The organism is Pseudomonas sp. EA_65y_Pfl1_P113, from assembly GCF_963970525.1.
In the GTDB taxonomy this organism is placed as follows: domain Bacteria; phylum Pseudomonadota; class Gammaproteobacteria; order Pseudomonadales; family Pseudomonadaceae; genus Aquipseudomonas; species Aquipseudomonas tritici.
Window position 1 is genome coordinate 166,859 of record NZ_CAXAQM010000006.1, and the last position, 54,417, is coordinate 221,275.

Consider the following 54,417-nt stretch of genomic DNA (forward strand, 5'->3'; position numbering starts at 1 on the left):
CCGGTTTCGCGAATCACCCGGTGTTGCAGCATTAATAAGGCGACGGTCAACGCCAGGGAAAACACGATCACGCCAATGCTCAACCACGGCGCGCCCACCGGTTCCGGGTGCTGCAGCCGCTCGTAGGCCTGGAACGCGATCAGCACCGCACTGCCACCGATAAACAGCGCCTGCGCCATGCCCGCCAGCGATTCTGCCTTGCCATGCCCATAACGGTGATCGTCATCGGCCGGGCGCAGGGCGTAATGCACCGCGAGCAAATTCAACAGCGAGGTCACGCCGTCCAGCAGTGAGTCGGTCAACCCGGCGAGCATGCTCACCGAGCCGCTGAACCACCAAGCGATGGCCTTGGTGATAATCAACGCACAGGCCACGCCCACCGAAGCGCGAGTGGCCAGGCGCAAGAGCCTGGCGTGTTCGGGACTGCTGGTCATAGGCGGCTCGATTCCTTAAGCGGCAGGTTGCAGGCCCAGGCTGGCGAGCTGTTGCACGCTGCCTTTGAACTGGATCATGCGCGGGTCGTCCAGCGGCAGGGTGCGGCCGGTTTCTTTCTGAATGATGCTTTGCAGCTTGGCATTGTCGACCTTGCCGTCGGCGCCGATGGCTTCGTGGAGTTTTTCCGGGGCGACCTGGGCGGTCTTGCCCGGTTCGAAGTAGATGGCGCCGGTGGCGAAGTCCACACCAAAAGCGATCAGGCCTGGGATAACGTAGAACAGCAGCCCCACGGCATCGAGCACGGCAATCGTCGGGTCGATCTTGCCGTCGATCTGGCCGCGGCGGTCCGGGTAGAAGATCGATCCGCAGGCCGTCAGTTGGCTCAGCAGGGTGACGGCGAGGACACCACCAATGACACGGGAAGCGATACGCATAAAAATTCTCCTGAACACGATTGAAAGGTGACTATAAGCCAGATATACCAGGCGACGATGTTCAAATGTGGGAGCGAGCAAGTCGAGTCGTCGCACCGCTGCTCCCACATTCAACCGCGTTCGCATTAGGATCGGGTGGTGCTTTTCAGACCAGCGTCGGCAACCGGCAGTTCGCCGTTATACTCGCCGCTCTGCTTTGGAGCCAGTATGAATTCGTTGCCGATTGATGATGTTTTACCCGCCCTGCGTGACGCCTTGGCGAATCGCCATGAAGCCGTGCTGGAAGCGCCGCCCGGCGCCGGTAAAACCACCCGCGTGCCCTTGGCCCTGTTGAATGAGCCATGGCTAGCCGGGCAAACCATCCTGATGCTCGAACCGCGCCGCCTTGCCGCCCGCGCCGCTGCCGAGCGCTTGGCCAGCGAGCTGGGTGAAAAAGTCGGTGAAACCGTCGGTTATCGCATTCGGCTGGACAGCAAAGTCGGCCCCAACACGCGCATCGAAGTGGTCACCGAAGGCATCCTCACCCGCCGCCTGCAGGACGACCCGGCGCTGGACGGCGTGGGCCTGCTGATTTTCGACGAATTCCACGAACGCAGCCTCGACGCCGACCTCGCGCTGGCCCTGAGCCTGAACGGCCGCGACCTGTTTCGTGATGAGCAACCGCTGAAAATCCTGCTGATGTCCGCCACCCTCGAAGGCGAGCGCCTCGCCAGCCTGCTGGAGAACGCGCCGATCCTGCGCAGTGAAGGGCGCATGTTCCCGGTGCAGATGCGTTGGGGGCGGCCGTATCAGACGGGCGAATTTATCGAGCCGCGCCTGGTGCAGACCATCCTTGATGCCCTGCATGACGAAACCGGCAGCGTGCTGGTGTTCTTGCCGGGGCAGGCGGAGATTCGGCGGGTCAATCAACAACTGGCCGACGCCCTGGGTGATCGTACCGATGTGCTGCTGTGCCCACTGCATGGCGAACTCGATTTGAACGCTCAGCGCGCCGCTATCGATCCCGCGCCCGCCGGCAAACGCAAAGTCGTGCTGGCCACCAACATCGCCGAGACCAGCCTGACCATCAATGGCGTGCGCGTGGTGATCGACGCCGGCTTGGCCCGCGTGCCGCGCTTCGACCCGGGCAGCGGCATGACCCGCCTCGACACCCAGCGCATCTCCCGCGCCAGCGCCACGCAACGGGCTGGCCGGGCAGGGCGGTTGGAGCCGGGCGTGTGTTATCGCTTGTGGTCCGAGGACCAGCATGAAGGCCTGGCTGCTTACGGCAGCGCGGAAATCCTCGCCGCCGACCTGGCGGGTTTGGCCTTGCAGTTGGCACGCTGGGGAGTCACGCCTACACAGCTGGTGTGGCTGGATGTACCGCCGACCGCTGCGTATGCCCAGGCGCAGGACTTGCTGATGCGCCTGGGCGCCATGAATGAAGACACACTCACCGGGCACGGCCAGAAGATGGCCGAGTTGCCTGCTCATCCGCGTATCGCCCATTTACTCTTGCGTGGGCAGGACTTGGGGCTTGCGGCGACGGCGTGTGATGTCGCCGCCTTGCTGGGTGAGCGCGACATCTTGCGCGGGGGCGGCGCGGATTTGCACAGCCGCCTGGCGCTGTTGTCCGGCGAAGAACGTGCGCGTGGCACGCAAGGCGGCGTGCAGCGCGCCAAGCAACTGGCCCGGCAATATCGCGGCTACCTGAGAGGCAAGGCCACGCAACCGGTGGCTGACCCCGATCACCCACGCTGGCTCGGCGCCTTGCTCGCCCTGGCTTACCCGGACCGCGTCGCCCAGCAACGCCGTCCCGGTGGCGCCGAATACCGTCTGGCCAATGGCCGTGCCGCGTTATTCGCCGAGGCCGACAGCCTGATGAAACAGCCCTGGCTAGTGATCGCCGACCTGGGCAGCCGCCAGGGCCAGCGTGAAGAACGCATCTACCTGGCGGCGGATTTTGATCCGGCGTTGTTCGACACGGTGTTGGCCGAGCAAGTGCGCAATGTTGACCAACTCGACTGGGACGAACGCGAAGGCGTCTTGCGTGCCGAGCGCCAACGCAAAGTCGGTGAGTTGGTACTCAGCCGCGAACCCCTGACCGGCCTCGACGAATCCGCCCGCAGCCAGGCGCTGGTCAACCTGGTGCGCCGCAAAGGCCTGGAACTGCTGCCCTGGACTCCGGAACTGCGTCAGTGGCAAGCCCGTGTGATGCTGTTGCGCCAACTCGACGCCGGCAACACCAGCGAGTGGCCCGACATCAGCGACAGCGCCTTGCTCGCCAGCCTTGAACACTGGCTGATGCCTTACTTGGGCAAAGTCTCGCGCCTGAGTCATTTCGCCAACCTGGATATCTCCAGCTACCTGCACAACCTGTTGCCGTGGCCGCTGCCGCAGCGCCTCGACGAACTGGCGCCGCAGCACGTGAAAGTGCCGTCGGGTTCGTCAGTGCGGTTGGACTACAGCAAACAGCCGCCGATTCTGGCAGTGCGTTTGCAGGAATTGTTCGGGCTGGCAGACACCCCGCGTATCGCTGGCGGGCGCCTGGCCGTGAAGTTGCACCTGCTGTCCCCGGCGCGGCGGCCGGTGCAGGTGACGCAAGACCTGGCGAACTTCTGGCGCAGTACCTACGCCGAGGTGAAGAAGGATTTGAAAGGGCGCTACCCCAAGCATTACTGGCCGGATGACCCGTTGGTGGCCGAAGCTACGGCCCGGATCAAACCCAGAAAGCCTTGAATGTAAGTAACTCCCCAGTCGTTTTGATGACTGGGGGGTTACCTGAAAGCGTTGAATCAGAGCAAGGTGGTTGTCTTGAAGGGCTTAAAGCGCTTCAAGCGCACTGTCAAATTGCTTATGCGCGTTTGGCAACGATTTGCTCGTTTGGGTGTGGATGCCACAGGTGTACTCGATGAACGAATGCCCGGCGGTTTCAGACTGGGCAACATTGTAGTTCTGAAAGGGCAGCATGGCCCTGCGTACCGGGGATTGATCCAGGATGTTCTTGAATGTGGTGCTCGCGTCATCAGCGATCCACAGCCTTCTTACTTTTCTCTGCTGGTTGCCATCGATGAATTTATGCCGGGCATGCAGGACACGCAGGTTATCCATCACCAGAATGTCCCCTGGCTCAAGGCTGATGGGGGTAATGTAACGCTCGTTGGTGGAGTAGTGGGTCTGGATGTATTTAAACGCCGCGCTGGCCCATTCGGGAATAAACGCAGTGCTGTCATACCGGTAGCGAATTCTTAACGTTTCGTCATCGATTTTTTCAAAGGCTGCGCAATCGATGGACAGCAAATCGTCGCGGCAGTAAGTGACACTGCCGCTGGTCATCAATATTTTTAATGTGTCAGCGTGATGGGCAAGCAGGTCATTGTAGATTTTCTGCCCATCCACCAGGAAGTTGTCGCCGCCAAATTCAGGCTTTGAAACGCACTGGAGAATGACGAATTTGGGTGGCGTGATTTTTTTCGCAGTGCCCTCTACGTAGGCGATGCCATTCAAGAATGACCCATCGGTATGCGGGAAAAAATCGCTCGACAGTTCGCCATGATAATCATCCTTGAAGCGTTGCCAGTCCTTGTTGATCGGCTCGCCACCGCCCACCACACCGTGTTCATCGGACTTGGTATGAAACTGAATCAGCCCGAACTTGCCGGCGGTCTCTCTAAAGGCTTCCAGAGAGTGGTCTTGAGGCTTGATAACGCAATATCCATGCTCTTTCAGAAACGTCGAGATTTCTTTGGTTTCAAAAAAATCAAACTTACGTGTGCTCATTTCACGCTCCTTGTTTTATTGGAAGAACTTTTTACAGGCCGTTGAAAAAATGATCGAAGATCATCTTCAAACCAAAAAACGTCACCCCTGCCTTTAACAGCATTGCGCCGACACGCTGCGATATACGGTCTCTGAGAAAGCCGCCCAAGTACGAACCCAATGTAGAGGCGGTAATCATGATGATGATCAGGTTGGCGTAATCCATGAACGCAAAACCTGCAATAACAAAGGCGGCGACCTTGAGCCCGTGCAGTACGCTCATTTGCATGGCGTGGGTGACAATTACTTCGTTTTTATTAATATTCATCTTCATCAGGATGGGCTGCGATATCAAACCGGTTACGGCCACGAACAGTGAAAGGAAGGTTTGAAAAAAGCCCACCAGGGCAAAGTTTTTAAATATAAAACCCAGGCGTGCGACGATCTTGGTCCAGGTGATGGCCAGGATGAAGAAGCCGAGAATCAGTGATAAATATTGCTCGGGAAATTTGCCGATGAAGAAGTAACCGATGAACGCGCCGACCAGGCAGCCGATAACGTATTTAGGCAGGATTTCCACTTTCGCACTTTTAAAGTCAAACGCGAATCGACTGGCGTTGCTGACCATTTGAATCAAGCCGTGAACCGGTACAACCGCAGAGATGGGGATAAATTGAGGCATAACCGCAAGCAGTCCAATCCCGCCGCCCACGCCAATGGCAGCCGTCATGAATGACGTAATAAAACTGACGCCCACCAATAGATACAAACCATCAGAAAGTTCGAGCATTGTTAATTCCTATCCAATTTTATAAAACGTAAAGCATATATATCGATGCGCAGGCTTCTCACCGGGTGAGTAAACCGGGCGCAATCGCCTGCGAGCGCGCTGAGAGAGTCAGGCGCTTTGAATCTGGCGTAGAAGTGGGTATTGCTACTTGAATAAAGGGCAGCAATGATGGCCGCTACTTATAAACTTCCTGCGATAAGTCATTAGCCTGTCATCACTCTGAAGTGATGCGATACGTGCCAGAAACTACGCCATGACTGAGGGGGGTAGAACATGTATATGTTTTACCCACCGATACGCTCATGGCGAGCCTCTCTTACAGCACTCGATTTACTGCTCAGGCAGGGCCCAGGCGATGATGCTGTCACCTAACTTGGTTGGGATTCGGTCATGACCGCCAACCACCGCCACCACGTACTGTCGACCCTGGCTCATGTAGGTCAAGGGCGAAGCCTGATTGCCTGCCGGGAGGCGTTCTTCCCAGAGCAGCTCACCGCTTTCGCTGTTGTAAGCCCGCATGAACCGGTCAATAGCGGCGCCGATGAACGTCACACCGCCAGCGGTTGTCACGCCCGTTGCATCACTTGGCGTACCGATTTCGAAGCGCATCTTGGAGGCGATCCCCCAAGGTCCACTGTCATAGCCTGTGCCGAACGGGCGGCTCCACACGACATCGCGAGTGCGCAGGTCGATACCGGAGATAAAGCCCCAGGGTGGCGCAATGCATGGCTGGTCAAGGGATGACATCCACGGGTCTTTAATCGCGCCGTAAGGTAGCCCGGCCTGGACGCGGAAGCCCTGGGCGTTGCCCGGCGACTCCTGGAACGACTTGGCATTGATGGCGTCGAGTTGTTCGCGCGGCACCAGCCCCTGCATATAAGGAAGGCGCTGGTTATTGATGATCAGCAGCCCTCGCTTAAGGTCGACCATCACACCGCCCCAGTTCAAGCCGCCATGATGGCCGGGGAAGATCAGGCTTTGCTGGCCCACGACCGGCGGGGTGAAGATCCCTTCGTAGCGTGCCTGGCGAAATTCGAGGCGACATTGCATCTGATCGAAAGGCGTCAGGCCCCAGGCATTGGCTTCGGTCAGTACTTCCGGTGTTTTCGATGGGCGCCCCATGGTGCTCGGCATACCAGGGGACAGTGGCTGGGTGGCTGCGGTGTAGTCTCCCGGGGCGGTGCCCTGTGGGACAGGAGCTTGCACGACATCCACCAGTGGTTCGCCGGTGGCGCGGTCAAGCACGAACAACTGGCCGGATTTGGTCGCCTGGATCACGGCCGGGCGTGGCCCGGCAGCCGTCGGAAAATCAATCAGGCTGGGTTGCGGGCTCAGGTCGTAGTCCCATAGATCATGGTGGACTGTCTGGAAGTGCCAGCGGACCTTACCGGTGGTGGCGTCCAGTGCGACCAGTGACGAACTGAACTTGTCTTCTTGTGCTGTGCGGGTGCCGCCATAGAAGTCGCCCGCTGCGTTGCCGGTGGTGACATACACCAGGCCCAGTTCATCGTCGGCCGACAGCGGTGCCCACGAGTTGGGGGTGCTGAGGGTGTAGGTCTCGTTGTTACCCGCGGGGGCGTTGGTGTCTGGCCGGCCCAAATCCCAGGCCCACTTCTGTTTGCCGGTCACTGCATCGTAGGCGCGCACCACGCCCGAGGGGGCAGGGCGCACATCCGAGTCGAGTACTCGGCCACCGGTGATCACCACCCCGCGAATGACCAGAGGAGCAGACGTGATACCCGTCGAACCTTTTCTGAAAGTGCCCAGCCCGTCTTTCAAATCCGCAAAGCCTGCGTTGCCGAAGTCGGGACACGCCTGGCCGGTCAGGGCGTCTACCGCGCCGAGGCGAATATCATTGGTGCCCCAAATGATGCGCGAGGCGCACAAGCCACTGGCATTGGGGACTTCGAAATAAGAGACACCACGGCAATAGGCGCCGCCATTGGCGAAGTAGTCCGGGTCGACTTTGGAGTCGAATCGCCAGTTCTCCTTTCCAGTGGTGGCATCCAGGGAAATGATGATTTGCTTGGGGGTGCAGGTGTAGAGCGAGTTACCCACCTTGATCGGCGTGGCTTCGTTCAAGTACTTGGTTTTCTCACCGGGTTGCTTCACGTCGCCGTGGTGGTATTCCCAGGCTTTGACCAGGCCCGACACATTTGAAGGCGTGATCTGCGACGCGGCTGAATAGTGGTTGCCCAGGTTGGAGCCTGCATAGGCGGTCCAGTTGGTCTCGGTGTGTGACGCGGCAATATTGCCGTCTGGAGAGGCGACGGTACTGCGGCTGAAGGCGGCGGCGGGGCGTGTGGTGGCGTGCGCCGAGTCGGCAAGGTGAACGCTTTTCGGGTAGAACAGCGGCACCAGGATGGTAGCCCCCATCACCAGCGGCAGCACACCCATAATGGTGAAGTAATGACTTTTTCTGACGTTGGCAAAATCACGCCGTACTACGGGCCAGAACGCCAGGAACGGCACGCTGAGAACCGCCAGCCAGGCCAGGCGTGGAATATAGGCCCAGCCATCGTAACCAGACTCCCACACCGCCCAGGCATAGGTGGCCACAGAGGCTGCGCCATAAAGGTAGAGGCCCAAGGACTTTTTCAGGCCCAAGAGGATGGCCGATAACAACAGCGCGGTGCCCATCATCGCGTAATAGGGTGACCCGCCCGCGGCCATCAGCACGCCGCCTTTATAGGCCAGCATCACGCCAAGCAGGGCAACCACTGTGTTGTACACCCCGAACAGGAGGTTTGAGACTCCCGCTGCACTACCCAACGTCCTTTCGTTCATGGCCACCATCCCTGTGCGATTCGATACGGATCCGAGTCCGAGTCCGAGTCCGAGCGGCGCGCATGATTGCCTATTATTGTAACGAAATACAATATGTAGTGAAAAAATTAACTGTCTGGTGATTTTTTTGTATTCTGTTTTGATCAGAAACAATTGTGCTAGGCTGCTTGGCCCGTTATTGGGCGCGGTGATGGCGAAGTTCCGGCACTGACGGGGAGCCAGTGACGCGTTCTAGATTTGGCTTTCTTCTGGCACTGCGCGTTGATCAGTCTTGAGTCGGCCGACTTGATCCAGGTGGCGCCAGAGAAACTGTGCGGCTTCTTCACGCCGATCAGACTCGATGAGGTCGAGCAAATGGATGTGTTCCTGGCATTGCGCCTTAAGACGCGTGCGATCAATGTTGGCCTTGTAGCCCATAAAGCGCCTGAGCTGATTCTGGTGGCGTATGGCGTCGATGAAAAAAACATTGCCGGAGCACTGCACGATCATTTCGTGAAACTGGGCCCCCAGCTGGAACAGTTGCGCGCGGGACAAGGTCTGGATCTCGCCGTCGATCAAGGCCTGTTGCTGTTGCCTGGCCTGGGCAAACGCGGCGTGATTGACCTGATAACCGGGCTCAAGGAGCGCCGCCGGTTCGATGGCCATCCGGAAACGGTAGCTATGAATATGCGCCTGCGTGTTATGCACGAAGTCCTTGAGGCCCCACCCTTGGCCTGGCTTACGCTCCACCATGGCTTCGCCGGCCAACCGGTTCAGCACCTTGAGCAACTGCCCCCGGGGCACCTCATAGCGTCGCAACAACTGCGCTTCGAAAAAGTGCGCAGGTATTTCTCCGCTCAGAATGTCGTCGACCACGCGAAGGTAAAAGTCCTCGAACGGATCGCTGGCGCAAGGGACTGCGGCTTCCTGAATCTGCCCGGCACCTTGTTTGAGGAAATAGCCACGATTGGGCTCTTGAATGGCAAGGTCCCACTCGGCGAGCAAGGCAAAAACCCGCCGGATCGGCGAGCGCGACACCCCGAGCGCTTGCGCAAATGTCTGCTCGCGCAAGGGCTCACCGGCTTTCATCGAACGGGCGCGAACCATGTCGATGACGCGTGGGGCCAACTGCAGGGCGAGGTCTTTCTTGATCACAGGTTTTATTCCGAATGGTTAGCTTCAGTCCGTTCCCGTCGGGGCAGATGCCCCCACCGCACTGGAGTGGGAAAATACCATACGAAGAGCATGAGTATTTGCACTGACCACTTTCAATAGCGTGGCGCTGGAGCCGCGAATGAGGCTCCAGGCTGATGATTTGTTTATTCCCAGGATGGATAGTTACCCATGCTCAAATTCAATGCTCACCTCGGTTTCCAGTTCAACGAATTGCCTTTTCTGCAACGCATCGAAGCCGCCGCCGCTGCCGGTTTCAGGGCGGTGGAGTTCCCATCGCCCTATGAATTTGACGCCAGCCTGCTCGCCGATCACCTGGCTCAATACAACCTGCCGTTGATTCAGTTCGCAGCGCCGGCAGGTGTTACCAAAGGCATCGCTGCCTTGCAGGGCAAGGAGCAGGAATTTCGCGATGGGCTGCGCGAGGCGGCCCGCTATGCGAAGGCGCTGAACTGCTCGGATGTGCACATCATGTCTGGCGTGACCACGCCCCAGGATGAGAGCGCGCCTGCCTACGTCAGTAACCTGGAATACGCGGTCAAGTACCTCGAAGATCAGGGTTTGCGCGCGCTTATTGAAGTGATCTGCCCGCAGGCGATGCCCGGCTATTACATGTCTGACTTCAGCAAGGCGCAACAGGTGCTGGAAACCTTTACGAGTGTCGGGCTGATTCTGGATCTTTACCATGCCCAGCTTTTGACCGGCGACGCAGCCGGGGTGCTGGCGCAGTTTTACGACAGGACCGTCCATGTACAAATCGCCGACAACCCGGGTCGTCATGAGCCGGGTACCGGGACCATGGACTTTGCCGCCTTGTTCGCGGCGCTGGAGCAGCGTGGCTACCGAGGATGGATCGGCTGTGAGTACCGCCCATCCGGCACCACGGTTGAAAGCCTTGAGTGGCTTAAGCCGCTGCGGGCCCAGGTGTTGAAACCCTAGGGGTTATTGCGCGGCAGGCAGCAGGAAGCGGGCGATCACCGGCAGGTGGTTGGAAATACGCAAAGTATCGTCTTGGCGCACCTTCGCTTCCACGCGTTTGATCCGCGAGCTGTAGAACAGGTAATCCAGGGTGCGATCCGGGCCATCAAGGCTTGGGTCGTTGGGGAAGTGCGTCAGCCATTTCTCACGGTCGATGCCACTGGATTGGCTGTTGCTGGGGATCATCGGGTATTTGTCCCACAGCATATGCAGCTCGCTGTCCGGCGAATATTGCCCGCGCTTACCGGCGTCCAAACGCAGGAATTGACCCAGGGGCAGCAGGTTGAAATCCCCGCCGATCAGCCAGGGCGTGCCACGGCCTTCGAGTCTGTCCAGCAGTTTGACCGTGGTTTTGACTTGCTCCTGCACCGCGCTGCGTCCGGGGGCAGCGCCGTCCAGGCGCGTGTTGATCACTGCCAGTTGGCCGCCGTCGCTGAGCGGCAGGTAGGTCAGCAGCAAGGCCGGTTTGGGTCGGAACTGACGGCTGAGGATATTGGCCTCGGGCGCCGGCAATTGCAGGCGTTCGGCGTGTTCGATCTGGTAGCGGCTAAGGGTCGCCAATTTGCGGCCGACGCTGCCGAAGATATGCAGGTTTGGCACAAAGTCGGCTTTCCAGTCGAACGTCTGGGCACTGCAAGGGTAGAGGTCGACCAGGCGTTCCTGCAAAAGGGCGAGCTGGTCCTGGTAGTGGGAAGGCTTGGCGTTTTCGTCGAGTTCCTGCAGCAGCAGGATGTCGGGTTTTTCGTCGCGAATCACCCGCGCCACTTCGTCGAGGCTGGCGGCCATGTCTTCAACCGTGGGGCGATCATCGGGGCCGCTGCCATCGGCGGTGTCGTACCAGAACACGTAATTCTTGCCGGCCAGGTATTGTACGTTCCAGGTCATGACCTTGAGCGCCTGCCCTGGCAGCAGCGTTGGTGCACGCGGCGCGACGCAGCTCACCGGCAGGGTTTCCTTGGCCTCGGGGCGCCAGGTCAGGCTGTAGATCAGTGCGGTGAGCAGGCCTGCGATGATCAACAGGCCCAGCAAGGTTATGCGCAATAAACGGGTCATCGGCTCGGCTTATAGCGTTTCAGGAGTGGCAAGGAGCATATCACCGCGCGTCGGCATCGCCACCGATCAACATGAATAAACGGAACAGCACCACGCTGGTAAACAGTTGCAGGAAGCTGTGGGCGCTGTCTATCAATAGGCCCAGCAATGGCGCCGGTTCTGGATAGGCTGCCACGCTGGCGCCCTTGAGCAGCCACAACGGTGTCATCACGCACAGCAGGCACACCAGGATTCGCCAGAAATGCCCACGGGTCAGGCGGAAGCTTTCCTTCATGGCCTCCAGCGCCGGCATGCCGCGCAGCACCAGCAAGTACTCGGCGAACGCCAGCACCACCATCAGCCACAGGCCCGGCAGGAAATACAGCGACAGCCCCAGCAGAATCAGCAGCGTGCTCATGGCCGTCAGCAGGGCGAAACGCGGCCACAGGGTCAGGGCCATGGCCCAAACATCCTGGGTGCGCGGCGACTCGCCACGGGTGCGGGCGTCCAGGAACAGAATCAACGCGCCGGTGTACAGCGGGTACACCAGCAACCCCACCACCACGCTGTAACCGGGGAACGCGTCCGGGCCGACCATGTGGTTGAGCACCTGTTGCAGCAGGGCTTCGAGAATCACCAGCGGCAAGCATAACTGGACGATGGCGCCCAGGTTGTGTCGGGTGAAACGCAAGGAGTCGCGCAATACGTCTAACGGATTCATCAAGTTCATCGCAGGCCTGAAAGCAAGGGCAACACTTTAACCGATCAAGGCTGGCGGTACGCAAACGTAAACCTTGAGTAAAGACCATTGAAACAACTCGTAACACCCCCATAACTAAGACGGCGCCTGATTAAAGGCGAGACCACGATTTCTACCGGCAATCTAACGAGGTCGCCATGAACAGCGAAGAGCAAACCCTGATCGATGGACTGTTTTCACGGTTGCAGCAAGCCGAAACGGACTCAGCCCCCCGCGACGCCCAGGCCGAAGCGCGGATCAAGGAGCACATGACTCGCCAACCGGCGGCCGGGTACTTCATGACCCAGTCGATCCTGGTGCAGGAACACGCGCTCAAGACTCTCGACGCGCAGAACAAACAACAGGCGCAGCAGATCCAGCAATTGCAGGATGAGCTGCAACGGGCCAAATCCGCGCCACCCGCCGCTTCGGGTGGCGGTGGTTTCTTGTCGAGCATCTTTGGCGGAGGCGGTTCACGTGATTCGCAACCGGCACAGAGCGCGCCAGCCTCTTCCAGCGGCGGTTGGCGTGAACCGGCGCGGCCTTCCTTTGGCCAGCCTGCGCCGCAGCAAAACTACGGCGCCCCGCAGCCGAATTATCAACAGCCACAGCAAGCGCCAGCCGCTCCAATTGGCAGTGGTTTCCTTGGTGGTGCGTTGAAAACTGCTGCCGGTGTGGCCGGTGGTGTGATGTTGGCAGAGGGCATCAGCAGCCTGTTCAACCACAACTCACAACAGCCGCAAGTCGTCGAGGAAATCATCCGCGAAGAGCCCGCGCCTGCCAGTGACAATGGCAACTGGGGCAACGATGACCAGAAGTTTGCCGGCAATGACAGCTGGGGCAACGACAACGCCTCGGACAGCTTTGCCGACAGCGATTACGTCGACGATTCCTCTTCCTTCGGCGACGACGATTCCTTCGTCTGACACACCGTGACCGGGGGGGCTTCGTCGCCCCGGTCTGATTTTTCCCGGAAACGTTCTCGCGGCTGGCATACTGGCAGCCTTTCCGGGCGCTGGCGCCCGGCTGTCATGAGGAAGTGCGGTGAAGAAAATTGCAGTGTTCGCCGATGTGCAAAACCTCTACTACACCGTCCGCCAGGCCTATGGTTGCCACTTCAACTACGCCGCCCTGTGGGCTGACATCAGCTCGCGGGGGCAGATTGTCGAGGCCTATGCGTACGCCATCGACCGCGGCGACAGCAAGCAGCAGCAATTCCAGCAGATCCTGCGCAACCTCGGCTTTACGGTAAAACTCAAGCCGTACATCCAGCGCAGTGATGGCTCGGCCAAAGGCGACTGGGACGTGGGCATCACCCTCGACATCATGGACGCCGCCGACCACGTCGACGAAATCGTGCTGGCCTCCGGCGACGGTGATTTCGACATGCTGCTCGACCGCATCATCCACAAGCACGGCGTTGAAGCCGTGGCTTACGGCGTGCCGGGGCTGACGGCCAACTCACTGATACGCGCTGCCAGTCGCTACGTACCCATCGAAGGTGCGTTGCTGCTCAAATAAGCGCTGCGGCTTAATAAATTGTTAGACGGAGTTGGAACAGGTTTGGAACGTATAGCGGTCATCGACTTTGAAACCACCGGCATCACCCCGAGCAGCCACTGCCGCGCTACGGAAATCGCCGTGGTTATCCTCGAACGCGGTCAGATCGTGGACCGCTACCAGAGCCTGATGAACGCAGGCGTGCGCGTCCCCGGTTTCATCGAACAACTCACCGGCATCAGCAACGCCATGCTGCGCAGCGCGCCGCCGGCGGAGCGTGTAATGAACGAGGTCAACGAATTCGTCGGCACAACGCCGTTAATGGCGCACAACGCCGCGTTCGACCAAAAATTCTGGGATTACGAGCTGGGCCTGATCCGCCGCACCCGCCTGCAGAAATTTGCCTGCTCCCTGTTGCTGGCTCGCCGCTTGATGCCCACCGCGCCCAACCACAAACTTGGCACGCTCAACGCCTTTGCCCAACTGCCCCACACCGGCAAGGCTCACCGGGCGATGGCGGATGCCGAGATGGCCGCTAACCTCACCGCGCACCTGGCCCAGCAACTGCGCGGCACCCACGGCCTGCGCGAACTGTCCCACGAACTGCTGTGCACCTTGCAGAAAGTGCCGGCGGCGAAGATCAATGAGCACCTGAAGAAACATCGCGGGTTCTAAACCCGCCGCAATCCCAAGAACACTGAAGGTCAAAATGTGGGAGCGGGCTTGCTCGCGAATGCAGTGTGTCAGTCGCCGAATAAATTGACTGATACACCGCCTTCGCGAGCAAGTCGAATCGTCGCACCGCCGTTCCCACATTTAGTTAGGCGGCGCTCATCAAGGCTGTACACACTCCAGGGCCCGATCCACCACCCCCTTCGCCATCCCCACCAAATGCATCACCGCCCGCTGCTGCGCACTCAGCACCTCACCCGAATCCTGCACCGTCTCCACCGCGCAATGCAGCAAATCCGCCGCATGGGCCAGGGCATCTTCGAAGCTCAGGTTGTCATTCAAGATAAAGTTCGGCGCATCCGGGGCGCAGGCTTTGAGGTAGTAGTCGATGGCTCGGCGATTGAGCAGGGCGTCTTCGCTGAGGAAGTTTGCGTTCGATGTGGAAGTTGCTTTGATCATGTTCAGAACTCCAGAGTATTTGACTCGCTCCTTCCGTCAATTTCGGCTTGCACTTCCGGTCATCGAGGGGCCGATGACGTGGGGCAGATTAGTGGTGCAGTCTTTGCGGAGCAAGGGGTTGAAGCTCGCTCGGAAACTTCCCGCAAGTGAAAGGGAGCGGTCTTGCTGGCCATTTAGAACAGCCCTCTGGTACCTGTTCGTATATCGGGGGAGAAAAAAAGAGAGTTAGCCAAATGAGGGCCGAGATCAGCGAAAAGGTCATCCAACTGTTCGTCGATATCATTGGCTTCATCGACCGCAGCCAAGTGACAGAACAAACGGATTTCATCCATGACTTCAAGATCATTGATGACGATTTGACCTGCTTCGTCATGCAGATCAAATGGCAGTTCAACCTGCACGCCACTCAGGCAGATTGGGATCACATCACCACGATCAGGCAGATTGTCGATTTGATTGTTGAGCGCTCAAACGTGCATTGATGCAACTTACGTCATCGCAGGCAAGCCAGCTCCCACAGTTGGAATGCATTTCAACGGTGGGAGCCGGGCTTGCCCGCGATGGCGGTGGGTCAGCCACCACTCTTCCCGATCCCCTCCAACTGCCCCAACGGTACCCGCCGCTCTATCGCGCTCGACAAAATGATCGAGGTCTTGCTGAACCCGAACTTCGCTACCCGATTAATCAGGTTTTCCAGCTCCGGCATGCTGCCCACTGCCGCTTGCATGATCACACATGGATCACCCGTCACCCGATGGCACTCGGTCAGCTCAGGGATTTGCGCCAGGGCGTCGTAGGTCTTTTGGCTGCCATGGTTAGTCAGCCGCAGCTCCATCACGCATTGAATCGGCAAGCCGACTTTGGACAGGTCCACCTTGGCCTGATAACCGGTGATCACGCCGCTGGCCTCGAGCTTGGCCACTCGCTCAGCGACGGCGGGGGCGGAGAGGTTTACCTTGCGGGCGAGTTGCGCGTAGGAGGCGCGGCCGTCTTCGAGCAGGGCGCTGAGGAGCAGGCGGTCGTATTTGTCCATGATAAGGCTCCGGTAACGCGTGGCTTTCGAAAACATGGCTTATAGCGCTGATAACCATGCTTTGAAAAGTGTATGGGCGGTTTAAACAGGTTTTGTAACTTATGTTTATCGACCTGCTTTTTTAGAATAAGCCTCCCTACACCTGCCATAGAGCTGCCCAATGCCTGGCTCACGTCGCTTTCCCTTACCGTTGATCGCCGCCTTTTTTGCGTTGTATGTGATCTGGGGGTCTACCTACCTGGTGATCCGGATTGGCGTGGCGTACTGGCCGCCGTTGATGCTCGGTGGGATTCGCTTTTTGCTGGCGGGCGCGGCGATGTACGGCTATTTACGCTGGCGCGGGGCGCCGGCGCCGACCTGGGAGCAGTGGAAGGCCGCCGCCAAAATCGGCATTTTGCTGCTGACTTTCGGCAACGGCTCGGTGACGTTGGCCGAGCACTCGGGTGTGTCGTCCGGTGTTGCCGCACTGGCCGTGGCGACCGTGCCGTTGTTCACCTTGCTCTGTGGCTATTTCTGGGGCGCGCGCAATACCCGTCTGGAATGGGCCGGGGTGGTCCTGGGGATTATCGGCATCGCCATGCTCAACATGGGCAGCACCTTGCAATCGAGCCCAACGGGCGCTGCCTTGCTGTTATTTGCTGCCGCTTCGTGGGCATTTGGTTCGGTGTGGAGCCGGCGCTTGCCGCTGCCTCAAGGGGCCATGGCCAGTGCCGCAGAAATGTTGGTGGCCGGCGTCACGTTGTTGATCGGCAGCGTGTTGACCGGTGAGCGCCTGCAGGCTATGCCACCGCTGGAAGGTTGGCTGGCCCTGGCCTATTTGGCTGTGTTCGGTTCGATCATCGCCTTTAACGCTTATATGTACCTGCTCAAGCATGTACGCCCGGCGGCGGCTACCAGCTATGCCTACGTCAACCCGGCGGTGGCGGTGTTGTTGGGGATCGTATTCGTGGGCGAGACCATTGGCATGGAAGAAGCCCTTGCGATGCTGGTGATTATCAGCGCGGTGCTATTGATCAGCCTGCCCCAGTGGCGCAAGCCCAAGCCGGAAATAAGGTAAACTGCCGCGCATTACGCGCAGTGCGCTGAATTTTTCCTACGGTAAACACATGACTTTCGCCACACTTGGCCTGATCGAACCCTTGCTGCGCGCCCTTGAGACGCTTGGCTACCAGACCCCGACGCCGGTGCAGGCGCAAGCCATTCCGGCGGTGCTGGCCGGTCGCGACCTGATGGCCGCGGCCCAGACCGGCACCGGCAAGACCGCCGGTTTCGCCGTGCCGCTGCTGCAGTTGCTGACCATGGAAGGGCCGAAAGTCGCTGCCAACTCGGCGCGTGCGCTGATCCTGTGCCCAACCCGCGAGCTCGCCGAACAGGTTCACGCCAGCGTTGCCGAGTACGCGCAAAACCTGCCGCTGACCACTTACGCCGTGTACGGCGGCGTGAGCATCAACCCGCAGATGATGAAGCTGCGCAAAGGCGTCGACATCCTGGTCGCCACGCCTGGCCGCTTGATCGACCTGTTCCGCCAGAACGCGCTGAAACTCAACCAGCTGCAAACCCTGGTACTGGACGAAGCCGACCGCATGCTCGACCTGGGCTTCTCCGAAGAGCTTGCCAACATTTATCGCATGCTGCCGAAAAAGCGCCAGACCCTGCTGTTCTCCGCCACCTTTTCCGATGAGATCCGCCTGCTCGCCGGGCAGATGCTCAACGACCCGCTGACCATCGAAGTCAGCCCGCGCAACGTCGCCGCCAACACTGTGAAGCAATGGGTGGTGCCGGTGGACAAGAAGCGTAAGGCAGAGCTGTTTGTGCACCTGATGCGCAAAGGCCGTTGGAAGCAGGTGCTGGTGTTCGCCAAGACCCGTAACGGCGTGGATGCGCTGGTGGATAAGTTGCAAGGCCTGGGTATCAATGCCGATGGTATCCACGGCGACAAGCCGCAAGCCACTCGCCAACGTGCGCTGGACCGTTTTAAATCGAGTGATGTGCAGATCCTGGTGGCTACCGATGTGGCGGCCCGTGGGCTGGACATCGAAGACCTGCCGCTGGTGGTCAACTTTGACCTGCCAATCGTGGCTGAGGACTACATCCACCGCATCGGCCGCACCGGTCGCGCGGGCAATACCGGTGAAGCGATTTCCCTGGTGTGCGCCGATGAAGTGAACATGCTGTCGGCCATTGAGATGCTGACGCGTCAGACGCTGAGCCGGCATATGGAGCAGGATTTCGAACCGGAGCACCGCGTGCCGGACACCGATGCCAGCGGGCAAGTGGTGAAGAAGCCGAAAAAACCGAAGAAGCCTAAAACGTCGAGTGGTGGCGGTAAGCGCAACCTGGGCAAGTGGGTGGACAGCGGGGATGCAGCGCCGGTGGAGCCTTCGATCAAGCCGGTGCGCAAGGTGCCTGTGTTTAATACTGGGCCGCGTAAGAAGAAATAGAGCCGCTATGAGCTGCGAGCCAAAAGCTGCAAGTGGGCACGACGCTGCTCTTGCTTGCAGCTCTAGGCTTGCAGCTTGCAACTGCCTTTAAGCCATTCCAACATCCCACGCCCAGCCGCCCATCCGCTGGCAAAGCATCCCGTCAGTAGGTAGCCCCCCGTCGGCGCTTCCCAATCCAGCATCTCCCCCGCACAAAACACCCCCGGCAATTGCTTGAGCATCAAGCGCTCATCCAACGCCTCAAACGGCACGCCGCCCGCAGTGCTGATCGCCTCATCCATCGGTCGCGTCTTCACCAGCGTCAACGGCAACGCCTTGATATCCACCGCCAATTGCGCCGGATCGTTGAAGTGCTCTGCCGGTGCCAACTCACGCAACAGCGCCGCTTTCACCCCATCCAACCCCAACTGACTGTGCAAGTGCTTGCTCATCGAGCGCGAGCCACGTGGCTTTGACAAGGCAGCCAGGACCTTATCCAGCGGCTTGCTCGGCAATAGGTCGATATGCACCGTGGCCGAACCGTCGCGGTTGATCGCCTCACGAATCGGCGCCGACAGTGCGTAGACCAAACTGCCCTCAATACCGGTGGCAGTGACCACACATTCCCCTAACCGAGGCTTGTCATCCCCCAGGCCGATAGCGACGTTTTTCAACGGCGCACCGGCGAATTTACTGACCATCAATTCGCTCCAGGCCGACACCTCGAAGCCACAATTGCTGGGTTGCAATGGGATGTAAGGCACGCCTTTGTCTTCCAGCAGCTTGAGCCAGGCACCGTCAGAACCCAGGCGCGACCAACTGCCGCCGCCGAGGGCCAGCAACACTGCCTCGCTGTGGACAGTTTTTTCGCCATCCGGGCTGTGGATAAGTAAATCACCCTGGGCATTCCAGCCGGTCCAGCGATGGCGAGTGTGGATAACCACGCCTTGATCGCGCAGGCGCTTGAGCCACGCACGCAGTAGGGGGGCAGCTTTCATGTCGGTAGGAAATACGCGGCCAGAGGTGCCGACAAAGGTTTCGATGCCCAAGCCATGGATCCATTCGCACAACGCTTCGGCACCAAACCCACGCAACAAGGGCGCCATATGCGGCGCGCGCTCGGCGTAACGTGACAGGAACGCCGGGTACGCCTCGGAATGGGTGATGTTCATGCCGCCCACCCCGGCCAGCAGGAACTTGCGCCCCACCGAGGGCATGCCGTCGTACAGGTCCACGCGCACGCCTGCCTGGCTCAAGACTTCAGCAGCCATCAGCCCGGTGGGGCCGCCGCCGATAATGGCAACGTGAAGAGCAGGGGTCTGAGGCATGGGCTGGGCTACGGTCGCTGAATAGGCCGAGCATTCTACCCGAGGACGGCGCAACTGCCTGATCAAAAAATGTACAGCTTCCTACAGGCCATACTGCTTCTGGCTTTCAGGTGCTTACGCTCAAGTTATCCACAGGTGGTTCCACAGGCATTGTGGGTAACGCCCACGGTTCAATGACAACCTGATGACGTCCAGACCCGTTGCGCACTGTGGTGCAGGATGCCGTGGCGGCGGGCGAGGGCCGGGCGGTCCTTGCTGTAGCCGCCGCCGATCACGCCCATCACCGGGATGTCGCGCCCCAGGCAGTGGCGCATGACGCTTTCGTCGCGGGCGGCGACGCCTTCGTCTGTCAGCTTGAGGTAACCGAGGGCGTCGTCTTTATGCACATCGACGCCGGCGTCGTACAGCACCAGGTCGGGCTGGTAGAGCGGCAGCAGGTAGTTGAGCGCGTCGTCCACCACCTTGAGGTAATCGGCATCGCCCATGCCCATCGGCAGCGGGATGTCCCAGTCGCTCTGGGCCTTGCGCGCCGGGAAGTTCTTTTCGCAGTGCAGCGACACAGTGATGGCGTCCGGCGTGTCGTGGAGAATGCGCGCGGTGCCATCACCCTGATGCACGTCGCAGTCGAAGATCAGTACGCGGTTGACGCGGCCGCTCGCCAGCAGGTAGTGGCTGATCACCGCCAGGTCATTGAAGATGCAAAAGCCGGCCGGATAATCGTAATGGGCGTGATGGGTGCCCCCGGCCAGGTGGCAGGCCAGGCCATGGTCCAGCGCCTGTTCCGCCGCGAGAATGGAGCCGCCGACTGCACGCACAGTGCGTCGCGCCAGCGCTTCGCTCCAAGGCAGACCGAGGCGCCGTTGGTCTTCGCGGGACAACTCGCCGCTCATATAGCGCTCGATATACCCAGCGTCATGGGCCAGGGCCAGAATCTGCGGTGGGCACAGTTGTGGGCGCAGCAGTTGGCTGTCCTCGGTCAGTCCCGTGGACACCAGGTGGTCGCGCAACAGGCGGAATTTGTCCATGGGGAAGCGATGATCCGCCGGGAACTCGGGGCTGTAGTCATCGTGATAGATCAACGGCAAAGGCATAGGATTTTCTGACGGGAACCTGCGACGGATCTTACCAGCGCTGTACACTCACGCACATGGCAAGGGAGGGGACCCATGGAGCCGATACTCGAATTGGAAAGCGCACGGCTGGTGCTGCGCCAATGGCGCGACAGCGACCTGCTGGCGTTTGCGCGCATGTGCGCCGACCCGCAGGTGATGCGCTATTTCCCGGCCAAGCTGAGCCATCTGGAAAGCGCTGCGTTGATCGGCCGGGTTCGTGGTCATTTCGCCGAATATGGCTTTGGCCTGTGGGCATTGCAGCGCAAGGACACCGGTGACTTCATCGGCCTTACCGGGTTGCTGAATATCAGCTTCGAAGCGGATTTTACCCCAGCGGTGGAAATCGGCTGGCGCCTGGCTCGCGAACACTGGGGCCTGGGTTACGCCAGCGAGGCGGCGTGGACCGCGCTGCGCTGTGGTTTCGACCGCTTGCAACTGGACGAAATCGTTGCCTTCACCACGGAATCCAATCTGCCGTCACAAAAAGTCATGCAGGCCATCGGTATGCATTACGATCCCCAGGCAGATTTTGAACACCCCAAGGTCGCAGCCGATGACCCGCTGCGCCATCATGTTTTGTATCGCATCACCCGCGCCCAATGGTTGGACACGCTGCACGGATAAGCAGCCCGGAATGCCCTCTCGATTGTTGTAGGAGTTGCTCTATGAGCCAAGTATTGGAAGATCTGGTTGACTTGCTGACCCTGGAGCCGATCGAGGAAAACCTCTTTCGCGGCCGCAGCCAGGACCTGGGTTTTCGCCAACTGTTCGGCGGCCAGGTGCTCGGCCAATCGCTGTCGGCCGCCAGCCAGACTGTAGAAGAAGCGCGGCACGTGCATTCCCTGCATGGTTACTTCCTGCGTCCTGGTGATGCGGCGTTGCCGGTGGTGTATTCAGTGGACCGCGTACGCGACGGCGGCAGTTTCAGCACACGTCGTGTGACGGCGATCCAGAAGGGCCACCCGATCTTTACCTGCAGTGCCTCGTTCCAGTACGACGAACAAGGTTTTGACCATCAGACCACCATGCCCGTGGTGGTCGGACCGGAAAATTTGCCGTCCGAGCTTGAGCTGACCAAACAGCGTGCGCACTTGATCCCCGAGCCTATGCGCGACAAGTTGCTGTGCCCCAAGCCGATTGAAGTGCGCCCGGTCACCGAAAAAGACCCGTTCAATCCGCAGCCATCCGACCCGGTCAAATACGTGTGGTTTCGTGCCGACGGCGCTTTGGCCGACGCGCCGGCGCTGCATAAGTACCTGCTGGCCTACGCCTCTGACTTCGGCCTGTTGACCACCTCGTTGCTGCCCCATGGCAAGACCGTTTGGCAGAAAGACATGCAGGTCGCCAGCCTCGACCATGCGCTGTGGTTTCACGCTGACCTGCGTGCCGATGACTGGTTGCTGTACGCCATGGACAGCCCGTGGGCCGGCAATTCCCGTGGGTTCTCCCGGGGCAGTGTGTACAACCGCGCCGGGCAACTGGTGGCCTCGGTGACCCAGGAAGGCTTGATTCGCCATCGCAAGGACTGGGCATGAGCCTGACGGACGTTAAGCACTGGGTGTTCGACATGGATGGCACGCTGACGGTGGCCGTGCATGACTTTGCGGCCATTCGCGTGGCCCTGGAGATCCCGCCCGAGGACGATATTCTCACCCATCTGGCGGCGTTGCCCGCGGATGAGGCGGCGGCCAAGCATGCCTGGCTGCTGGAGCATGAGCGCGAGTTGGCGCTGGGTTCGGTCGCCGCAGAAGGCGCGGTTGAGTTGGTGCGCGAGCTGGCCGGGCGTGGTTATCGCCTGGGCATCCTGACCCGCAATGCGCGGGAGTTGGCCCACGTTACGCTGGAGGCAATTGGCCTGGCGGACTGTTTTGCCCTCGAGGATGTGCTGGGGCGTGAAGATGCGCCACCGAAGCCGGACCCGGGTGGTTTTCTGAAACTGGCAGCCGCTTGGGATGTCGCGCCGAGCGAGATGGTGATGGTCGGTGATTACCGCTTCGACCTGGATTGTGGCCGAGCGGCAGGTGCGCGGACGGTGTTGGTTAACCTGCCCGAGAACCCGTGGCCGGAGTTGGCGGATTGGCATGCCGAGGATTGCGTGGCGCTGCGTCGGATGATTTAAACCGGACACCGAAAATCAAATGTGGGGGCGAGCAAGCCCCCACATGTTGATCCGGTTTTGTCTGTTAATTTGTGAACAGTACCTTCTGCCCCTCCGGTGACGTAAACATCCCATCCCCGTTATGCCCCACTCCAGGCTCTTCCACCCACCAGTGGCCCACCTGCGGATGCCGCTGCTGGAGGTCGCACAAAATAGTTGTGCCCGCGACAGTCATTGCCCTTCCAGCGCAGTACCTGGTTGTCCAGGTGGTTGCGCTTCACGTCGAACTCATTCAGAAACTGCGGCGCTATCACCAGCGTATTGGCAGCTTGGCCTGCGTGCTCGGCGGCGTTTTCACCGCTTTGCAGGTAAGTCTGCGCGTTACGCAGGCGACCCTGCACGATGATCAATGCACGGGTGACTTGGGGCAGCGGCTGGCGCCAGTCCTGGCTCACGCCGAGGCTGAGGTCACCGGCATCCAGGTGAAAACGATCGGGACTCACGACTTTGACGCCATGTTCGGCGGCCAAGGTGGTAGAGCAGGTCAGCACCAAACCCAGCAGCAATCCCAATCGTTTATTCATCTAGAGACTCTTGGCCGTAAACGTATCGCATTGATTGATCTGGCCCTGGGCGAAGCCAGTCTTGAACCAGCGTACCCGCTGTGCCGAGGTGCCGTGGGTAAACGAGTCCGGTACGACACGGCCCTGACCCTGTTGCTGCAAGCGGTCGTCGCCAATTGCGTTGGCCGCATTCAGCGCTTCTTCAATGTCGCCGGGCTCCAGCCAGTTCAAGCGCTTTTGCGCACGGTTGGCCCACACCCCGGCGAAGCAGTCGGCTTGCAGTTCCTGACGGACCAGCAGACCTCCATCGCCCTCCATTTGCCGACCCTGTTGGCGCGCGGCCTGGATTTTCGACGAGATGCCGAGCAACGTCTGCACGTGGTGCCCGACTTCGTGGGCGATCACATACGCCTGGGCAAAGTCGCCGGCGGCCTGGAAGCGTTGCGACATTTCCCGGAAAAACCCCAGGTCCAGGTACACCTGCTGGTCAGCCGGGCAATAAAACGGGCCGCTGGCCGAGGTGGCACCACCGCAGGCCGAATTCACCCGGCCACGGAACAGGATCAGTTTCGGATTCTTGTAGGCCAACCCGTTTTCCTGGAACACCTGGCCCCAAGTGTCTTCGGTATCGCCCAGTACGGCCCGCACAAAATCGGCTTGCTCATCGTTGGCCGGCGGCGCCTGGCGCGGCTGTGTACTCACCGACGGTGCCTGTTCCATCTGGCCGGTCAACTGGCCGAGGATCTGCATCGGGTCCTGGCCGGTCAGCCAGCCGATGCCGACGATCAGCACAATCGCCGCCAGGCTCAGGCCTTTGCCGCCACCAAAGCGCATGCCGCCGCCACCGCCGCCGTCACTGCGTGCATCCACCACGTTGTCGCTGCGTCGGCCTTTTTTCCATAGCATGTGGGCAATCCTCTGGGTGATGACAGTGTTTGATTATGGTCGTTATTAGCGGCAATAGCCTTCGCCGGTATCGACAATCAGGCAGTCCTTTTTATCCGCCAGCCATTTCAGCCCGGTGGCGGCACCGTCGCCAGCCCGCAATAGCTGTGGACCGTCGGGGCGGGTGAAGGCGATGCCGTCTTCGGCGGCTTCACCCTTGAAGGTGCCTGAGTCGTCGGCGTCGAGGCCGTATTGCATGGTGAGGATGTAATGACCACGGCCAATGCTGTCGTCCTTGGCGATGGTCAGGTTGAGGCCTTCGACGCCGATCCACTTGCCGACCCATTTGTCGGTGGGCGGGGTCTCTGGCACCAGGGTGGCCTGCACCGAAGCCGGGGCAGGTTTGGGGGCTTCCTTGGCTTCTTGATTGCAAGCGGTGAGCAGGGCAAGGGCAGACAGAACAAAGAGGGTTTTTTTCATAGCGGCAGGGCCTTGGTTAAAAAGTGTGCAACACGGCAGTCAACGTGCAGCGTTGGACTCGAATCCCGTGATTTAGTGCGCTGTTCGCACGGTGTTTGGTTATGCTCTAGGGGCAGACTCCGGCCCGGCTGCTAGATTACCGGGTTGAGCGCTATTTCATTAAGTGCACAGTGTTCAGCCCGCCACGCAAGAGAACTCAATGACCGTCAGTACTCCTCTATCCGGCGTCAACCACCCTTTCAAAGGCATCCTGCTGATTGTGCTGGCGACGTTTCTGTTTTCCAGCCATGACGCCTTGTCCAAATACCTGGCGGGGTTCTACCCCGTCGTGATGGTGGTGTGGGTGCGTTACCTGGTGCATACCTTGTTGATGGCCGGCATCTTCCTGCCGCAATCAGGCCTGCGCGTATTGCGCAGCAAACGACCGGGGATGCAGGTGGTGCGGGCGCTTTGCCTGTTGGGCACGAGCCTGTTTTTTACTGCGGCGCTGCATTACATCCCGCTGGCGGAAGCCACGGCGGTTAACTTCCTCGCGCCGATCCTGGTGACGGCACTCTCGGTGCCGCTGCTCGGCGAGCACGTGACGCGCGGCCAGTGGCTGGCGGTCATCTGCGGGTTTGTCGGCGTGCTGATCATCATCCACCCCGGCGGCGAGCTGTTTACCCCGGCCGTATTGCTGCCGCTGTGTTCGGCGATGTTCTTCTGCTTCTACCAACTGCTGACGCGCATCCTGAGTAAAGTCGACACCCCCACCACCAGCAACTTCTTTGCCGGCCTGTGCAATACCTTGGTGATGAGTGCGATGGTGCCGTTCTTCTGGCAGGTCCCGACGCTGTGGCATGGCGTGTTGATGCTGGCCCTGGGCACTTGCGGGATGACCGCACACTTGATGCTGACCCAGGCGTTCCGCTTCGCGGCGCCAGCCTTGTTGGCGCCGTTCGGCTATTGCCAGATCGTATTCGCGGGGTTGTTGGGCTGGCTGGTGTTCAACCATACCCCCGACTTGACCACGGTGGTCGGCATCGGGGTGATCTGCATGAGCGGGCTGGCCGCTGCCTGGCAGCAGCGGCGCAGATAGCTCAGGGGGAAGCTCAGACGTCTACGGTAGGAATTCTGCGCGGCGCCATGAAGTACATCCAGATCAGCGCAATGAAGTACATCGCCGGGATCAGCGTGAACAACACGGTGTAGTTATTGTTGGTCACGGTAAGGATGTGGCCGACGATCTGAGTCATGAACATACCGCCGATGGCCGCGCACATGCCGCCGAAACCAAACACCGTGCTCATCATGTGCTTGGGCGTGTAGTCCATCACCAGGCTCCAGATGTTGGCGGTCCAGGCCTGATGCGCACCAATCGCCAGGGAGATGGCAAGCACGGCGACCCACAGCTGGCTGGAGCCGGCAGCCATGATCACGCTGACGATGCAGCAGGCAAACAGCAGCATCGACAGCAGCCGCGCCTTGATCGAGTTCATGCCACGGCCGATCAGGAATGACGACAGAATCCCGCCTCCCACGCTGCCGAAGTCGGCGGTCAGGTAAATGATGATCAGCGGGATGCCCATCTGCGTGACGTTGATGCCCAGGTTGTATTGCTGATTCAGGAACGGCGGCAGCCAGTACAGGTAGAACCAGAACACTGGCGCGGTCAGCGCGTAGGCGATGGCGAAGGCCCAGGTGCCGCGCATGCGCAGGATACGGCTGAAGGGGACGCCGGGTTGTTCCGGTTCGATTTCCCGTTGCACGTAGTCCAACTCGGATTGTTTAACCGTCGGATGGTCTTCCGGGTTGTAGTACTTCAAACCCCAGAACACCAGCCAGATCGCGCCAAGTGACGCCATGCACAGGAACGCCGCCTGCCAGCCCCACACCTGCAGGATCAACGGCAACAGCATCGGCGTCATCATCGCGCCCACGTTGGTGCCGGCGTTGAAGATACCGGTCGCCACTGCACGCTCACCGGCCGGGAACCACAGGCGCGTGGTTTTGACGCACGCCGGGTAGTTGGCGGCTTCGGTGAGCCCGAGGATGAAGCGACACACCATAAAGCCTACCGCCGAAGTGGCCAGGCCGTGGGCGCCCGTCGCCAGGCTCCACAGCAATACCGCGCAGAAGAACACGCGTTTCACGCCCACTCGGTCGATCAGTCGGCCCTGCAGCACAAAGCCGATGGCGTAGCCGACCTGGAACCAGAAGTTAATGTTGGCGTAGTCCATCGCCGTCCAACTCATCTCTTTGGCGAGGATCGGCTGCATGACGCCTAACGCGGCGCGGTCGATGTAGTTCAGGGTGGTGGCGAAAAACACCAGGGCCAGCATGCCCCAGCGCGTTTTACCCACGGCCAAGGCGCCGCGGATCTTGTCGCCGATGCCGGCGTGCGGGGTGCCCGGGCGCGCGGCCAGGGCGGAGTTTTGCAGAGGCATGAGGTCGTACCCGTTTTTTGAAATTTTTATGGTGTGTTCTGGGTCTGTTGCGTCATTGATGGTGCGCAGTGGCTAAAAAATCGTCAATTCGCCAAACCGGCATAGTGTTCGATAATCGCACTAAAAACTAACCGGTTCGTACATTTTAATTGCTGCGTGTAGGCTGGGGGCGAATAATTTGCTGCAAACAACAATTTCCGGGAGTCGCCCATGCAACGTTCCATCGCCACTGTTTCCTTGAGCGGCACCCTGCCGGAAAAGCTCGAAGCCATTGCCGCCGCCGGGTTTGATGGGGTCGAAATCTTCGAGAACGACTTGTTGTACTACGACGGCAGCCCCCGTGAAGTCAGGCAGATGTGCGCCGACCTCGGCATTGCCATCACCTTGTTCCAGCCGTTTCGCGACTTTGAAGGCTGCCGCCGCGACAGGCTGGCGCGCAACCTGGAACGCGCCGAACGTAAGTTCGACTTGATGCAAGAGCTGGGCACCGACCTGGTGCTAGTGTGCAGCAATGCGTCGGCCGACTGTGTAGGTGACGAGCGCATTTTGCTCGATGACCTGAGCCTGTTGGCCGAACACGCCGGTCGCCGTGGCCTGCGCATCGGCTATGAAGCCCTGGCCTGGGGCAGGCATGTGAACACATGGCAACAGGTGTGGAACCTGGTGCGTCAGGTTGATCACCCAAACTTGGGCGTACTGCTCGACAGCTTTCACACCCTGTCCCTCAAAGGCGACCCGAGTGCCATTGCCGAGATCCCCGGCGACAAGATCTTTTTTGTACAAATGGCCGACGCGCCGATCCTGGCCATGGACGTCCTGGAATGGAGCCGACATTTCCGCTGCTTCCCCGGCCAGGGCGAATTCGACCTGGCGGGGTTCCTCGCGCCGATCATCAAGAGTGGCTACACCGGGCCATTGTCCCTGGAAATCTTCAACGACGGCTTCCGCGCCGCGCCCACCCGCGCGAATGCGGCGGATGGCCTGCGCTCCTTGCTGTACCTGGAGGAGAAAACCCGCGAACGCCTGAAGCAGGAAGCACCGGTGCAACCGGTCGAGATCCTGTTTGATACCCCGGCGGCCAGCGAATATGACGGTATCGAGTTCCTCGAATTCGCTGTCGATGAAAGCCTTGGCGCCAAGCTCACCCATTGGCTCGAGCGCCTGGGCTTTGTCAAGGCCGGGCAGCATCGCTCCAAGAGCGTGAGCCTGCTGCGCCAGGGTGATATCAATCTGATCCTCAACTGCGAACCCTATTCTTTCGCCCACAACTTTTTCGAGGCCCACGGGCCGTCGTTGTGCGCCACCGCGATCCGGGTCAAGGACAGCGCCAAGGCGCTGGAGCGCGCGGTGGCCTACAAGGGCCAGCCGTATCGCGGCCTGGTCGGGCCCAACGAGCTGGAATTGGCGGCCGTGCGCGCACCGGATGGCAGCCTGATTTACTTGGTGGACCCCAGCGAAGGCACGCTGTACGACACCGACTTCAACCTGCAAACCGCTTCGACGGCCAGCGGAGGCCTGTTGCGTATTGACCATATGGCGATGGCCCTGCCGGCCGACAGCCTCGACAGTTGGGTGCTGTTCTACAAGAGCCTGCTGGATTTCGAGGCCGATGATGAAGTGGTGTTGCCCGATCCTTACGGCCTGGTGAAAAGCCGTGCATTGCGCAGCCGTTGCAGCTCGATTCGCCTGCCGCTGAACATCTCCGAGAACCGCAATACCGCCATTTCCCATGCCCTGTCGAGCTATCGCGGCTCGGGCGTGCACCACATTGCCTTCGATTGCGCAGATATTTTCGCCGAAGTGAGCCGCGCCAAGGAGGCGGGGGTGCCGCTGCTGGATATCCCGCTCAACTATTACGATGACCTGGCGGCACGTTTCGATTTTGACGAGGAGTTCCTCAGCGAGCTGGCTTACTACAACGTGCTGTACGACCGCGACGCCCAGGGCGGTGAGTTGTTTCATGTGTACACCGAGCCGTTCGAAGGGCGGTTTTTCTTCGAGATCATCCAGCGCAAGAATGGCTATGCCGGCTACGGTGCGGCCAATGTGGCGGTGCGCTTGGCGGCAATGGCCAAATCGCGCAGCGGTGCGGTTCGCCAGGCGCGTTTATAACGACGGGTCCGGTGCTTTCTTTCAGGCCGCATCGCGGCCCATAATCACGGCCTGCACAACACTGGCCGTGAGCGCACCATGACCTCCGAGGCACCCCGCAAGAGTCGTAAGAACAACCCGGAAAAGACCCGCGAGAACATACTCCAGGAAGCCATTGTGGAGTTTGTCCAGCAGGGCCTTTCCGGCGCTCGCGTGGATGCGATCGCCGAGCGCATCCACACCTCCAAGCGCATGATCTATTACTACTTCGGCAGCAAGGAGCAGTTGTACGTCGAGGTGCTGGAGAAGCTTTACGGCGACATCCGCACTACCGAAACCCAGATGAACCTCACCGCGCTGGAACCGCGCGAAGCGATCCGTCGGCTGGTGGAGTTCACCTTTGATCACCACGACCAGAACGTGGATTTCGTGCGCATTGTCAGCATCGAAAATATCCACAATGCCGAGTACGTGAAGCGCTCGGATGCGATCAAGGCGATGAACAGCAACATTCTCGAAGCGCTGGGCACGACGTTGCGTCGCGGGGCCGAGATGGGGGTGTTTCGCGAGGGGCTGGAGCCGCTGGACGTGCACTTGCTGATCAACTCGTTCAGCTTTTACCGTGTGTCCAACCGCCATACGTTCAGTGAGATCTTTCAAATTGAGTTGTCGGATGAAGCGATTAAACAGCGGCACCGGGACATGATTTGTGACTCGGTGATGCGCTATTTGCAGGTTTGAGTCCATGCGAGGCTCGAGGCTGAAATGCAAGCCCCACATTTGGATTCGGTTCCTACAGTGAAACGTTCATGCTCTGGAAGTGCGCCAACATCCGTTGCGCATCCGGCACTTCCCCACTGAACAACTCAAACGCCTTCACCGCCTGAAACACCGCCATGTTGCCGCCATCCAGCGTGCGGCAGCCCAAGGCGCGGGCGTCGCGCAGCAGCTCGGTCTCGAGTGGGAAATACACGATTTCCGCGACCCATAACTCAGTGCGCAACAGAGCGACCGGCACCGGTGTGCCGGGCAGCTTGGCCATACCCATCGGCGTGGTATTGACCACGCCGTCGGCCTCGGCCATCGCGTTCTCCAAGTGGTTGCCGACCTGGGCCCGGCCAGCACCGAAACGTTGCGTGAGGTTATCCACAAGGTCGCGGGCGCGATTGGCGTCCACGTCGAAAATGCTCAACTGCTCGACACCTTCCGCCAACAGCGCGTGGGCCACCGCTGCGCCCGCACCGCCAGCGCCCATCTGCACCACACGTTGGCGCGCCACGTCATTCAAGTTGCGCCGAAACCCTTCGGCGAACCCCAGGCAATCGGTGTTGTGGCCGATACGTTTGCCGTGCTTGAACACCACTGTATTGACCGCACCGATGCCGCGGGCCTCGTCGGACAGTTCATCGAGCAGCGCCAGGATCGCCTGTTTGCACGGATAGGTAATGTTCAGCCCGGTGAAGTGCATCAGCTCGGCGGCATGCAGCAGGTCGGGCAGGGCGTTGATGTCCAAGTGCAGGGGCTCAAGGTCGATCAAGCGATACAGGTAGCGCAGGCCTTGGGCGTCGCCTTCGCGTTCATGCAGGGCCGGCGTGCGGGAAGCCTGGATACCGGCACCGATCAGGCCAGCGAGGATGCGCGGTTTCATCGGGCCGATCCTTTTAGCAGATGGCTGAAATGTTCCAGGGCCAGGTGGTAGCCATGGCTGCCGAACCCCGCCAGCACTGCCTTGGCGATGGGCGACACAAAGGAGTGATGGCGGAACGCTTCACGGGCATGCACGTTGGACAGGTGCACCTCAATCACCGGCACCTCACTGGCTACCAGCGCGTCGCGAATGGCTACGGAGGTGTGGGTCCAGGCCGCAGGGTTGATCACGATACCGGCGCAACGGGCGCGGGCGCCGTGGATCCACTCGAGCAATTCGCCTTCGTGGTTGGTCTGGCGAAATTCGATTTTCAGCCCGAGCTGTTCGGCGCTGCGGCCACACAGCGCGGCGACGTCGGCGAGGGTTTCATGGCCGTAAGTGGCGGGCTCGCGGGTGCCGAGCAAGTTGAGGTTGGGGCCGTTGAGCACCAGCACGATGGGCGGCATTGAGGGTTTCTCCACAGTTCTTGTTAGTTGTGTGGATAAAATGTACTGGTTAGTTAATTTGGTCAATTGATGGCGGCGGATGTGTTCGATAATCGAACCGTTAATCAGACACGTCGTACAGTTGAATCGGATGGGGTATCAATTGAGCGTCATTCTCGACAGCACTTAAGATGCCGCCCGAGCCAATGGCAAGAAGGGCGGACGGCCGCGCAAGAAGGTTTTAGAGCCCAGCGATTCTACGGATGCATGAAAAACCACAGGAGATTGTGGGTGCCTGGCAGATTTATCTGCGGGTCAGCAGAACCCCGGACTCCATATGGTGCGTCCACGGGAACTGGTCAAACAGCGCGCATTGGGTGATGCGGTGCGTGTCATGCAGTTGCGCGATGTTCGCCGCCAACGTCTCCGGGTTGCAGGAGATGTACAGGATGTTGTCGAAGCGTCGGGTCAGTTCGCAGGTGTCCGGGTCCATGCCGGCGCGCGGCGGGTCGACGAACACGCTGCCGAACTCATAGCGCTTCAGGTCGATGCCGTGCAGGCGGCGGAACGGGCGCACTTCGTTGAGCGCTTCGGTGAGTTCTTCAGCGGAGAGTCGCACCAGGGTGACGTTATCCACGGCGTTTTCATCGAGGTTGCTCAGCGCCGCATTCACTGAGGTCTTGCTGATCTCGGTGGCCAGCACTTTGCGCACGCGGGTTGCCAAGGGCAGGGTGAAGTTGCCGTTGCCGCAGTACAGCTCGAGCAAATCATCCGGGCGGTCACCCAAGGCTTCGTATGCCCAGTTGAGCATCTTCTGGTTCACCGTGCCGTTGGGCTGGGTGAAGGCGCCTTCGGGTTGGCGGTAGCTGAAGGTGCGCCCGCCAACGTCGAGTTTTTCCACCACGTAATCATGGCCGATCACATCGCGCTTGCCCTTCGAGCGGCCGATGATGCTCACGTTCAAGTCGGCAGCCAGCTGGTTCGCGGCGGTGTGCCAGTGCTCGTCCAACGGGCGGTGATAGCACAGAGTAATCATCGCGTCGCCGGCCAGGGTGGTGAGGAACTCTACCTGGAACAGCTTGTGGCTCAGGGCGGCGCTGGCTTGCCAGGCGGCCTTGAGTTGCGGCATCAACTGGTTGATGCGGGCGCTTGCGATGGGGAACGCTTCGATCAGGATCGGCGTGCGCTTGTCGTCCTGGGAAAACATTGCGTAGTGGCGCTCACCGCCTTCGCGCCACAGGCGGAACTCCGCGCGCAGGCGGAAGTTCTGTAGGGGCGAGTCGAAGACCTGTGGCTCCGGTGCATCGAACGGTGCCAGCAGGTCACGCAAGCGCGTGACCTTGTCTTGCAGTTGAGCGGTGTAGCGTGCGGCGTCAAAAGTCATGCGTTGAACCAGCCCAGCTTGATCACGAACAGAATCGACAGAATCACCAGCGCCGGGTTCAGCTCACGGTAGCGGCCCGAAAGCAGCTTGATGGCGGTCCAGGCGATGAAACCGAAGGCGATGCCGTTGGCAATGGAGTAAGTGAAGGGCATCGCCAGGGCGGTGATCACCACCGGCGCTGCAACGGTAATATCGTCCCAGTCGATTTCGGCCAGGCCCGACGTCATCAGTACGGCCACGAACAGCAGTGCTGGTGCAGTTGCGAAGGCAGGTACGCTGGCGGCCAGTGGCGAGAAAAACAGCGCCAGCAGGAACAGGATCGCTACCACGACGGCGGTCAAACCGGTGCGGCCACCTGCGCTCACGCCGGCAGCCGATTCGATGTAGCTGGTAGTCGTTGACGTACCCAGCAGCGAACCGGCCATGGCGGCGGTGCTGTCGGCGATCAGCGCACGGCCCATTTTCGGCATGTGGCCGTCCTTGCCCATCAGGCCCGCGCGCTTGGCGACGCCGATCAGGGTGCCGGAGTTATCGAACAGGTCGACGAACAGGAATGCGAAGATCACGCTCACCAGGCCGATATCGAGCGCGCCTTTAATATCCAACTGCAGGAAAGTCGGGGCCAGGGACGGCGGCATTGAGGTCACGCCGCCGAACGGGGTGACGCCCAGCAGGATCGACACGATGGTCACTGCCAGGATGCCAATCAGCACGGCTCCGCGTACCGCCAGGGCTTCCAGCGCAACGATGAGCACGAAACCCAGGGTGGCGAGGATCGGAGCAGGTTGCTTCAAGTCACCCAGGCCAACCAGCGTGGCCGGGTTGGCAACCACAATCCCGGCGTTGTGCAGCGCAATCAGCGCCAGGAACAGGCCGATACCCGCAGCAATCGCCGAGCGCAGGGGCAGGGGAATGCTGTTGATGATCCACTCACGGATACGAAAGATCGACAGCAGGAAGAACAGCACCGCCGAGATAAACACCGCACCCAGCGCAACCTGCCAGGTATGGCCCATGTGCAGGACCACGGTGTAGGTAAAGAAGGCGTTGAGGCCCATGCCCGGCGCGAGTGCGATCGGGTAGTTGGCGATCAGGCCCATCACGGTCGAACCGATGGCGGCCGCCAGGCAGGTCGCGACGAATACCGCGCCCTTGTCCATGCCGGTCTCGCCGAGGATGCTCGGGTTCACGAACAGGATGTAGGCCATGGCCAGGAATGTTGTGATGCCCGCGAGGATCTCGGTGCGCACGTTGGTGTTGTGTGCCTTGAGTTGAAACAGCTTTTCCAGCATGCCTGCTCCCTGTGACGCTCTGTGGCGTCGTGATTTGTTGACCTCTAAGTCAAAGCACAAACTGCGCCAAGCGCCTGTGGTTTCAGAGAGGATCGGAAAAAGCGGCGCATCATACCAGCAGCCGAGGCCTTGAGGCATACTGCGACGACGTTTAAACGAAGGTCACCCGCAGCATGAAAAACGCCAAACCGTGGAGTCTAGTCCTGATCCCCTGTATCAGCCTGTTGCTCGGCGCAGCACCGGCGTGGGGCGCGACTGCACCGCCCTTGAGCGAAGTGCGTGTGTTCAAGGTCGAGTCGGCGAAGTGCAGCGAGACCATTGCGGAACGTGTAAACACTACCCAGATGTGTGAGCACCGCGGGCCCACCCGGGTTTCTGTGATGGAAGTCGGCCTGGGCAACAACCCCATGGGTCGCTTCAATGGTGCTGAGTTGAATGGCCAGCGCACGGCGGTTTGCCAGGTGGGCAACATCAGCGAAGCCTGCACGGGGGCCGGCACATTGATGGGCTACATCTATGTGTTTGACCTGAACGTCGAAGCCCAGGGCTGGTTCCAGTACAGCAACTCCTCGATCAACCCCCCGCGAAATACCTTGACCACACAGCTCAATATCCGCTGATCAATCACCTTGAACGCTCAATACCCTGGGAAGTCGTACCCCTGAGACGGCGACTTTCCTGAACGCCGCGGATGTAGACCAACCCGTGAGGTGTTTATGAGCGCGACCCCCAATGGCGCGGCGACCCAACCGTTCGCCAGCCACTCCATATGCCTGAGGCTAAACGGCCAGGATCGCCAGTTGGATGTGCTGCCCTGGACCACACTACTCGACCTTTTGCGTGAGCAGCTCGACTTGGTGGGCAGCAAAAAAGGCTGCGACCACGGCCAGTGCGGCGCCTGCACCGTATTGCGCGATGGCAAGCGGATCAATGCCTGCCTGACGCTGGCGGTGATGTGCGACGGTGCCGAACTCACCACCATCGAGGGCCTGGCCAACGGCGACCAACTGCACCCGATGCAGCAGGCGTTTATCAAACACGATGCCTTCCAATGCGGTTACTGCACCCCTGGGCAGATCTGCTCGGCCGTCGGCCTGGCCAATGAAGGTCGGGCCCACGACACGGCGCAAATCCAAGAGCTGATGAGCGGTAACCTGTGCCGCTGCGGGGCTTACAGCAATATTCGCGATGCCATTGAAGACGTAGTGGGAGGTGAGCAATGAATCCCTTCCACTACAGCAAGCCTGAGGATGTGCAAGAAGCGGTTCATCTGAGCAGCGCCGCGTCGCGCTTTATTGCCGGTGGCACCAACCTGCTGGACCTGATGAAAGAAAACATCAGCCGCCCCGAGCATCTCATCGATATCACAGGATTGCCGCTCAATGACATTCAGGAGACTGCCGGTGGCGGTCTGTTGATCGGCGCGTTGGTGAGCAACGCCGACCTGGCCTGGCACCCGCTGATCGAACAACGTTACCCGCTGCTGTCCCAGGCCATCCTGGCCGGCGCCTCGCCGCAACTGCGCAACATGGCCAGTACCGGCGGCAACCTGTTGCAGCGCACCCGTTGCTACTACTTCTATGACGCTACCGTGCCGTGCAATAAGCGTGAGCCCGGCAGTGGCTGCCCGGCACGCACCGGTTTGAACCGTATTCACGCGATCCTCGGCGCCAGTGAACAGTGTGTCGCCACCCATCCCTCCGACATGTGCGTCGCTTTGGCAGCGCTGGAGGCGAGGGTGCATGTAGAGGGGCGTGGCGGTTCGCGAATCATTGAGTTCGCCGACTTTCATCGCCTACCGGGTGATGCGCCGCAACGTGACAACCAATTGGCCGACGATGAGCTGATCACCGCCATCGAACTGCCTGCCGATCACCTGGCAAACCATAGCAATTACCTGAAAATCCGTGACCGTGCCTCCTATGCGTTCGCCCTGGTGTCTGTGGCTGCCGCGCTTGAGCTGGACGGCGACACCATCATCGACGCGCGCTTGGCCCTTGGCGGCGTGGCCCACAAACCCTGGCGTGACCGCGTGGTGGAAGCCGCACTGATCGGCCAGGTTGTTAGCCGTGAAACCTTCAGTAACGCCGCCGATGCCCTGTTGCAAGACGCCGAGCCGCTGCAGCACAACGGCTTCAAGATCAAGCTGGCACGCCGGGGGGTTATTCGCGCCCTGAGCGACGCCGCTGTTGCAGGAGAACGCCCATGAGCGCTATCGGCAAACCCTTGGACCGCGTTGACGGTCTGCTCAAGGTCACAGGCAAAGCGCGGTATGCCGGTGAGTTTCCCGAAGAAGGCCTGCTGCATGGCAGCGTAGTGTCGAGCACCGTGGCCAAGGGCCGGGTGCTGCGTATCGACGCGACCAAGGCGCTGGCGCTGCCGGGTGTGGTGGAGGTTATCCATCACCTCAATCGGCCAACAATCGCCAGCTACGATGATGCTTTCCAGGACGATGATGCGGCCGACGGCTCGCCGTTTCGCCCGCTGTACAACGATCGCGTACTGTACAGCGGCCAGCCACTGGCGCTGGTGATCGCCGATAACCTCGAGCTGGCGCGACATGCCGGCTCCCTGGTGGAGATCGAGTACGAAACCGAAGCCTTTGAAACCGACTTGCTGGCCTTGCAGGAACAAGCCTACGCCTCGCCGCAGACTCCGCCCAAGCCGCGCGGCAACTTCCAGGCCGAATGGATCGGCGCTGCCGTCAGCCTGGATCTGCACTACAGCACCCCCATCGAACACCACAACCCGATGGAGCCCCACGCCAGCACCGTGCTGTTTCAGCCGGACGGCACGCTGCACATCCACGACAAGACCCAAGGCCCGCAGAACTGCCAGGCCTATGTGCAAAAAGTCTTCGGCCTGGATAAAAGCCAGGTGCGTGTCTTCGCGGCATTTGTCGGCGGCGCCTTTGGCTCGGGCCTGCGCCCGCAGTATCAATTGCCGCTGGCGGTGATGGCGTCCTTGGCGCTCAAGCGCTCGGTGCGGGTCACGCTGACGCGTCAGCAGATGTTCACCTTCGGTTACCGCCCACGCACCTTGCAGCGTATGCAGCTGGGCGCCGCCGCCAACGGCCGCCTGCTGGCACTGGGGCACACCGCGATTGGCCAGACGTCGCGCTTCGAGGATTTCAGTGAGCATGTGGTGGAGTGGAGCGGCATGCTCTACCACTGCGATAACGTGCAGCTTACTTATAAGTTGGTGCCACTGGATGTGTTCACGCCGCTAGACATGCGTGCACCTGGGGCGGCCCTCGGGGTGATCGGCCTGGAGTGCGCCATGGACGAACTGGCCTGCGCGCTGGGGATGGACCCGGTGCAACTGCGGCTGATCAACTATGCCGAACGCAATCAGAACGAAGACAAGCCCTGGTCGAGCAAAGCCCTGCGCGAGTGTTACCGCGAAGGCGCCGAGCGTTTCGGCTGGCACCCACGCAACCCGGAACCGCGCAGCATGCGCGACGGCCGCCAGTTGATCGGCTGGGGCATGGCCGGCGGCGTGTGGGAGGCCATGCAGATGAAGGCCAGCGCCAAGGCGCGTATTGATCCCGAGGGCAAACTGACCGTCAGCAGCGCCACCACCGATATCGGCACTGGCACCTACACGGTGATGACCCAGATCGCGGCTCAGGCCAGTGGCGTGGCGGTTGAGGACGTGGCCTTTGTGTTGGGGGATTCATCGTTGCCCACTGCGCCGCTGCAGGGCGGATCGTTTACCGTGTCCTCCGTCGGCACGGCTGTGCAGCAGGCCTGCGAAGCGTTGAATGCCAAGCTGTTGGCCGTTGCTCGGCAAACGTACCCGGTATTCAAGGAGGCCGAGTCCGTACGCTTTGAAGACGGCCAGTTGCATACCGGTGACGTCAGTGTGTCATTGGCACAGCTGGTCAAGGACAGTGGCGAAGACGCGTTGGCGGTGCAGGTCGACAGCGAGCCCGACAAGAAGCGCGAGGGGTTTGCTACCGCTACCCATTCGGCGGTATTTGTCGAGGTGCGTGTGGATGAAGACCTGGGCACGATCAAGGTCAGCCGGGTGGTCAGCGCGATTGCCGCCGGGCGCGTGGTCAACCCGAAGATGGCGCGCAGCCAGATCCTCGGCGGGGTGGTATGGGGTATCGGCATGGCCCTGCACGAAGAAACCCAGATCGACCATCAATTGGGGCGTTACATGAACCATAGCCTGGCGGAGTACCACATCCCGGTAAACGCCGATATCGGCGAGATTGACGTGGTGTTTGTCGAAGAACGCGACGATATCGTCAACGCCCTTGGGTCGAAGGGGGTTGGTGAGATTGGTATTGTGGGCGTAGCGGCGGCGGTGGCGAATGCGATTTATCACGCCACTGGGAAGCGGGTGCGGGCGTTTCCGATTACTTTGGACAAAGTGCTCTGACGCAATCTCCTACCCACTGAAGATCAAGTGTGGGAGCTGGCTTGCCTGCGATGGCGGTGGGTCAGCTCCTGATGAGGTGACTGACACACCGCTATCGCGGGCAAGCCCGGCTCCCACAGTATTTTGCAGTGTGGCTTAAACCTTGGGCTCTTCCACCGGCACATGCATCCGATCCCGATTCGCCAGGGTCGGGAACAGCTTGATCCACACCCCCGTCACCACCAGCGTGCCGATCCCACCCATGACCACGGCAGGCACGGTGCCGAACCAGTGGGCGGTGATGCCCGATTCAAACTCGCCCAACTGATTCGACGCGCCGATAAACAAACCGTTGACTGCACTGACCCGCCCGCGCATTTCGTCCGGTGTCTCCAACTGCACGAATGAGGCGCGGATCACCATGCTGATCATGTCTGCCGCACCCAGCACCACCAGCACCGCCAGGGAAAACCAGAACGAGGTGGACAGGCCGAAGGCGATGGTCGCCACGCCGAATACGCCGACGGCGGTGAACATCACGCGGCCCACATGCCGGTCCACCGCGAACCGCGCCAACCACAACGACATCAATAGCGCGCCCACTGCCGGTGCCGAACGCAGCAGGCCCAGGCCCCAGGCGCCCGTCAGCAGGATGTCCTTGGCGAACACCGGCAGCAACGCGGTGGCGCCACCCAGCAGCACGGCGAACAAGTCGAGGGAGATGGCACCGAGAATATCCGGGCGGCTGCGGATAAAGCGGATACCGGCGAGCAGAGAGTCCATGGTCGCCTTGGCTTTGTTCAGCGGCGTTTGGCGCGCGGGCAAATTCAGGGTCAGCACGCAGGCAATGAGGTACAGCACCACCGTGGGGCCATACACCCACACGCTGCCAAAGGCGTAAAGCAAGCCGCCAAGGGCCGGCGCGACAATGGTCGCCAGCTGCTGGGCCGACTGCGACGAGGCCACGGCCCGTGGGAACAGTGCGGCGGGCACAAGGCTCGGGAGCATGGCCTGGGTGGTGGGCATTTCAAACGAGCGCGCAGCACCCAGCAGGAAGGCGAGGATAAAGATCATCTCGCGGGTCACGTTGCCGGTCAGGCCTCCAATGGCCAGGGACAATGCGATAAGCGCCTGCACGGTCTGGCAGATGGCGGCAACTTTGCGCCGCTCATAGCGGTCGGCCACATGCCCGGTGTGCAGCATGAACAGCACGCGCGGCACGAATTCCACTAATCCGACCAAACCCAGGTCCAGCACGTTGCCCGTCAGTTGGTAGAGGTTCCAGCCGATCGCCACGGTGAGCATCTGGAAGCCGCTGGCGGTGAAGATGCGCGCCAGCCAGAACGCGATGAAAGGGCGATGGTGACGTAACAGCAACGCAGGTTCGCTAGGCATCGGGAATTCGAGTCAAGGCCGGGGGAAGCGCCGAGATTATCATTAAGTTGTAACAGATAGTTGCAGGAGCTGAGCTGAGGCAGTCTGTCACGCGGCAAAAGACCACACAGGTCAACCTCAAAAATGGGACTACTCTTTCAGCAATGCTTGATTCAGATCAATGCCGTCGCAGGGGCAGTTCAAGTCGGCAGACCAGGCAAGCATCCCAGCGTGATTGGACAAAAAAAGAAACGAATTGAAATTCGCCGTACTCCATAGCGATGGGGCAGTGATTGCAGGCCGCCGGCCGGCATTCGGTATTACCTGAAAGAGGACAACATATGTTCGGTTTGGAGGCGCTAGATCTCGCCCGCGTCCAGTTCGCGTTCACCATCTCATTCCATATCCTGTTCCCGGCGATCACCATCGGCCTGGCCAGTTACCTTGCGGTGCTGGAAGGCTTGTGGCTCAAGACCCACAACGACACTTACCGTGATCTCTACCACTTCTGGTCGAAGATTTTTGCCGTCAACTTCGGTATGGGCGTGGTGTCCGGCTTGGTCATGGCCTACCAGTTCGGCACCAACTGGAGCCGCTTCTCAGACTTCGCTGGCGCCGTCACCGGGCCACTTCTGACCTACGAAGTGCTCACGGCCTTCTTCCTTGAGGCCGGTTTCCTCGGCGTGATGCTGTTCGGTTGGAACAAGGTCGGGCGCAACCTGCACTTTTTCTCCACCGTGATGGTGGCCGTGGGTACGTTGATTTCGACCTTCTGGATCCTGTCGTCCAACAGCTGGATGCAGACGCCCCAGGGCTTTGAAATCATTGACGGCCGCGTGATCCCAACCGATTGGTTCGCCGTGGTCTTCAACCCGTCGTTCCCTTATCGCCTGGCGCACATGGCCACGGCGGCCTTCGTGGCGACAGCGTTCTTCGTCGGCTCCTCAGCGGCCTGGCACTTGTTGCGCGGCAAGGACAACCCGGCGATCCGCAAAATGCTCTCGATGGCGATGTGGATGGCGCTGATTGTTGCGCCTATCCAGGCGGTGATCGGCGACTTCCATGGCCTCAATACCCTGAAGCACCAGCCCGCGAAAATCGCCGCGATTGAAGGCCACTGGGAAAACAAAGGCAACGAACCGACACCGCTGATCCTGTTTGGCTGGCCCGACATGAAGGCCGAAAAAACCAAATACGCGGTGGAAATTCCCTACCTGGGCAGTCTGATCCTCACCCACTCCCTGGATAAACAGGTGCCTGCGCTCAAGGACTTCCCACCGGAAGATCGTCCGAATTCGACCATCGTGTTCTGGTCGTTCCGGGTCATGGTCGGCCTGGGCTTCCTGATGATCTTCACCGGCCTGTTCAGCCTCTGGCTGCGCCGGGGCGACAAGATGTACACGTCCAAACCGTTCCTGTACCTGGCGCTGTGGATGGGCCCGTCCGGCCTGATTGCGATCCTTGCGGGTTGGTTCACCACCGAGATCGGCCGCCAGCCGTGGGTGGTCTACGGCTTGATGCGCACAGCGGATGCTTCTTCCGGGCATAGCCTGGCGCAGATGACCATTACCCTGGTGTTGTTCGTGGTGGTGTACTTCGCGCTGTTTGGTGCGGGTCTTGGCTACATGATGCGTTTGGTGCGCAAAGGCCCTGTAGCCCATGACGTGACCGAGCCGACCCACGGTGGTCCTGGCCAGAAGCGCACGCCGGCGCGTCCTTTGTCTGCTGCCGATGACGGCACTGACAACGACAACGACCACATCCAGCATAAGGGGAATTGAGATGGGTATTGATCTTCCGCTGATCTGGGCCGTGATCATCATCTTCGGCATCATGATGTACGTGGTCATGGACGGCTTCGACCTGGGTATCGGCATCCTGTTTCCGTTTATCCCGGGCAAGACCGACCGTGACGTGATGATGAACACCGTGGCGCCGGTCTGGGACGGTAACGAAACTTGGTTGGTATTGGGCGGCGCGGCGCTGTTCGGCGCGTTCCCGCTGGCCTATTCGGTGGTGTTGTCGGCGCTGTATCTGCCGCTGATGCTGATGTTGATCGGGCTGATCTTTCGCGGCGTCGCGTTCGAGTTCCGCTTCAAGGCCAAAGACCACAAGCGTCACCTGTGGGACAAGGCGTTTATCGGTGGCTCGTTGGCTGCGACGTTCTTCCAGGGCGTGGCGCTGGGGGCGTTTATCGATGGCATCCCGGTAGTGAATCGCCAGTTCGCCGGCGGTTCGCTGGACTGGGCCACACCGTTCACGATGTTCTGCGGTGTGGCGTTGATCGTGGCCTATGCGTTGCTCGGTTGCACCTGGCTGATCATGAAGACCGAAGGCCCGTTGCAGGAGAAGATGCACAACCTGGCGCGGCCCCTGGCGTTCGTGGTGCTGGCGGTGATCGGCATCGTGAGTATCTGGACGCCGCTGACGCACCCGGAAATTGCCTCGCGCTGGTTCACCCTGCCCAACCTGTTCTGGTTCCTGCCAGTGCCGATCCTGGTGCTGGTGACCATGTACGGCCTGTTCCGCGCCGTGGCACGCAACGCGCACTACACGCCGTTCCTGCTGACGCTGGTGCTGATCTTCCTGGGCTACAGCGGCCTGGGTATCAGCCTGTGGCCGAACATCATTCCGCCATCGGTGTCGATTTGGGACGCTGCGGCGCCGCCGCAAAGCCAAGGCTTCATGCTGGTGGGCACGTTATTCATCATCCCGTTCATCCTGGGCTACACCTTCTGGAGCTACTACGTATTCCGCGGCAAGGTCACCCACGAAGACGGTTATCACTAGGAGGGTCGTCTCATGTCCGGCAAACCTACGTTGCACGAGATTGAACAGGCCGAGAAACAACCGTTGTGGCGGCGCCTGGGGTGGCTGGCGATGATCTGGACTGGCAGCGTGCTGGCCCTGTTCGTCGTGGCCAGCCTGATGCGCATGTTCATGAACGCGGCTGGCTTGACCACCCACTGACATCCCATCCCGTTGCCTTGCGGCACGGTTTTTTGGCCCCGCCTCTCCTCGCAGTGGCGGGGCTTTTTTATTTGCGCGCTTTGAGGATCACGAATTTCGGCGTGGTGGCGATTTGCTCGACACCCCGGAACAATCGCGCCAGCTTGGTGTGATAACCCAAGTGGCGGTTGCCGACTATATAGAGGGCGCCGCCGACTACCAGCGCTTCCCGCGCCTGCTGGAACATACGCCAGGCGAGGAAGTCACCGACCACCTGCTGCTGGTGGAACGGCGGGTTGCACAGCACCACGTCCAGCGAATCGGGTGCCTGGCCGGCCAAGCCATCGGCGGCGCGTACGATGACATCGCGCTCACCGAGCGCTGCTTGCCAGTTTTGGGCCGCCGACTGCATGGCCATATAGGACTCGTCCACCAGGGTGTATTGCGCCTCGGGGTTTTGCAGGGCGCTGGCAATCGCCAGTACACCGTTGCCACACCCCAGGTCCGCCACCCGCGCGCTGCCCAGGCTTTTGGGTAGGTGCGGCAGGAACGCACGGGTGCCGATGTCCAGGCTTTCGCGGCAGAACACGTTGGCGTGGTTCAGCAACTCGATGGCTGGCGCGTCGAGGGTGTAGCGGGTCGGATACGGCGAGACAGCCGCGGGACGATCTTCAACAGTGGCGATCAGCAATCGCGCTTTCTTGACCGCCAGCGATGCGTGCATCGGCCCGATGTAGCGTTCCAGCAACTCGCCCGCCGCCCGTGGCAAGTGCTTGATCATCGCCCCGGCAATCACTTCGGCGCCTGGCGCAAGCTGGCCTTGCAGGCGGATCAATTGCTCTTCGAGCAGGGCCAGGGTTTTCGGCACGCGGATCAGTACGCGGTCAAAAGGCCCTGCCGGGATTTGGCTGGCCGGGATGAACGGCACAGCGTCAAACGCCTTGCTGTTGCGCACCAGGTTTTTCTCCAGGCCCTGGGCTGCCAGGAATGAGTCGCCGCTGGAGGTTACCTGTACTTGGCCCTGGAGGCTGACGGCCAGAGCGCCGAAGCTGTCATTGAGCACCAACACGCGGGTCTCAGTAGTCGGCTGCTGTTCGGCCAGATGATTGAGCAGGTACTCGTCAGCCGCATCGAAGGCTTGCAGCGGATCATTATGTTGCTCTGGCTGGCGGATCAGATCGAGCTGGGCGAAGGGGCTTTCGAGCAGGGGCATGGAGGGGGAGGCTCTGGGTAAACGATAAGTGTTCGGCAGTGGCCAGCCGAGACGTCTGAGTGAACGACTGGCGGCACCCGGGGGGTGGCTGCTCAACACTCAGAATTGGCCGCAAATGTTACTTTTTTTTCAGGGGGATTACATGCGGTGTTTGCTGGCGGGTCAAATAATCCCGTCTTGCGCGGCGCGGAGCACGGCGGCGATCTTGTTGTTGACCCCCAGTTTTTTCAGGCAACTGCAGACATGAAAGCCCACCGTGCGTTCGGATAAACAAAGGATGGCGGCGATGTCCGCTGCGGTCTTGCCCTTGCCGGACCACATGAGCACTTCCGTTTCACGCGGGGTCAACAGGCTGGCGGGTTTAGTACTGGGTGGTATGTCGGCATACTTATGCGCCAGTACTGCATGCATCGCGTGACACAACCACAGCATCAGCCCCGCTTTTTCGTAAAGTTCTTCCGGCGTGATTGCGCCTTTACCGCGGCTCAGGGTCAACATGCTGAACATGCCCCGGAAATCATGGACGGTTATGGTCAGCGCGATGTGCACGCCTGAAGTCTGCGCCAATGACCAAAGGCTGGGTACGTCTTTAAAGGTTTCTTCCTTCCAGACAATGGGCAGCGGGCTCTCCCTACAGTGCTTAACCACCGGGTCTACGCCAAAGAAGCTCGCCTGGTCATACACTGTTTTCCATTCATTTGGGTAGTTGGTGAATTCAATCGGCTTGACTTGGTTTTTAGGCAGGTTAGCGCTCATTTTGAAGGAACAGTGTTGGAAGCCGAGCTCTAAGGTTCTGATGGCTACCATTTCAAACACGCTGGTGGCCTCATCTTCGCCTTCTAGTTTGGGATGCCGTGTGTTGCGCCAGTTAATCATTGGTAACGCTCCATGGAATTCTCCGTGCCTTGAGGTACGTCCTGGACCCCCAACGCTGCACGGAAATGAGTGTAGGACAACGGCTACATGTCGAGAGGAAAATTTCGTACTTGCGCGCAGGTTTTTAAGAATTTTTCTGCAAAGTGACCTGCTGGCGTTGGCCGCGGGCAGTCTGAAAGTCGCGGGTTATTAGGCGTTTGAAGGCCCTGTAACGATCAACTAACAACCTGTTTGTAAGGGGGGTTGAGAGGCTAATAGCCAATTGATTGGCGGTGCAATTGGATAGCCATTACTGCATGTGTTGCGCGATACCACTACCAACCACAGGTGTTTCCACGCGCCACTTTGAGAGACACTAGGGCACCTGTTGAACGGAGGCCCCCATGACGGCCAGCGCTGAGAAATTCACCCGCCAGACCTTGCTCGATGTGCAATCGCTGACCCCCAGCCTGTTTACCCTGCGCACCACCCGCGATCCCGGTTTCCGCTTCACTGCGGGCCAGTTTGTGCGCCTGGGGGTGACCAAGGCGGATGGCAGCACCGTCTGGCGCGCCTATTCCTTAGTGTCCTCGCCGTTTGATGAGCACTTGGATTTTTTCTCGATCGTCGTCCCGGGCGGTGAGTTCACCAGTGAGCTGAGTCGCCTGCGGGTGGGCGATACCTTGATGGTGGAACGCCAGGCCACCGGATTCCTGACGTTGAACCGTTTCGTCGATGGTCGCGATTTGTGGATGCTGGGCACTGGCACCGGGGTGGCGCCGTTTTTGTCGATCCTGCAGGACTTCGAGGTCTGGGATAAATTCGAGCGCATCATCCTGGTGTACAGCGCCCGCGAAGCCAAGGAGCTGGCCTATCAGGCGCTGATCAACGAACTGGGCGAGCGCGAGTACCTGGCCGAATACGCGCACAAGCTCACCTACATTCCTATCGTCACCCGTGAACAACACCCGGGCGCGCTGAATGGGCGCATCACGACGCTGATCGAAAATGGCGAACTGGAACGCGCGGCCGGCGTTGAGCTGGCTCCGGAGCATTCCCGCGTGCTGATCTGCGGCAACCCGCAGATGGTTGATGACACGCGGCAGTTGCTCAAGCAGCGCGATATGAATCTGAGCCTGAGCCGTCGTCCTGGTCAGGTGGCGGTAGAAAATTACTGGTAATAAAAAAGGCGCCTCAAGCAGGCGCCTTTTTTTCAAGCCGGTGTTTACTGAAGCGGCTTGTCGTTCTGTGCCTTGAGCAGATCACGGATCTCACCCAACAACAGTTCTTCCTTGGTCGGCGTCGGTGGCAGGCTTGGTGCCACGGCCTCTTCACGCTTCAGGCGATTGATCGCCTTCACACCCATGAAGATCGCAAACGCGACGATGACAAAGTCGATGACGCTCTGGATGAACTTACCGTAGGCCAGCACCACCGCAGGCACATCGCCTTGCGCTGCCTTGAGCGTTATCGCCAGGTCAGCGAAGTCCACGCCACCGATCAGCAGACCAATGGGCGGCATTATTACGTCGCCAACAAAGGAGGAAACAATTTTGCCGAAGGCCGCGCCGATGATAATACCGACGGCCATGTCGACCACATTACCTTTGACCGCGAAGGCCTTGAACTCACTGATCACGCCCATGGTTATTCCTTGTTACAGATGAGAAGGGTGGGGCTCAGTGTAATTCAGTCGTAGCGGGCTTGCCTGACACAACCGTTAACACTGTTAGTTTTAATCGACACATTAAATCGAAAATAGTTTGCAAAGTGCCATCAATCGCGCGCGAAATACTCGCTAAATCAGGTGCTTACTAGATTATTTTATCAATCGGGTTGGTACGTCTTTTCTATTTATCTTCTGACTCTCGCGTCACTAGCCTCTGGCAAGCACAACTGAATGTGCACTAAAAAAACCAGAGGAAACCTTGATGAACACCCCAATGAGCCGCGGGCCTGTTATAGCGCGAACTGCGCTGGTACTGGTGACCGCCAGCCTGCTGTCCCTCTCTGTGCAAGCCGCCAACTTGACCCGCGATAACGGTGCAGCGGTGGGCGACAACCAGAACTCGCAAACCGCCGGCGCCAATGGCCCTGTACTGCTGCAGGACGTGCAACTGATCCAGAAGCTGCAACGCTTCGACCGCGAACGCATCCCGGAGCGCGTGGTACACGCCCGTGGCACGGGCGCCCACGGCACCTTCACGGTCACCGACAACCTCAGCGATTTGACCAAGGCCAAGGTATTCGCCGCTGGCGAAACCACACCGGTGTTCGTGCGCTTCTCCGCCGTGGTACACGGCAACCACTCCCCGGAAACCCTGCGCGACCCGCGCGGTTTCGCCACCAAGTTCTACACCGCCGACGGCAACTGGGACCTGGTGGGCAACAACTTCCCGTCGTTCTTTATCCGCGATGCGATCAAGTTCCCGGACATGGTCCACGCGTTCAAACCCGACCCGCGCACCAACCTCGATGACGACTCCCGTCGCTTCGACTTCTTCTCCCATGTGCCCGAGTCCACGCGCACGCTGACCGAGCTGTACGCCGACTCCGGCACCCCGGCCAGCTATCGGGAAATGGATGGCAACGGTGTGCACGCCTACAAGCTGATCAATGCCAAAGGCGATGTGCACTACGTCAAATTCCACTGGAAAAGCCTGCAAGGCATCAAGAATCTGGATCCTAAGCAAGTTACCGAAGTGCAGGGCCGTGACTACAGCCACATGACCAACGATCTGGTCACGCATATCAACAAGGGCGACTTCCCCAAGTGGGACCTGTACGTACAGGTGCTCAAGCCTGAAGACCTGGCCAAGTTCGACTTCGACCCGCTGGACGCCACCAAGATCTGGCCGAATGTGCCCGAGCGCAAAGTCGGGCAGATGGTGCTGAACCGCAACCCGGCCAACGTCTTCCAGGAAACCGAGCAAGTGGCCATGGCCCCGGCCAACCTGGTGCCGGGCATCGAACCGTCGGAAGACCGCCTGCTGCAAGGCCGAGTGTTTTCCTACGCCGACACCCAAATGTACCGCCTGGGCGCCAATGCCCTGCAACTGCCGATCAACGCACCACGCGCAACCGTCAACAATGGCAATCAGGACGGCGCACTGAATTCCGGCAAAACCACCAGCGGCGTGAACTACCAGCCAAGCCGCCTGGAGCCTCGGGAAGAGCCGCAAGCCGCACGCTATAGCCAATCGGCCCTGTCGGGCAGCACCCAGCAGGCGAAGATCCAGCGTGAGCAGAACTTCAAGCAAGCCGGTGATCTGTACCGCTCCTTCAATAAAAAAGAGCGTCAGGACCTGATCGAGAACTTCGGCGGCTCGCTGGCAACCACCGATGATGAAAGCAAGCACATTATCCTGTCGTTCCTTTACAAAGCCGATCCGGAGTACGGCACTGGCGTAGCCAAGGTTGCCAAGGGGGACCTGGCGCGCGTGAAGGCGCTGGCGGAAAAACTGACTGACTGATCCGTTGGTTATGGTCGGCGCCCAGAGACGGGCGTCGACCCTTGGCAGGAGAACACCCATGCGAATTTCTATCGGTCTGCTGATGGCCATGCTGGCCTTTGTCGCACACGCCGAGTCGCCCGACCCGGTTGCGCTCAAGGTCCAGTTGCAGGATTACTACTTCGACGCCGCCCGTCGTGGCGACCTCGACATGCTCAACACCTTTATCGATTCCGGCTACAGCCTCAACACCCAGGATGACAAGGGCTACACCGCGTTGATCCTCGCCGCGTACCACGGCCAGGGCCCGTTCGTGGAGCGCTTGCTCAACGCCGGTGCCGACGCCTGCGTGCAGGACAAACGCGGCAACACTGCGCTGATGGGCGCGATCTTCAAGGGCGAACTGAAAATTGCCCAACGCCTGCTGGCCACCGACTGCAACCCCGATCAGCGCAATGGCGCCGGGCAGACGGCGGCCATGTACGCCGGGCTGTTCAAACGCGTCGAGCTGTTGGATGAGTTGAAGGCCAAAGGCGCCGACCTCAACGCCGAAGACCCGATCGGCAACAGTGCTTCACGATTGGCCAGCGGTGAAATCCGGACCCCGGCGCCGCGCTGAGCTATCATCGCGGTTTTTCGGTTGGAGGTTCTCAAATGGCAAAGGCCAAGCGCATGTACGGCTGCACGGAGTGCGGCGCGACCTTTCCCAAGTGGGCCGGCCAGTGCGGCGAATGCGGTGCGTGGAACACCCTGACTGAAACCATGATCGAAAGCGGCGGCGCGGCGGCCCCCACTGGCCGTGCCGGCTGGACCGGGCAACAGGCGCAGATCAAGACGTTGGCCGAAGTCAGCGTTGAAGAAATCCCGCGTTTTTCCACCGCTTCCGGCGAGCTGGACCGGGTGTTGGGTGGCGGTCTTGTGGACGGTTCGGTGGTGTTGATCGGCGGTGATCCGGGCATCGGCAAATCGACGATCCTGCTGCAAACCCTGTGCAGCATCGCCAGTCGCATGCCGGCGCTGTATGTCACTGGCGAAGAATCCCAGCAGCAAGTCGCCATGCGCGCCCGTCGCTTGGGTTTGCCCCAGGACCAACTGCGGGTGATGACCGAAACCTGCATCGAAAGCATCATTGCCACGGCGCGTATCGAAAAGCCCAAGGTCATGGTGATCGACTCGATCCAGACCATTTTTACCGAGCAATTGCAATCAGCGCCGGGCGGTGTGTCCCAGGTGCGCGAGAGCGCGGCGCTGCTGGTGCGTTATGCCAAGCAGAGCGGCACGGCGATCTTCCTGGTGGGGCATGTGACCAAAGAAGGCGCGCTGGCCGGGCCACGGGTGTTGGAGCATATGGTCGACACTGTGCTGTATTTCGAAGGCGAATCCGACGGCCGCTTGCGTTTGCTGCGGGCGGTGAAGAACCGTTTTGGTGCGGTAAACGAGTTGGGTGTGTTTGCCATGACCGACCGGGGGCTGAAAGAAGTCTCCAACCCGTCGGCGATTTTTCTGACTCGCGCTCAGGAAGAAGTCCCGGGCAGTGTGGTAATGGCAACGTGGGAAGGCACTCGCCCGATGCTGGTGGAAGTGCAGGCGCTGGTGGATGACAGCCATCTGGCCAACCCTCGGCGTGTGACCTTGGGTCTGGATCAAAACCGCCTGGCGATGCTGCTCGCGGTGTTGCACCGACACGGCGGCATTCCTACCCATGACCAGGATGTATTCCTGAACGTCGTGGGTGGGGTCAAGGTGCTGGAGACCGCGTCTGACCTGGCGTTGATGGCGGCGGTGATGTCCAGCCTGCGTAATCGGCCGTTGCCGCATGACTTGCTGGTGTTCGGTGAAGTCGGCCTGTCAGGCGAAGTACGCCCGGTGCCCAGCGGGCAGGAGCGTTTGAAGGAAGCGGCCAAGCACGGCTTCAAGCGCGCCATCGTGCCCAAGGGCAACGCACCGAAGGAATCGCCGCCTGGGATCACGATTATTGGCGTGACGCGGTTGGAACAGGCGTTGGATGCGTTGTTCGAGTAATCAGCAACACCGCAAACCAATGTGGGAGCGGGCTTGCTCGCGAAAGGGGTGTATCAGCGATGAATTCGTCGACTGACACTGCGCCTTCGCGAGCAAGCCCGCTCCCACGTTTGGATTGTATTGGCTGTTAAATCTCCAGCAAAGCACCCAGCTCGCGCTCCAACTCTTCCTCGTCACCCAGGTTCAATTCGACCAGCCGCCGCAAATGGCTGATCGAGTCCAGGTCGATGTGCTGGCACACAAAGCCCAGTTGGTCATGATCCTCATGAGTCAGCCGAACCTGCATCTTGATATGGGCCTTTGGGTCCAAGCGAATATCGACGTCAAACGCCAGCGCCTTATTGCCCTTCCAATCCTCGGGGCGCTTTACCAACAAGCCCTTCAGCGACAAATCCACCAACTGCGCCGGCCACTCGCGGCCGTTTTGCCGAAGTTCGGTCTTGGCATCAAAGGCGATCCGGCGAAAACGACGGCGGTCAGACGCTTGCTCGGTCATGGTCAAACCCTCTGTAGGTAGAAAGAGTGTAGCTCTGCGCCATCATCAGGCCATTTTTTTGCTTTTTTTGCCCTGGCAAGGCTCTAGACCAACGTAGGGGGGTGGCCTTTAAGGCCAGTAGCGCTAAACTCCGGATGGCTGTCCTTTCTGTCCACCCTGGCTGGAATATAAAAATGAAAAATAATAATAGCCTGCTACGCCATCTACCCTGGCTGGTGCTGGCAATTGTAGGAGCGTGCGCCCTGGGCGTAGTGGCCTTGCGCCGCGGCGAGGCGATCAACGCCTTGTGGATTGTGGTCGCTGCGGTGGCCATCTATCTGGTTGCGTACCGTTACTACAGCCTGTTCATCGCTAATAACGTGATGCAACTCGACCCACGGCGGGCCACCCCCGCAGTGGTCAATAATGATGGTCTGGACTATGTGCCGACCAACAAACACATCCTTTTCGGTCACCACTTTGCGGCGATTGCCGGTGCAGGCCCGTTGGTCGGCCCGGTGCTGGCGGCGCAAATGGGCTACCTGCCTGGCACGCTCTGGCTGATTGCCGGCGTGGTGCTGGCCGGTGCCGTGCAGGACTTCATGGTCCTGTTCCTGTCCACTCGTCGCAACGGCCGCTCCCTGGGGGACATGGTCCGCGAAGAAATGGGCCGCATCCCTGGGACCATCGCGCTGTTCGGTTGCTTCCTGATCATGATCATCATCCTGGCGGTGCTGGCGCTCATCGTGGTCAAGGCCCTGGCCGAGAGCCCATGGGGCATCTTCACAGTGATGGCGACCATCCCGATCGCGATGTTCATGGGCATCTACATGCGCTACATCCGCCCGGGCCGCATCGGTGAAATCTCGATCATCGGCGTGCTGTTGCTGCTGTGCTCGATCTGGCTGGGCGGGCAGATTGCTGCTGATCCGGAGTGGGCCAAGGCCTTCTCTTTCACCGGTATCCAGATCACCTGGATGCTGATCGGCTACGGTTTCGTCGCGGCGGTACTGCCGGTGTGGCTGATCCTCGCGCCACGCGATTATCTGTCGACCTTCCTCAAAATCGGCACCATCATCGCCCTGGCGATCGGCATCCTGGTGACCATGCCCGACCTGAAAATGCCGGCGTTGACCCAGTTCATCGATGGCACCGGTCCGGTCTGGAAGGGCGGTCTGTTCCCGTTCCTGTTCATTACCATTGCCTGTGGCGCGGTATCGGGTTTCCACGCACTGATCTCGTCGGGCACTACGCCCAAACTGTTGGCCAGTGAAAGCCATGCCCGCTACATCGGTTACGGCGGCATGCTGATGGAGTCGTTCGTGGCCATCATGGCCATGGTTGCCGCGTCGGTGATCGAACCTGGCGTGTACTTCGCCATGAACAGCCCGGCCGCGATTGTCGGCACGGACGTGGTCACCGTGGCGCAGACCGTCAGCAGCTGGGGCTTTGCGATTACGCCTGAGGCGCTGTCTGCCGTCGCCCATGACATCGGTGAAACCACCATCCTGGCGCGTGCCGGTGGTGCTCCGACGCTAGCGGTGGGTATCGCGCAGATCCTGCACAGCGTGCTGCCGGGTGAAAACACCATGGCGTTCTGGTACCACTTTGCGATCCTGTTCGAAGCGCTGTTCATCCTGACGGCGGTGGACGCCGGTACCCGTGCCGGTCGCTTCATGCTGCAAGACCTGCTGGGGTCCTTCGTGCCGGCGCTCAAACGCACCGATTCCTGGACGGCCAACCTCATCGCGACCGCTGGTTGCGTGGCCATGTGGGGTTACCTGCTGTACCAAGGTGTGATCGATCCCTTGGGCGGCATCAACACCTTGTGGCCGCTGTTCGGTATCTCCAACCAGATGCTCGCGGGTATCGCGCTGATGCTGGCAACCGTTGTGCTGATCAAAATGAAACGCCAACGCTACATCTGGGTGACCATGCTGCCAGCCGTCTGGCTGCTGATCTGCACCACCACGGCGGGCTTCATCAAGCTGTTCGACGCGAATCCTGCGATCGGCTTCCTGTCGCTGGCCAAGAAGTACAGCGATGCCCTGGCCAACGGCCAGATCCTGGCCCCGGCCAAGAGCATCGACCAGATGCAGCACGTGATCTACAACGCCTACACCAACGCAACGCTGACGGCGCTGTTCCTGTTCGTGGTGTTCAGCATCCTGTTCTATGCGCTCAAAGTCGGCGTCGCCGCTTGGGGCAACAAAGAGCGTACGGATAAAGAAGCCCCGTTCCAGGCTGTACCGGACGCGTAATAGAGGATTGCAGCCATGTTCAATGACATCAGTCGCCTCGGTAAATACCTCGGTCAGGCCGCGCGCTTGATGGTCGGCATGCCCGACTACGACACGTACGTCGAGCATATGCAAACCAAGCACCCGGACAAACCGATGATGGACTACAAGGCGTTCTTTCGGGAACGCCAGGAAGCCCGTTACGGTGGCAAGGGTGGGCCTAAGTGCTGCTGACCCGGCACTCGGGCTTGCGGTGATCCACTGTGGGAGCGGGCTTGCTCGCGAAGGCGGTCTGTCAGTTTAGGTATGTGCTGACTGATCCACCGCCTTCGCGAGCAAGCCCGCTCCCACATTTGTTTTTGTGTTCCTTCAGGAGAATTTCTTTGCCCTCTCCCATCCCCGTCACCATCCTCAGCGGCTTCCTCGGCGCCGGCAAGACCACCCTGCTGCGCCACCTGCTCAAAGCCGAGCACGGCCTGAAAATCGCGGTGATTGAAAACGAATTCAGCGACGCCGGTATCGACACCCAGCTCTTGGGCGCAGAACCGGTGCAAGTCATGACCCTGTCCAACGGCTGCGTCTGCTGCACCATCCACACCGACCTGACCAAAGCCCTCTACTTGCTGCTCGAACGTCTGGACAGCGGCGAGATCGCGTTTGATCGCTTGGTGATCGAGACGACCGGCCTGGCCGATCCGGCGCCGGTGGCCCAGACGTTTTTCATCGACGAGGAACTGCGCGAGCGCTACATCCTCGACGGCATCATCACCCTGGTGGATGCCGCCCACGCCGAGCACCACCTGACCCAGACCATCGCCCAGGCCCAGATCGGTTTTGCCGACCGCCTGCTGGTCAGCAAGCGCGACCTGGTGGATGACGCCACCTTCGACGCGCTCAGCGAACGCCTTACCCGCATCAACCGCCGTGCGCCGATCCGCGTGGTGGATCATGGCAACATCGACTTGGCGGAACTGCTCGATGTGCGTGGCTTCAACCTCAATGCTGGCATGAGCCTGCGCCCGGTGAGCGCCGCGCCGTCCATCGACCGCATTTCCAGCCTGGTGCTGCGCACTGACCAGCCGCTGGATATCGACCGTCTCAGTGAGTTCATGAACGAACTGTTGGAAGACCACGGCAAGCAACTGCTGCGCTACAAGGGCGTGCTGAACATTGCCGGGGAAGATCGACGCATGGTGTTCCAAGGCGTGCTGAAGCTCTACGGTTTCGATTGGGATACCGAGTGGGCCGAAGGCGAGGCACGCGAGAGTGTGATTGTGTTTATTGCCGATGAATTGCCGGAGCAGAAGATTCGCGACGGCTTTGCAAAGGTCTACCAATCCTGAATTGAAATACGATCAAAATGTGGGAGCGGGCTTGCTCGCGAAAGCGGTGGATCAGTCAGCATATTTGTCACTGATACACCGCTTTCGCGAGCAAGCCCGCTCTTATCAAACAAAAAATAACTCATTGTTTTTGCTCTTAAAATTTAAGCCGCTTTAACCAGCTGCAATCCAAGTTTGCGTGCCTTGCGTTCCAAGGCGCGCATCTGCCGATCACGGCTTCTTTCT

52 protein-coding genes and 1 pseudogene (1 of these 53 running past the window's edge) are annotated in these 54,417 nt (G+C 60.1%); 28 read left to right on the forward strand and 25 right to left on the reverse strand.

The genetic code is table 11. From position 1 onward, the window contains the following. Both AACY52_RS08480 and AACY52_RS08485 read right to left on the reverse strand, forming a co-directional pair. Window positions 1-434: the 5' end (the start) of a cation diffusion facilitator family transporter gene (locus AACY52_RS08480; protein WP_339416891.1), read on the reverse strand. Its footprint begins 472 nt before the window's first position; 434 of the gene's 906 nt are visible here — the first part of the coding sequence; the start codon lies at window positions 432-434; the stop codon falls past the left edge of the window. A 15-nt stretch (window positions 435-449) separates the two neighbouring features. Next, window positions 450-869: a polyribonucleotide nucleotidyltransferase gene (locus AACY52_RS08485; RefSeq protein WP_065873659.1), complete on the reverse strand. Its 420-nt coding sequence runs from the start codon at window positions 867-869 to the stop codon at window positions 450-452. 207 nt (window positions 870-1,076) lie between these two features. Here AACY52_RS08485 and hrpB point away from each other — a divergent pair, with 207 nt between their 5' ends. Further along, window positions 1,077-3,587, forward strand: coding sequence for an ATP-dependent helicase HrpB (hrpB, locus tag AACY52_RS08490; RefSeq protein WP_339560413.1), 2,511 nt, complete (start codon window positions 1,077-1,079; stop codon window positions 3,585-3,587). 84 nt (window positions 3,588-3,671) lie between these two features. Here the strand turns inward: hrpB and AACY52_RS08495 are convergent, their stop codons facing one another. The 4 genes from AACY52_RS08495 to AACY52_RS08510 all read right to left on the reverse strand — a co-directional run bounded on the left by AACY52_RS08495 (window position 3,672) and on the right by AACY52_RS08510 (window position 9,318). Next, window positions 3,672-4,628: a TauD/TfdA family dioxygenase gene (locus tag AACY52_RS08495; protein ID WP_339560414.1), complete on the reverse strand. Its 957-nt coding sequence runs from the start codon at window positions 4,626-4,628 to the stop codon at window positions 3,672-3,674. 31 nt (window positions 4,629-4,659) lie between these two features. Beyond that, window positions 4,660-5,397: a TSUP family transporter gene (locus AACY52_RS08500; protein WP_005791677.1), complete on the reverse strand. Its 738-nt coding sequence runs from the start codon at window positions 5,395-5,397 to the stop codon at window positions 4,660-4,662. Between the two features lie 330 nt (window positions 5,398-5,727). Next, entirely contained in the window at window positions 5,728-8,184 is a 2,457-nt protein-coding gene (locus tag AACY52_RS08505; RefSeq protein WP_339416886.1) for a membrane-bound PQQ-dependent dehydrogenase, glucose/quinate/shikimate family, read from the reverse strand. 231 nt (window positions 8,185-8,415) lie between these two features. Next, window positions 8,416-9,318: a GntR family transcriptional regulator gene (locus tag AACY52_RS08510; protein ID WP_005791674.1), complete on the reverse strand. Its 903-nt coding sequence runs from the start codon at window positions 9,316-9,318 to the stop codon at window positions 8,416-8,418. A gap of 189 nt (window positions 9,319-9,507) precedes the next feature. Between AACY52_RS08510 and AACY52_RS08515 the strand changes: the two genes are divergently transcribed. Continuing rightward, window positions 9,508-10,275 (forward strand): TIM barrel protein, encoded by a 768-nt coding sequence (locus AACY52_RS08515; RefSeq protein ID WP_339416884.1) that lies wholly within the window; start codon window positions 9,508-9,510, stop codon window positions 10,273-10,275. Window positions 10,276-10,278: 3 nt separating this feature from the next. On the opposite strand, the gene AACY52_RS08520 is transcribed toward AACY52_RS08515, so the two are convergent. Both AACY52_RS08520 and AACY52_RS08525 read right to left on the reverse strand, forming a co-directional pair. Beyond that, window positions 10,279-11,367 (reverse strand): endonuclease/exonuclease/phosphatase family protein, encoded by a 1,089-nt coding sequence (locus tag AACY52_RS08520; RefSeq protein WP_339416883.1) that lies wholly within the window; start codon window positions 11,365-11,367, stop codon window positions 10,279-10,281. A 40-nt stretch (window positions 11,368-11,407) separates the two neighbouring features. Next, window positions 11,408-12,067, reverse strand: a complete 660-nt coding sequence (locus AACY52_RS08525; protein WP_339416881.1) for a YciC family protein — start codon at window positions 12,065-12,067, stop codon at window positions 11,408-11,410. Between the two features lie 176 nt (window positions 12,068-12,243). Between AACY52_RS08525 and AACY52_RS08530 the strand changes: the two genes are divergently transcribed. From AACY52_RS08530 to AACY52_RS08540, 3 genes are all read left to right on the forward strand, one after another. Beyond that, window positions 12,244-13,011 carry a DUF2076 domain-containing protein gene (locus AACY52_RS08530; protein ID WP_339560415.1) on the forward strand — a complete coding sequence of 256 codons (768 nt, stop codon included), beginning with the start codon at window positions 12,244-12,246 and terminating at the stop codon, window positions 13,009-13,011. Window positions 13,012-13,129: 118 nt separating this feature from the next. Then, window positions 13,130-13,606, forward strand: a complete 477-nt coding sequence (locus AACY52_RS08535; protein WP_065873655.1) for an NYN domain-containing protein — start codon at window positions 13,130-13,132, stop codon at window positions 13,604-13,606. A 42-nt stretch (window positions 13,607-13,648) separates the two neighbouring features. Beyond that, a complete protein-coding gene (locus AACY52_RS08540; RefSeq protein WP_065873654.1) occupies window positions 13,649-14,260 on the forward strand; it encodes a PolC-type DNA polymerase III in 612 nt (203 codons plus the stop codon). Window positions 14,261-14,419: 159 nt separating this feature from the next. On the opposite strand, the gene AACY52_RS08545 is transcribed toward AACY52_RS08540, so the two are convergent. Next, window positions 14,420-14,716 carry a DUF3077 domain-containing protein gene (locus tag AACY52_RS08545; protein ID WP_339416875.1) on the reverse strand — a complete coding sequence of 99 codons (297 nt, stop codon included), beginning with the start codon at window positions 14,714-14,716 and terminating at the stop codon, window positions 14,420-14,422. A gap of 233 nt (window positions 14,717-14,949) precedes the next feature. Here AACY52_RS08545 and AACY52_RS08550 point away from each other — a divergent pair, with 233 nt between their 5' ends. Then, window positions 14,950-15,198: an acyl carrier protein gene (locus tag AACY52_RS08550; protein ID WP_339416873.1), complete on the forward strand. Its 249-nt coding sequence runs from the start codon at window positions 14,950-14,952 to the stop codon at window positions 15,196-15,198. 89 nt (window positions 15,199-15,287) lie between these two features. On the opposite strand, the gene AACY52_RS08555 is transcribed toward AACY52_RS08550, so the two are convergent. Continuing rightward, window positions 15,288-15,749 carry an Lrp/AsnC family transcriptional regulator gene (locus AACY52_RS08555; RefSeq protein ID WP_339416871.1) on the reverse strand — a complete coding sequence of 154 codons (462 nt, stop codon included), beginning with the start codon at window positions 15,747-15,749 and terminating at the stop codon, window positions 15,288-15,290. A 160-nt stretch (window positions 15,750-15,909) separates the two neighbouring features. Here AACY52_RS08555 and yedA point away from each other — a divergent pair, with 160 nt between their 5' ends. Together yedA and AACY52_RS08565 are read left to right on the forward strand one after the other, a co-directional pair. Further along, complete coding sequence (gene yedA / locus AACY52_RS08560) at window positions 15,910-16,806, forward strand: drug/metabolite exporter YedA (protein WP_339560416.1); 897 nt, start codon at window positions 15,910-15,912, stop codon at window positions 16,804-16,806. Between the two features lie 49 nt (window positions 16,807-16,855). Continuing rightward, complete coding sequence (locus AACY52_RS08565) at window positions 16,856-18,190, forward strand: DEAD/DEAH box helicase (RefSeq protein ID WP_339436763.1); 1,335 nt, start codon at window positions 16,856-16,858, stop codon at window positions 18,188-18,190. Between the two features lie 62 nt (window positions 18,191-18,252). Here the strand turns inward: AACY52_RS08565 and AACY52_RS08570 are convergent, their stop codons facing one another. Then, complete coding sequence (locus AACY52_RS08570) at window positions 18,253-19,497, reverse strand: TIGR03862 family flavoprotein (protein ID WP_339416865.1); 1,245 nt, start codon at window positions 19,495-19,497, stop codon at window positions 18,253-18,255. Between the two features lie 170 nt (window positions 19,498-19,667). Next, window positions 19,668-20,588: a histone deacetylase gene (locus AACY52_RS08575; RefSeq protein ID WP_339416863.1), complete on the reverse strand. Its 921-nt coding sequence runs from the start codon at window positions 20,586-20,588 to the stop codon at window positions 19,668-19,670. 75 nt (window positions 20,589-20,663) lie between these two features. On the opposite strand from AACY52_RS08575, the gene AACY52_RS08580 reads away from it, so the two are divergent. From AACY52_RS08580 to AACY52_RS08590, 3 genes are read left to right on the forward strand one after another with little or no spacing between them, the layout of a single operon-like run. Further along, a complete protein-coding gene (locus AACY52_RS08580; RefSeq protein ID WP_339560417.1) occupies window positions 20,664-21,233 on the forward strand; it encodes a GNAT family N-acetyltransferase in 570 nt (189 codons plus the stop codon). Window positions 21,234-21,274: 41 nt separating this feature from the next. Then, on the forward strand, window positions 21,275-22,144 hold the full coding sequence (gene tesB / locus AACY52_RS08585) for an acyl-CoA thioesterase II (RefSeq protein ID WP_339416859.1): 870 nt from the start codon (window positions 21,275-21,277) through the stop codon (window positions 22,142-22,144). Next, window positions 22,141-22,728, forward strand: coding sequence for an HAD family hydrolase (locus AACY52_RS08590; protein ID WP_339560418.1), 588 nt, complete (start codon window positions 22,141-22,143; stop codon window positions 22,726-22,728). The genes tesB and AACY52_RS08590 overlap by 4 nt, the downstream gene beginning before the upstream one ends. A 158-nt stretch (window positions 22,729-22,886) precedes the next feature. Here AACY52_RS08590 and AACY52_RS08595 read toward each other — a convergent pair. The 3 genes and pseudogenes from AACY52_RS08595 to AACY52_RS08605 form a co-directional block, all read right to left on the reverse strand. Next, a pseudogene (locus AACY52_RS08595) lies at window positions 22,887-23,291 on the reverse strand (alpha/beta hydrolase); the annotation flags it as partial. Further along, entirely contained in the window at window positions 23,292-24,176 is an 885-nt protein-coding gene (locus AACY52_RS08600) for a neutral zinc metallopeptidase (RefSeq protein WP_339416855.1), read from the reverse strand. A gap of 45 nt (window positions 24,177-24,221) precedes the next feature. Next, complete coding sequence (locus AACY52_RS08605) at window positions 24,222-24,635, reverse strand: membrane lipoprotein lipid attachment site-containing protein (RefSeq protein WP_049711418.1); 414 nt, start codon at window positions 24,633-24,635, stop codon at window positions 24,222-24,224. A 199-nt stretch (window positions 24,636-24,834) separates the two neighbouring features. Here AACY52_RS08605 and AACY52_RS08610 point away from each other — a divergent pair, with 199 nt between their 5' ends. Next, a complete protein-coding gene (locus tag AACY52_RS08610; RefSeq protein WP_339416852.1) occupies window positions 24,835-25,713 on the forward strand; it encodes a DMT family transporter in 879 nt (292 codons plus the stop codon). Window positions 25,714-25,726: 13 nt separating this feature from the next. Here AACY52_RS08610 and AACY52_RS08615 read toward each other — a convergent pair whose 3' ends face one another. Next, window positions 25,727-27,061 (reverse strand): MFS transporter, encoded by a 1,335-nt coding sequence (locus AACY52_RS08615; protein WP_339416851.1) that lies wholly within the window; start codon window positions 27,059-27,061, stop codon window positions 25,727-25,729. Between the two features lie 210 nt (window positions 27,062-27,271). Here AACY52_RS08615 and quiC point away from each other — a divergent pair, with 210 nt between their 5' ends. Together quiC and AACY52_RS08625 are read left to right on the forward strand one after the other, a co-directional pair. Beyond that, complete coding sequence (gene quiC, locus AACY52_RS08620) at window positions 27,272-29,173, forward strand: 3-dehydroshikimate dehydratase QuiC (protein WP_339560419.1); 1,902 nt, start codon at window positions 27,272-27,274, stop codon at window positions 29,171-29,173. Between the two features lie 78 nt (window positions 29,174-29,251). Beyond that, window positions 29,252-29,893: a TetR/AcrR family transcriptional regulator gene (locus AACY52_RS08625; protein WP_339416847.1), complete on the forward strand. Its 642-nt coding sequence runs from the start codon at window positions 29,252-29,254 to the stop codon at window positions 29,891-29,893. A gap of 52 nt (window positions 29,894-29,945) precedes the next feature. Here AACY52_RS08625 and AACY52_RS08630 read toward each other — a convergent pair whose 3' ends face one another. From AACY52_RS08630 to AACY52_RS08645, 4 genes are all read right to left on the reverse strand, one after another. Then, on the reverse strand, window positions 29,946-30,800 hold the full coding sequence (locus tag AACY52_RS08630) for a shikimate dehydrogenase (protein WP_339416845.1): 855 nt from the start codon (window positions 30,798-30,800) through the stop codon (window positions 29,946-29,948). Next, a complete protein-coding gene (aroQ, locus tag AACY52_RS08635) occupies window positions 30,797-31,246 on the reverse strand; it encodes a type II 3-dehydroquinate dehydratase (protein ID WP_065873640.1) in 450 nt (149 codons plus the stop codon). The genes AACY52_RS08630 and aroQ overlap by 4 nt, the downstream gene beginning before the upstream one ends. Window positions 31,247-31,529: 283 nt before the next feature. Continuing rightward, complete coding sequence (gene trmA, locus AACY52_RS08640) at window positions 31,530-32,609, reverse strand: tRNA (uridine(54)-C5)-methyltransferase TrmA (protein WP_339436768.1); 1,080 nt, start codon at window positions 32,607-32,609, stop codon at window positions 31,530-31,532. After that, complete coding sequence (locus AACY52_RS08645) at window positions 32,606-33,901, reverse strand: NCS2 family permease (protein WP_339416840.1); 1,296 nt, start codon at window positions 33,899-33,901, stop codon at window positions 32,606-32,608. Before AACY52_RS08645 ends, trmA begins: the two co-directional genes overlap by 4 nt. Before the next feature lie 173 nt (window positions 33,902-34,074). Between AACY52_RS08645 and AACY52_RS08650 the strand changes: the two genes are divergently transcribed. From AACY52_RS08650 to AACY52_RS08665, 4 genes are all read left to right on the forward strand, one after another. Then, window positions 34,075-34,521 (forward strand): DUF4879 domain-containing protein, encoded by a 447-nt coding sequence (locus tag AACY52_RS08650; RefSeq protein WP_339416839.1) that lies wholly within the window; start codon window positions 34,075-34,077, stop codon window positions 34,519-34,521. Window positions 34,522-34,617: 96 nt separating this feature from the next. Further along, on the forward strand, window positions 34,618-35,124 hold the full coding sequence (locus tag AACY52_RS08655; RefSeq protein WP_339416838.1) for a 2Fe-2S iron-sulfur cluster-binding protein: 507 nt from the start codon (window positions 34,618-34,620) through the stop codon (window positions 35,122-35,124). Next, window positions 35,121-36,110, forward strand: coding sequence for a xanthine dehydrogenase family protein subunit M (locus AACY52_RS08660; protein WP_339560420.1), 990 nt, complete (start codon window positions 35,121-35,123; stop codon window positions 36,108-36,110). Before AACY52_RS08655 ends, AACY52_RS08660 begins: the two co-directional genes overlap by 4 nt. After that, on the forward strand, window positions 36,107-38,290 hold the full coding sequence (locus AACY52_RS08665; protein WP_339560421.1) for a xanthine dehydrogenase family protein molybdopterin-binding subunit: 2,184 nt from the start codon (window positions 36,107-36,109) through the stop codon (window positions 38,288-38,290). Before AACY52_RS08660 ends, AACY52_RS08665 begins: the two co-directional genes overlap by 4 nt. A 135-nt stretch (window positions 38,291-38,425) precedes the next feature. Here the strand turns inward: AACY52_RS08665 and AACY52_RS08670 are convergent, their stop codons facing one another. Then, entirely contained in the window at window positions 38,426-39,664 is a 1,239-nt protein-coding gene (locus tag AACY52_RS08670) for an MFS transporter (protein WP_049711440.1), read from the reverse strand. Between the two features lie 320 nt (window positions 39,665-39,984). Between AACY52_RS08670 and AACY52_RS08675 the strand changes: the two genes are divergently transcribed. Genes AACY52_RS08675 through AACY52_RS08685 form a run of 3 tightly spaced genes read left to right on the forward strand, consistent with a single transcriptional unit; the run spans window position 39,985 to window position 42,613 of the window. After that, window positions 39,985-41,424 carry a cytochrome ubiquinol oxidase subunit I gene (locus tag AACY52_RS08675; RefSeq protein ID WP_339416834.1) on the forward strand — a complete coding sequence of 480 codons (1,440 nt, stop codon included), beginning with the start codon at window positions 39,985-39,987 and terminating at the stop codon, window positions 41,422-41,424. A gap of 1 nt (window position 41,425) precedes the next feature. Beyond that, a complete protein-coding gene (gene cydB / locus AACY52_RS08680; protein ID WP_339416833.1) occupies window positions 41,426-42,433 on the forward strand; it encodes a cytochrome d ubiquinol oxidase subunit II in 1,008 nt (335 codons plus the stop codon). Window positions 42,434-42,445: 12 nt separating this feature from the next. Continuing rightward, on the forward strand, window positions 42,446-42,613 hold the full coding sequence (locus AACY52_RS08685; protein WP_010562540.1) for a DUF2474 domain-containing protein: 168 nt from the start codon (window positions 42,446-42,448) through the stop codon (window positions 42,611-42,613). Between the two features lie 67 nt (window positions 42,614-42,680). On the opposite strand, the gene AACY52_RS08690 is transcribed toward AACY52_RS08685, so the two are convergent. Both AACY52_RS08690 and AACY52_RS08695 read right to left on the reverse strand, forming a co-directional pair. Continuing rightward, window positions 42,681-43,805, reverse strand: coding sequence for a class I SAM-dependent methyltransferase (locus AACY52_RS08690; protein ID WP_339416832.1), 1,125 nt, complete (start codon window positions 43,803-43,805; stop codon window positions 42,681-42,683). 162 nt (window positions 43,806-43,967) lie between these two features. Next, complete coding sequence (locus AACY52_RS08695; RefSeq protein ID WP_339427988.1) at window positions 43,968-44,681, reverse strand: LuxR family transcriptional regulator; 714 nt, start codon at window positions 44,679-44,681, stop codon at window positions 43,968-43,970. 383 nt (window positions 44,682-45,064) lie between these two features. Here AACY52_RS08695 and AACY52_RS08700 point away from each other — a divergent pair, with 383 nt between their 5' ends. Further along, window positions 45,065-45,841, forward strand: a complete 777-nt coding sequence (locus tag AACY52_RS08700) for a ferredoxin--NADP reductase (protein ID WP_339416828.1) — start codon at window positions 45,065-45,067, stop codon at window positions 45,839-45,841. 44 nt (window positions 45,842-45,885) lie between these two features. Here AACY52_RS08700 and mscL read toward each other — a convergent pair whose 3' ends face one another. Continuing rightward, window positions 45,886-46,305 carry a large-conductance mechanosensitive channel protein MscL gene (mscL, locus tag AACY52_RS08705; protein WP_339416826.1) on the reverse strand — a complete coding sequence of 140 codons (420 nt, stop codon included), beginning with the start codon at window positions 46,303-46,305 and terminating at the stop codon, window positions 45,886-45,888. Window positions 46,306-46,591: 286 nt separating this feature from the next. Here mscL and katB point away from each other — a divergent pair, with 286 nt between their 5' ends. The 3 genes from katB to radA are packed head-to-tail and all read left to right on the forward strand — an operon-like array spanning window position 46,592 to window position 50,134. After that, window positions 46,592-48,133, forward strand: a complete 1,542-nt coding sequence (katB, locus tag AACY52_RS08710) for a catalase KatB (RefSeq protein ID WP_339560422.1) — start codon at window positions 46,592-46,594, stop codon at window positions 48,131-48,133. A 58-nt stretch (window positions 48,134-48,191) separates the two neighbouring features. Then, a complete protein-coding gene (locus AACY52_RS08715; RefSeq protein ID WP_339416822.1) occupies window positions 48,192-48,731 on the forward strand; it encodes an ankyrin repeat domain-containing protein in 540 nt (179 codons plus the stop codon). Window positions 48,732-48,766: 35 nt separating this feature from the next. Beyond that, window positions 48,767-50,134 (forward strand): DNA repair protein RadA, encoded by a 1,368-nt coding sequence (gene radA / locus AACY52_RS08720; RefSeq protein ID WP_099584746.1) that lies wholly within the window; start codon window positions 48,767-48,769, stop codon window positions 50,132-50,134. 127 nt (window positions 50,135-50,261) lie between these two features. Here radA and AACY52_RS08725 read toward each other — a convergent pair whose 3' ends face one another. After that, entirely contained in the window at window positions 50,262-50,630 is a 369-nt protein-coding gene (locus tag AACY52_RS08725) for a PilZ domain-containing protein (RefSeq protein WP_339436776.1), read from the reverse strand. A gap of 173 nt (window positions 50,631-50,803) precedes the next feature. Between AACY52_RS08725 and AACY52_RS08730 the strand changes: the two genes are divergently transcribed. The 3 genes from AACY52_RS08730 (at window position 50,804) to yjiA (ending at window position 54,192) form a co-directional block, all read left to right on the forward strand. Further along, window positions 50,804-52,870, forward strand: a complete 2,067-nt coding sequence (locus tag AACY52_RS08730; protein ID WP_339560423.1) for a carbon starvation CstA family protein — start codon at window positions 50,804-50,806, stop codon at window positions 52,868-52,870. 15 nt (window positions 52,871-52,885) lie between these two features. Then, complete coding sequence (locus AACY52_RS08735) at window positions 52,886-53,083, forward strand: YbdD/YjiX family protein (RefSeq protein ID WP_003176208.1); 198 nt, start codon at window positions 52,886-52,888, stop codon at window positions 53,081-53,083. A 149-nt stretch (window positions 53,084-53,232) separates the two neighbouring features. After that, a complete protein-coding gene (gene yjiA / locus AACY52_RS08740; protein WP_339416814.1) occupies window positions 53,233-54,192 on the forward strand; it encodes a GTPase in 960 nt (319 codons plus the stop codon). Window positions 54,193-54,417 lie beyond the last annotated feature (225 nt).

What these genes read in the sequence shown, in the direction of transcription:
- AACY52_RS08525 (WP_339416881.1), bottom strand. Translation starts at nt 12,067, where the DNA reads ATGAATCCGTTAGACGTATTGCGCGACTCCTTGCGTTTCACCCGACAC.
- AACY52_RS08700 (WP_339416828.1), top strand. Translation starts at nt 45,065, where the DNA reads ATGACGGCCAGCGCTGAGAAATTCACCCGCCAGACCTTGCTCGATGTG.
- AACY52_RS08505 (WP_339416886.1), bottom strand. Translation starts at nt 8,184, where the DNA reads ATGAACGAAAGGACGTTGGGTAGTGCAGCGGGAGTCTCAAACCTCCTG.
- AACY52_RS08725 (WP_339436776.1), bottom strand. Translation starts at nt 50,630, where the DNA reads ATGACCGAGCAAGCGTCTGACCGCCGTCGTTTTCGCCGGATCGCCTTT.
- AACY52_RS08555 (WP_339416871.1), bottom strand. Translation starts at nt 15,749, where the DNA reads ATGGACAAATACGACCGCCTGCTCCTCAGCGCCCTGCTCGAAGACGGC.
- AACY52_RS08495 (WP_339560414.1), bottom strand. Translation starts at nt 4,628, where the DNA reads ATGAGCACACGTAAGTTTGATTTTTTTGAAACCAAAGAAATCTCGACG.
- aroQ (WP_065873640.1), bottom strand. Translation starts at nt 31,246, where the DNA reads ATGCCGCCCATCGTGCTGGTGCTCAACGGCCCCAACCTCAACTTGCTC.
- AACY52_RS08615 (WP_339416851.1), bottom strand. Translation starts at nt 27,061, where the DNA reads ATGCCTCTGCAAAACTCCGCCCTGGCCGCGCGCCCGGGCACCCCGCAC.
- AACY52_RS08625 (WP_339416847.1), top strand. Translation starts at nt 29,252, where the DNA reads ATGACCTCCGAGGCACCCCGCAAGAGTCGTAAGAACAACCCGGAAAAG.
- AACY52_RS08685 (WP_010562540.1), top strand. Translation starts at nt 42,446, where the DNA reads ATGTCCGGCAAACCTACGTTGCACGAGATTGAACAGGCCGAGAAACAA.
- tesB (WP_339416859.1), top strand. Translation starts at nt 21,275, where the DNA reads ATGAGCCAAGTATTGGAAGATCTGGTTGACTTGCTGACCCTGGAGCCG.
- AACY52_RS08515 (WP_339416884.1), top strand. Translation starts at nt 9,508, where the DNA reads ATGCTCAAATTCAATGCTCACCTCGGTTTCCAGTTCAACGAATTGCCT.
- radA (WP_099584746.1), top strand. Translation starts at nt 48,767, where the DNA reads ATGGCAAAGGCCAAGCGCATGTACGGCTGCACGGAGTGCGGCGCGACC.
- AACY52_RS08735 (WP_003176208.1), top strand. Translation starts at nt 52,886, where the DNA reads ATGTTCAATGACATCAGTCGCCTCGGTAAATACCTCGGTCAGGCCGCG.
- AACY52_RS08520 (WP_339416883.1), bottom strand. Translation starts at nt 11,367, where the DNA reads ATGACCCGTTTATTGCGCATAACCTTGCTGGGCCTGTTGATCATCGCA.
- AACY52_RS08600 (WP_339416855.1), bottom strand. Translation starts at nt 24,176, where the DNA reads ATGCTATGGAAAAAAGGCCGACGCAGCGACAACGTGGTGGATGCACGC.
- AACY52_RS08675 (WP_339416834.1), top strand. Translation starts at nt 39,985, where the DNA reads ATGTTCGGTTTGGAGGCGCTAGATCTCGCCCGCGTCCAGTTCGCGTTC.
- quiC (WP_339560419.1), top strand. Translation starts at nt 27,272, where the DNA reads ATGCAACGTTCCATCGCCACTGTTTCCTTGAGCGGCACCCTGCCGGAA.
- AACY52_RS08580 (WP_339560417.1), top strand. Translation starts at nt 20,664, where the DNA reads ATGGAGCCGATACTCGAATTGGAAAGCGCACGGCTGGTGCTGCGCCAA.
- AACY52_RS08655 (WP_339416838.1), top strand. Translation starts at nt 34,618, where the DNA reads ATGAGCGCGACCCCCAATGGCGCGGCGACCCAACCGTTCGCCAGCCAC.
- AACY52_RS08610 (WP_339416852.1), top strand. Translation starts at nt 24,835, where the DNA reads ATGACCGTCAGTACTCCTCTATCCGGCGTCAACCACCCTTTCAAAGGC.
- cydB (WP_339416833.1), top strand. Translation starts at nt 41,426, where the DNA reads ATGGGTATTGATCTTCCGCTGATCTGGGCCGTGATCATCATCTTCGGC.
- AACY52_RS08575 (WP_339416863.1), bottom strand. Translation starts at nt 20,588, where the DNA reads ATGCCTTTGCCGTTGATCTATCACGATGACTACAGCCCCGAGTTCCCG.
- AACY52_RS08695 (WP_339427988.1), bottom strand. Translation starts at nt 44,681, where the DNA reads ATGATTAACTGGCGCAACACACGGCATCCCAAACTAGAAGGCGAAGAT.
- AACY52_RS08690 (WP_339416832.1), bottom strand. Translation starts at nt 43,805, where the DNA reads ATGCCCCTGCTCGAAAGCCCCTTCGCCCAGCTCGATCTGATCCGCCAG.
- hrpB (WP_339560413.1), top strand. Translation starts at nt 1,077, where the DNA reads ATGAATTCGTTGCCGATTGATGATGTTTTACCCGCCCTGCGTGACGCC.
- mscL (WP_339416826.1), bottom strand. Translation starts at nt 46,305, where the DNA reads ATGGGCGTGATCAGTGAGTTCAAGGCCTTCGCGGTCAAAGGTAATGTG.
- AACY52_RS08645 (WP_339416840.1), bottom strand. Translation starts at nt 33,901, where the DNA reads ATGCTGGAAAAGCTGTTTCAACTCAAGGCACACAACACCAACGTGCGC.
- yedA (WP_339560416.1), top strand. Translation starts at nt 15,910, where the DNA reads ATGCCTGGCTCACGTCGCTTTCCCTTACCGTTGATCGCCGCCTTTTTT.
- AACY52_RS08715 (WP_339416822.1), top strand. Translation starts at nt 48,192, where the DNA reads ATGCGAATTTCTATCGGTCTGCTGATGGCCATGCTGGCCTTTGTCGCA.
- AACY52_RS08550 (WP_339416873.1), top strand. Translation starts at nt 14,950, where the DNA reads ATGAGGGCCGAGATCAGCGAAAAGGTCATCCAACTGTTCGTCGATATC.
- AACY52_RS08530 (WP_339560415.1), top strand. Translation starts at nt 12,244, where the DNA reads ATGAACAGCGAAGAGCAAACCCTGATCGATGGACTGTTTTCACGGTTG.
- AACY52_RS08485 (WP_065873659.1), bottom strand. Translation starts at nt 869, where the DNA reads ATGCGTATCGCTTCCCGTGTCATTGGTGGTGTCCTCGCCGTCACCCTG.
- AACY52_RS08650 (WP_339416839.1), top strand. Translation starts at nt 34,075, where the DNA reads ATGAAAAACGCCAAACCGTGGAGTCTAGTCCTGATCCCCTGTATCAGC.
- trmA (WP_339436768.1), bottom strand. Translation starts at nt 32,609, where the DNA reads ATGACTTTTGACGCCGCACGCTACACCGCTCAACTGCAAGACAAGGTC.
- AACY52_RS08605 (WP_049711418.1), bottom strand. Translation starts at nt 24,635, where the DNA reads ATGAAAAAAACCCTCTTTGTTCTGTCTGCCCTTGCCCTGCTCACCGCT.
- AACY52_RS08545 (WP_339416875.1), bottom strand. Translation starts at nt 14,716, where the DNA reads ATGATCAAAGCAACTTCCACATCGAACGCAAACTTCCTCAGCGAAGAC.
- AACY52_RS08590 (WP_339560418.1), top strand. Translation starts at nt 22,141, where the DNA reads ATGAGCCTGACGGACGTTAAGCACTGGGTGTTCGACATGGATGGCACG.
- AACY52_RS08500 (WP_005791677.1), bottom strand. Translation starts at nt 5,397, where the DNA reads ATGCTCGAACTTTCTGATGGTTTGTATCTATTGGTGGGCGTCAGTTTT.
- AACY52_RS08660 (WP_339560420.1), top strand. Translation starts at nt 35,121, where the DNA reads ATGAATCCCTTCCACTACAGCAAGCCTGAGGATGTGCAAGAAGCGGTT.
- AACY52_RS08565 (WP_339436763.1), top strand. Translation starts at nt 16,856, where the DNA reads ATGACTTTCGCCACACTTGGCCTGATCGAACCCTTGCTGCGCGCCCTT.
- AACY52_RS08665 (WP_339560421.1), top strand. Translation starts at nt 36,107, where the DNA reads ATGAGCGCTATCGGCAAACCCTTGGACCGCGTTGACGGTCTGCTCAAG.
- AACY52_RS08670 (WP_049711440.1), bottom strand. Translation starts at nt 39,664, where the DNA reads ATGCCTAGCGAACCTGCGTTGCTGTTACGTCACCATCGCCCTTTCATC.
- AACY52_RS08630 (WP_339416845.1), bottom strand. Translation starts at nt 30,800, where the DNA reads ATGAAACCGCGCATCCTCGCTGGCCTGATCGGTGCCGGTATCCAGGCT.
- AACY52_RS08570 (WP_339416865.1), bottom strand. Translation starts at nt 19,497, where the DNA reads ATGCCTCAGACCCCTGCTCTTCACGTTGCCATTATCGGCGGCGGCCCC.
- katB (WP_339560422.1), top strand. Translation starts at nt 46,592, where the DNA reads ATGAACACCCCAATGAGCCGCGGGCCTGTTATAGCGCGAACTGCGCTG.
- AACY52_RS08730 (WP_339560423.1), top strand. Translation starts at nt 50,804, where the DNA reads ATGAAAAATAATAATAGCCTGCTACGCCATCTACCCTGGCTGGTGCTG.